This is a genomic window from Vibrio cyclitrophicus (assembly GCF_024347435.1).
Lineage (GTDB): Bacteria > Pseudomonadota > Gammaproteobacteria > Enterobacterales > Vibrionaceae > Vibrio > Vibrio cyclitrophicus.
Genome location: NZ_AP025481.1, coordinates 980,411 through 1,038,081 on the forward strand (window position 1 = coordinate 980,411; position 57,671 = coordinate 1,038,081).

Consider the following 57,671-nt stretch of genomic DNA (forward strand, 5'->3'; position numbering starts at 1 on the left):
GTGCACGTAGCTGAGAAAATGCAGATTCTAGGCTGTCGATATCCTCAAGGCTACCGATACTGACTTTGTTTCTCAGTATCTCAACGGAGTTTTTTATTGGCGAAGTATCATCAAATAGCAAAGCACCCAGCGATAAATTTTCGGCAGAGTTGAGGTTCAAGTTGCGCCTTTTTAGCGAAATAGGTACAAACTCAACATCCATGATTTTATCACTCAAAAAATGTACTGAAGCCCCATCAGCCTGTATTCCTGAAACAAACGATATCGAACTATTATTATCAATAGCCTGGTTGGCTGCGCTACGAGGAAGAGTGACAACGTCACCAAGTCGATATCCCATATTGTTGAGCGCGCGCTGCATAATGTCATGCTCAATCCCTACAGATGTACTTTCTGGGTACATGTAAGGAGGGTTACCAAATCCAAACACACCTTTTACTGGAGTGCGATAGGGCGAATCTTTTAACCAGTGCGATAAAATCCGGTTTTTCTTCCCAATATCAAATGTTGCGATTTGTTGGTTTAACAAAGCAAGCAGTTTGGCGTCCCTAGTTCGAACAACCATTGAAGCTTCTATGTATTTCCAGCGTTCGAGAACGTAATTAACCGCTAAACTGTATACGCCGCTCTTGTGAGCGAGATCTAGCGTAGTGACTGGCTCAGCAAGCATGCCATCGACTGAGCCTTCTTCCAGAGCACGAATAGCATCAATAGCAGTATCAAATTGAACTCTTTCGATCGAGCTGAGTTGTACTCCTGACTTTTCTAGATCGATACTATTTCGCACCATGGCGATACGACGCTTATCAGATTGCTCGATGTTATTATTAGTAGGATCGTCGGTAGGGAGAATCACCGCGATTTGGTAGGGAATATAAGGGCTAGTAGCGAGAAATCGACCGCCTTCGCTTGGGTCGAATTGCTGGAAAGGAAAAACATCGCCACGCCCATCAAGTAGGACCTGCTTTGCTTCGGAATGAGAGTTCACACTTATAAAGTTCGTTTCAATTCCATAATTGAGTTCAAACTCTTTCGCCCAATCTCGAATAATACCGGATACCTCACCTTCATCATCGATAAATGAATAAGGATAATGACTGGAAAGCGCGATAAAGGTCACTGTTGGTTTGCTTTCTAACCACTGGGTTAAATCATCTTCACTGACGCTTTCAGCATAAGCATGTGGTAAACCAACGATCAGAAGCGATAAGCTTGAAATGAGAATAAAACACTGATTAATCCATGTAATAAAGCGCTTATTCATCTTTGAACTTCTCTTTAATCGCTAGTATCTCGGGCAAGTTGACGAGAAACAAATCGACTATTGTCGGGTCAAAGTGTTTGCCTTTCTGCTCCGTAATTAGAGCAAGCGCCTCTTCAACACTCCACGCTTTTTTGTAAGGTCTTTCAGCCGTCAGAGCATCAAACACGTCAGCAACAGCCGCAATCCGACCAACTAAAGGAATAGCTTCACCCGCGATCTGATTTGGATAACCGCTGCCATCCCATTTTTCATGGTGATACTGCGCCACTTGGGTTGCCATTCGCATCAACTTTGAATCGCTTTGTCTACCTAGTATCTCAACACCATACTCAACGTGCTTTTGCATGGTAGCCCATTCATCAGCATCCAACTTACCGGGCTTCAATAACACACTATCAGGAATGCCGATTTTCCCAATATCATGCATCGGCGCCGCATCACGGAGAGTCTCTGCATCTTCGTCTGTCATGCCTAAGGCTTTAGCTAATACTTCACAATAATGACTCATGCGCATGACGTGCATACCAGTTTCATTATCTTTAAATTCAGCCGCTCTACCCAATATGTTCAGGGTTTCTAGCTTACCGAGATTGATCTCTTGAGTTTTCTCTTTTACCTGACTAAACAACGCGCGTTGTTGGTCATAAAGTGTAATGTGAGTCTTAACCCGCTGAAGTGCAATAGCTGGTGTGATGGGTTTGGTAAGGTAATCTACAGCCCCCAAAGCCAATCCTTTTACCTCCGCTTCGGGCCCAATTTTAGCGGTCACGAATATGATAGGAATATGGGCAGTATTCGGTTGTGATTTTAACTGTTGGCACACCTCATATCCGTCAATATCAGGCATCATAATATCAAGAAGAATGAGATCGGGTTGCGGTACCATTTTCGCAATTTTAATACCAATGGTACCGTTAATTGCTACTTTGACTTGATAGATATCTTTGAGTATTGCAGTTAACACATCCAAATTACTTGGGGTGTCATCTACGACTAACACTATAGGTTTCCGACTCATTGATACCTCGTATAAAAATCAGACAGTTATAACCATAGTGTAGATGGCTTTTCACACCTCTCAACACGAAAATGACAAATGTTTGTTAAAAATGAAGGATAGATCTTCGACTAACATCAAACTAGCGATGAGTAGGTCTTGATGTCAAAAACTCGACTGGATTTATTATGCAACTTACAGCGTAACACTCTGATACTCTGATACTCTCAAAGTATATGGTTAAACATATCTTGGTACTGAGGAGTGTGTTAATGGGTTCAACACCATACCACGCACTGTAAAGGATCAACCTGGGTCACTTTATCAGCAGTCGCAAGAAGCTCATCTTAGAAGATGACGAAGTTACAAGGCGTTAAAATTACAAGAAGCTTAAATTGTAAGAAGATAAAGCAGCAAACGCGCAAAGAAGCTTGGAGAATAAAAAAGAGCTCCTCATATGGGAGCTCTTTTCCTTTTTGTATCTAGAAACTAATAGGCCTAACGACCAGAGTAATACATACAGATTCGAACACCATCGAACTCACGAATCTCAAATGGGATCTCGTAAATCGACTCCATCACTGATTTTTCAACCACTTCCGCAACCTTACCTGACTTAACCACTTTTCCTTTCTTCATCGCGACAATGTTATCTGAATAGCAAGACGCGAAGTTGATGTCGTGAATCACGATCACTACTGCTTTATTAAACTCATGCGCTAAACGACGCAACGTCTGCATGATTTCAACAGAGTGTTTAATATCAAGATTGTTCAGTGGTTCATCTAGGAACACATAATCCGTATCTTGTGCCACAACCATCGCGATAAACGCCATTTGACGCTGACCACCACTCAACTCATCAAGGTATTTGTTTTGGATCTCGGTAATGCCAAGGTGTTCGAGCGCTGTATCGGCGATCTTATGATCTTCGTCTTTCAAGCGACCTTGGGAATGCGGAAAACGCCCAAAACAGACCAACTCACGAATCGTAAATCGCATATTGATGTTGTTTGATTGTCTTAACACGGCAAGGTGCTTCGCTAGCTCTTTGGTATCCCACTCAGCCAGTAACTTATCGCCAATAACCACTTCACCCGCGTCACTGTCTGTTAAGCGACTCGCCATTGAAAGCAGCGTACTTTTACCCGCACCATTTGGGCCAATGATAGAAGTTACTTCGCCTTTCGGGAACATGGCACTGGCATCATCCACCACAAGTGTCTTGCCATACTTCTTACTTAAACCTGTTAATTTAATCACTACTTACTACCTTTACTGAATTCTGGTGCGTAACAACAAGAACATAAAATACAAACCGCCAACCAAGTTAATGATCACACTCACTGTGGTTTCAAACGCCATCACTTTTTCGATAAACCATTGGCCAGAAACAAGTAGCACCACCGCTAATAAACTGCTGGCAATGATAAGCACACGATGCTGATAAGAGCTGAACATCTGACGAGCCAAGCTCACGGTGATCAAGCCAAAGAAAAGTACTGGGCCAACCAAAGCAGTAGACACAGCCACCATCACTGACACAATCACCAAGATAATCTGAGTCAGTCGCTTAGTGTTCACGCCTAAGCTTGTCGCGTTATCGACGCCAAGCCAAAGTACATCGAGCTTGGGCGCAAAAAACCATAGTCCAAGCAAGCTCAAACCCAGTGGAATAAGACTGAGATAAACCAGCTCACCTTTCACATTATTGAAACTTGCGAACATCACATTCTGCAGCACCGCGAACTCGTTCGGGTCAATCAACATCGCTAAGAAGCTAGACAAACTCGAGAATACGCTGCCACACACAATACCAATCAACAGCAGTGTAAATACGTTGTTTCGCTTGCTCTTAAAGTAGAAGTGGAACAGGGCAAATGAGAACAAGATCATCACAGTCACAGACAACGAAAAGTTAGCGATGGAATCAATCACCCAGAAACTGGTACTGCCAAATACAAACAGAAGCACCGTTTGAACCAGCATGTACAAACTGTCAAAACCCAAGATGGATGGGGTTAAAATTCGATTGTTAGTAATGGTTTGAAAAACCAATGACGATGCAGAAATCGCTACCGCCGCCAACACAATCGACAACAGTTTTGGTAATCGCAGAGACAAGAAGAACTCGTAGTTATCCCACGTGAGTCCCTGCCCCACAAATACTGCCGCCATACCCAAAGATGCGATAGCCAGAATCGCAATTTTTATTGAATCACGCATTCGACTTGTCTCTCATGATTAGGTAGATAAAAATTAAGCCACCAAAGATGCTGATTACCATCGAGATTGGGATCTCATAAGGGAAAATGACTATTCGAGCTAATAAATCACAAGCTAATACTAAAATCACGCCCCAGTAAGCAGTCCAAGGTAAAATCTTCTTCATGTTATCGCCCATCATCAACGACACGATATTCGGGACAATTAAACCAAGGAATGGAATGACGCCAACGATCATCACTACAGAAGAGGCGCAGATAGCAACAAGCGCAACACCGATGAAGACGATTTTCTGGTAATTCAGGCCGATGTTTTTAGCAAAGCTCTCGCCAATGCTCGCCGCGCTAAATTGGCTCGCAAAGTAGTAAGCCAACACACAGGCAGGCACAGCCAGATAAAGGATTTCGTAGCTGCCTTGCAACACACTTGCAAAGTTCGCCATCGTCCATGCCGACATGGTTTGCACTAAGTCGTACTTATAAGCAATGAAGGTTGTTAAAGACGAGACGACGTTGCCGTACATGATGCCAATCAAAGGCACCAAAACCGCATTTTTGAATTTTAGGTGTTGTAAGAAACGCACCAACAACATGGTCCCGAAAACGGCAAACGCGAAAATAAAGCCTAAGTAGCTCCATTGCGCGGCATTACCCAGCACTAGAATACCAACGATGTAACCTAACATGGCACAGTCAATGGTCCCCATAGTCGAAGGTGCGGCAAACTTGTTCTGTACGATCTGCTGCATGATCAAGCCTGCGACACTCAATCCCGCGCCAGCAAGCACAATCGCGAACAACCTAGGAATTCGACTAACAATATAAATAGAGTTGGCGTGTTGGTTGCCGTTGAAGAAGTCACTAAAACTAATTTCAGCGACTCCAATCATCAATGACGCAATGCATAACACAACAAGAAATACAGCAGCTGCAATGGGTTTCAACATAGAAATAATACTAAAGGTAGGTCTCGGGTAGCCCGTATGAAAAGTGAAAAGGGCTTATAAGAACACTCTTATAAGCCCAAAAATCTGATGATGAGTAACTATTGAATAGTACGTTCAACATCACCAAGCATTCTGTGAATCGCAGTCACACCACCGCCTGCCAGATACCAAGCACTTGAATCAAGGTAAACGATGTTACCTTGCTGCGCTGCAGGTGTTGCCGCAACTAATGGGTTATCAAACAGTTGTTGTGCGCGTCCTTCAGATCTGCCAATCGCTTTTTCGCGGTCAAGAACGTAAAGCACTTCAGGTTTCGCATCAGCAATGTATTCAAAAGAGATTAGATTGCCGTGTGTTCCTTTGATCGGAGCCACTGTTGCACTCTTTGACTCAACGAAGCCAAAATCATCAAAGATGATTGAGAAACGGCTGCCTTTGTTGAACATAGCGATGTTGTTGCCGTTGTTCATTAGCATCATGGCTGAAGTTTCGTTAGACGCCACTTTGTCGTTTATCACAGTGATCGAAGCTTGAGTCTCTTTAATGATCGCTTCGACCTCAGCTTGCTTACCAAAAATGTCGCCTAGCGCGCCAGTTTTGTTGAGCGTCAGCCCAGTACTTATCACCTTCAATAGAGAACATGACCGTAGGAGCGATCTGTGTTAGTTGGTCGTAAACCTTAAGCATGCGGTTTTCCGCGATGATGATATCTGGTTTCAACATGTAGATAGCTTCAAAATCAGGTTCGCTCAACGAGCCAGTGTTCGCAGTCGTTTCTTTGTATGAAGCGAGGTAATCAGGCAGCAAGCTATGAGGCGCGCCAACTGGTTGCACACCAATTTGATCTAGCACGTCTAAGCTACCATGGCCAAGAACCACCACTCGCTGTGGTACTTCAGTAAACTGCGCTGTGCCTTTAACGTGTTCAATCGTGACTGTGTTTGCTTGAGCCATCGCCATCACTGACGATAAAAGAACGATAACAAGTCCGCTCAATAGCTGACGAACTGCATTGATTGTTTTCTTCATGTTTATTCCTTTGCCATTGATACAAACCACCACTCATGACAATGAAAGTCACATTACTCATAGGTGAGTATGGGGCGTACACAACCGCTAAATAACGATAATTTAAAGTCTGCCGCCAAATTGACAACATACCTGTAACGCAAGTGAGAATTATTATCAATTATATTTGCACTAAATTGGTGTAACAACAACTTTCTTATTCAGAAACGTTAAAGTGAGTATTCATTTTTTGTTAGATCAGGTAGTGGCGAGTAGAACTCACAATTGAAGGTCTCTGTAGTAAGAGCGACCTGGAAAAAATGCGACTCAAGTCAGTGGAGGTTCATAAATCAGGAGGCGCTTTCTCATCCATAAGCTTGATTGTTCAAAATAGCATCAGAATAAGGAAATAGGTCCAGATGAGAAATATGGATGGAGTGATGTCGGTAATTTTTAAACGCGAATAGCTGAAAATACAGCAAATCATTAGATTTATCAGAGGATAAGCTCGGTGACATTCCCGAACCAATCAACAAAAAGAAGCTTTATAGCTTTAGCTCTATAACTCAAAACCCAACAGTTCACAAATAAACCAGCCTTCCAATTTACAATGTAAACACTTTATATAACAGAAAGTTAAAATGAAACATCATAAAAAAGGCAATCAGTAAACCTAAGATAACTTGAGTAAGAACTGTAGTTACCCCAGACAGTGAGGCGATGAACCCTACTCTATTCGCTCATTTAACCCTCAATTAGTGGCGTTAATTTATTCAGGCTTATTTAAAGTTTAATTGAAAATAAGGTTGTAATTTAAAAAACTAGGCGTATAGTTCGCCACTTGGCTCTAATCTATAGAGCTGTTAATGCTAAAGTAAGTCCAAGTTCCACATAGACAGTTCTCGATTCCCTCGTTACACCATCTCTGCGTCAGCTTTCACCCAGATAGTCATTCAATAGCTTTTAAAATAGATCCCACTACCGTTCTATTCATCATTTGCTTTCTTTAAAGTAAGCGAATCAACAATAGTTCGACGACTTAAATATAAATGTAATAAACACAAGGCACAGTTATGTCACGCAGAACAACACGACAAACCCATTGGTACCAATTATCACGCGACAAATCAGTTAATAAACTTAAAGGTAGTAAATGCTCACGATAAAAATAGACTTACATAAAGAAGAAATTTCATGGGTCACCGAGATCCGACAGCTCAATAGCGATATACTTCACCGCCACATATTGCCTAAGCTACAACACAACAGTTATCTCATCGACTTTGAATTTAATGAACGAGACAGCATCGGAACTATCGTTTCGGGCAACGGAAACACCCTAGGACATTTCACACTCCTATAGCATTTCCAAAGGCTACAAAAAGAAACACTGCCTAGTTCCAAAGATACAAAAGATGTCACCCTCAATTCGCTCTAGCTGAACGAAATAGAGTAGAAGTAAAACAGATCAGAAACCTAGCCCTTTTTGCATTTCACACGCGGCTAACGCTAGCTAGGTTATCGTGCTTCTATTGAAACCAACTTATATCAAACTCTGAATCACCAATGAGTCATTATCAGTGCATTCATGGACTAATAAGTTAACGGCATAGACCTTAACTTCTGATCCAAAGTATATAAGTGTTCTGCAGCTTGCATGTGTTGAGGGTAATCACTGAACTTCTCACGATTTTCCTCATTCATCTTACATGTCTCATCCACCAGCATTAACTTCCAATACAGCTTTGTTGTATGCAGCATCGCCAGTAAAGGTTTGAACACCTCTTTCTCATAAGCTTGAATCAACTCTTCAATCAACTCGTCACGTTCGTCTTCGCTTGCGATTGAACCATTGGTTGCCGACAATACTTTTTGATATTTCAGATTGAGTTGCAGCTTATCCATGACCGTTTGGTTTTCTTCCGCTAACTCAACAAGCTTCGACTTAATGATGTTTACCCAATTCGCTTGGCTCAGTACTGTGTCATCAACGTTGGTAAAGTCTTCTCGTATCTGTCGTTCAACATCTTTTTGAGCTTTCTTTAAAACCGCACGCACCTTTTGGAAAGGCAGCTGATATTCCTTACTTAGCTCGATAATCAGTTTATGAAAACCACCATTTGGAAGGTGTAAGTTTTCTTTAAACATCGCCATTGCAGCTTCTTGCTGTTCGGTAAGGTGAGTCATTCTGTTTCCTATTCTTTATTACTTATGGTGCTGAGCCTGCGATCATACCACTATATAACCTCGTTTTTTCGGTAACTTAATAACTTACACCTAGGCAGGTGCTTAATTTCTCTCAACGAATTCCCTTTCGGCTAATTTCTAAGCTACGTGGCACTAAATGGTAAATATTTCACGTTGAATATTCGTACATTACGTACTCAGGGGATAGAGCTAGACAGGAGTCATTATTTATATGTAAAAGATAACAACGAGAGATGAGATAACAAGATGACCTACTCAGAATACAAAGAATCAGATTTACATAAATGCTTGAGCATTGCGGCTGAAGCGATGACCTCAATCGCCAAGTTTGCTTTTAAAGCCACTACCCTTATCTTTCGCCTTTTACGTTGGCTTGCAGTAAAAACTTACACCTATGTCATGAAGTAACCGTTGGTATTGCCACAACCTCCCTTTCAAAACTGAACGACGGCCTAGACCCAAGCCTCAAAGAAGCTCCTGTAGGACCAATCTCAAACAATCGCACGATTGAAACGGGTGCGATGATTAAGATCGACAAAAACACGGTTCAAATGGATATCGTCTATACCTCTGGTGAAACAGGAACGCTTACCGGAATCAAAGATGGTCAAAACGTTAGCTACTATATGGATGGTCAGCTCGTGTCGCAAACGACTATCGAAAAGCTAGAAAAGATACAAGGCACTGAGGCCTAAGATTCCTAGGGCACACAAAATTAAAGCTCAAAGCCCATACATACTTTGAAGCTCATACGATAGAAGAAGCCCGGCAATTACCGAGCTTCTTTGTGTGTCCTTTATTGGGATTGAGATTGAGCAAGCCGAATACTCACCAAGCTCGCCACCATGATGGCCAAGTAGAAACTGCCAATAATGGATTCCATAAACACAAAGAACTGAGCAATAGGCAAAGCCGGTGATATATCACCGTAGCCAACCGTGGTCAACGTAATGAAACTAAAGTACATTGCATTGAACAAGTTTGTTAGCCAAATTTGCTCTTCTAACCCATTAAAGGCGTTAGGAAAGATTTCTAGAATCAACAAATAGATAGTCGACCAAGCAAACCCCAACAGTAAGTAAATACAGATAGAGCCGATGATGTGATTAGGGGTTACCGTTTTTGCTTTCATCACTTGCTTTAACGCAGAGTAAATGTGTGAAAACAAGAACACAGCCAACGCCGATAACGTTACTACCGATAAGTTATAGCCTTCCAAAAATGAAAACACACCAGACACCAAGGCCGTGATCAACAACATCCCATACCAAGAGCGATACAAAGCTCGCTCTTTATGAATACCAACAATTGAACTCGCCAAAGTAATAATGATAATAAATAGTATTGTTTTCTGTCCTTGCGGATAGAACTGCTGCATCACAGCACAACCAAAAAACAACACCAACAGTGCATAAAACAAGAAGTAGAAGTTGTCGTCTTTCGAAACTGGTTTCATTTACTTTGCCTCTTGGTCTTCTTCGCCTTTATCTTCAAGGCCAAGCCAAGCCATCATAAGTTCGTAGGTCAAACTGAGTATTACTGCACCAACAAATAGGCCCACAATACCCGACATTGCCATACCACCTAACGCACCTAACAGAATCACCAACATAGGGATATGAGAGCCGCGGCTCAACAACATCGGCTTCAAAATCGCGTCACTACCGCTCACTAAAATACACCACACTAAGAACAAACTCGCCGCAAGTGTCGATTCAACACTGAACATGTAGATGATCGCAGGTAGCAGAGCAAGAATGGGTGGCAGTTGGATAATAGCGATCAACAATACCGCTAACGCCCACATGGCTGCCGCTGGAACGCCCGCAATAACTAATCCGATTGCTGACATGATGGATTGAATGACGGCCACACCAATCACACCTTGTACTACGCTACGTACCGTTGCTTTAGATAGTTGAACAAGTTCTTTACCTTTACCGTCAGTTAAGCGAGCCACCAAGTGAGTCACACCCGTTTGGCATCGCTCAGCGTTACTCATGAACGCGCCAGCAATAATGGTCGAGATAATGAATTGAATAAAACCGCCCCCCAAAGAACCTAAAACAGACGCTGCTTTAGATGCAAAGATCTTCAATTCGTCAGCATATTTGATAAAAGTGCCTTCTATATTATTTGAGGCGGCAACCAATGTTGAATAAACCCTCTCTCCAATGAATGGAATCTCTTGTAAGGACTCTTTCGGTTTAGGCAGTGATAAGGTGCCGTCTTGAAGACCGGTCATCAAATCTGAAGTGCTGGTGTAAATACCAGAAGAAAGTGCAACGAGAGGAATCAGTAACAGAATTACGCCAATAAAGCTCAGCAATGCACTGGCTTTTCCTTTTGACATACCCGTTTTATTTGAAATGGCGACCGCCACTGGATACAGCGCAGTCGCAATAATCGCCCCCCACACCACCAGTAAAATAAATGGGCGCAAAATCGAAAAACACCAATAGACGAGCATGGCAATGGCTGCAATTTTGATTGCGGCATCAATCGCCTGTTTTGAAAAATCATCGGTTAGCTTCATGAGACGTCCTTGTATGGCAAAAATTAAGGCTGATTTTGTAAGAACTTCCAATTCCTGGTTTCAAGGAAGAGTGAAGCCAAAATCATATAGACTCCAATTATCACTAACTGGAATATGCGTATGAATGCGTTGCTATCAATATCACCTGAGCTCATCAATGTACTCCCCACAAGTACCAATAAGGTACTGAATGCAGTGGCAAAAATCGGTGCTTTTTCTGGAACGGTGTAGATCCTCGTGGCCATCAAAATAGCGACAAGACCTATAAATAAAGAGTAGAAGACAATATTGGGAACAATAGAAAGGATTGAAAAAGCGGTAATCGCCAGCATGCCCCCAATACCATTACTGATGACTAAAAAGACGCTCAGTTTTACAGATTTCTCTGAAGTAATCATTAACGACAACAACGCAATAAACATCATAGTTAACAATGCTTCAGAGATCTGAAAAATAAAGAAAAAGCACACGACAGGATAAGAGATGATCATCGCTCTAAAAGCAGCATACCAACGTTGTTTCTTTTCGAGCGGCACTGGATCAAAGCCTGAAAAGCCCGTTTTAGGTTCAGGAAAAAATACATGCACTAACGCAAAAATCATCACTGAAACGACACCCGATGTCGCCAAACCAGAAGCCAACATGACCGAAACGCCAGGGTTATCAATCGCCATAAATGGCAACATCAACACCGCGATTAATAGCACAGTCGCAAACAAGTTCCATTTAGGGTCAACGAATAAGTAGTAGCCCCATAACATCATCAACCCAACTAAAATTAACAGAGGAATCGGATAATGGGTAATTCCGCGCGACAGCAATAAACCCAATGCCATGGTGGCGACTACTGCCAACAAGAGTTCGTAGACTGTTTCCTTGTGCAGGTTAGGCTTATCGAGTAGGAACTTAGCTGTGAACACCGGCGCCACAAATGCGAGTGGCCAGTTAATCCATGCAGCCAAAAATACAGCCAACGTAACGCCTACGGTATAACGCAGGATCCGTTGCTGAATTTGATGGTCGAGAATAGGCTTATCGGACATAAGACAGTACGCTTATGAATCGAATCCAAAGCTTGCCTATTGCGTTGAAAACGAAGTTATCACCACTATAAACAATCACATCAGCCTGACCACCCACACGTAGCATGCCTTGCACAGTATCGCGTTCAAATTCAATGGTGATTGGCAGCATCTGAGTTTGGCGTAACCAACCTGTTTGTTGACTCGCTTGAGCTAGTTTACCAGCTTGATCATTTTGTCCCCAATCGACCCCCCAATCGATACTGCTCACTCGACCCTTCACGATTCGACCCGGAGCAAAATCTAGAGCAACTTCCACTTCATCACCGACCGCGACATTGCCTAAACTATTTTCGCGATAGTAAGCTTCGATCCAGATATCTTCGGTTGAGACAAACGTCATAATGGCTTGCCCCGCAGATGCATAGAAACCTTCTGACAAACTAAAATTAGACACACCCCCTTGAGTTGGCGCTTTGATAACCGTGCGTTCTAGGTTTAATTGAGCTTGCTCTAGGGCCAATAATGCCGCTTTCACTTGGCTGTTTTCTTTGCCCTCTTTACCCATTTGTTGTTTAGCACGTTCCAAATCCGCTTCCGCATTAGTAACACCAGCACGAGCAGTTGCTAGTGCAGCGCGGGCTTGGTCAGCATCCGATTTAGACACGACACCTTTGTCTGCCATTTCCAACACTCGTTTAGCCTGTAATTGAGTGTTTTGCTTCTCAACCAGAGCAGAGGTTAACTTGGCTTGCGCAGAAGCAATGCTCGCAGTCTGAGCACCGACATTCTGCCCTGCGATTTCTAAGTTTTGCTCTGCCTGTTGAACTGCAATTCGATAATCAGACTTATCCAAAACCGCAAGTGTGTCGCCTTGATTAACCAATTGGTTTGGTTGTACTAAAATATCAAGCACCTTGCCCGACACTTCAGGTTTGATAGGAACGATATAACCCTTCACACGTGCGTTATCAGTAATAGGAATAATTCGATCGGCGATAACACTAAATAACAGTGTGAATGCCACAAACCCGAGTAAGTAATTGGTGACCTTTCTTACCTTATCTTTACCATTTTCGGGTTGGCTACTTTCTTCATTGTCGCCTTGCTTGTTCCCTTTGACTTCTGACATGGAACTCCCTTCTCAATAGCTAAAATCAAACAAAATTAATATCTTAAAAATAAACCCGACCATGGAAAACTCAAGTAAATAGGGTTAGATTTACTAAACAAAACACTGTAAATGATATGCACGTCTAATAACGTATAGATACACAAGGATTGTTTGATCATGGCTACTCGCTCTTACCAAGTCCCAGTAATACAAACAAGTTATGCCAAAATCTTAGTGCAAGTGTTCACGGACTATGGCTTAGACCTGTATAAGTTGCTTGAAGACTCAGGCTTGCCGCCCGGCCTCATTGAATCAGAAAGTGACTTTGTGCCGTCTGAATCCATCAAGCGACTGATTTATCTGACTTCGTCACAACTCGGTGTCTCTCGATTTACGGATGTGCTCGGTTTGGCCTTTAAACGACGAATCATCCCATACGTCTTGCATCAGTTTACCGAGTTTGAAACGATTGAGGATTCGTTAAAACACATCAACACCATTTTCTCTTATGATTCTCCCGGTAGTAGAGTCGACTTCATTCAAGAGCATGGTCAGAGTTGGTTCTGCCGAACCGCAACTGAAGATAATTCACCCATGTTCCAATGGGGCGAAGTTTTTGCCATTACCTACATCATCGAATTAATCACCATTCTATCTAAGTCACCTTGGCAACCAACCAAAGTGCGTTTGCAAGGCAATGACACCGACATCGTTAAAACGCTGCTTTCCAATCACTGCCAGCTGTTTGTCGGCCATCGCTCTACCGCGGTTCTTATCCCTGATGAGATCTTACAACTACCGATTCGACTCACCGCCAAAGACTTAAGTAACAAGCCGGCGATCATTGAATGGCACACAAGCTTTACTGACAGCGTTTACGAGTTACTCAAACCCTACATGAAGGAGCAAGACCTCTCACTTGAAGAGGCAGCTGAACTCTTAAACTTTTCTGTACGAACATTTCAACGTAAGCTGAAAAACGAAAATACCACCTACCGGAAAATCAAAGAGAACCTGATGTTTTCCGTCGCATGTGAGCTGATGGAAGAAGGCCATACGTTGACTTACATTTCGAGCCAATTGGGTTACACCAATATTTCCCACTTTTCTAGAGCCTTTAAACGAGTCTCCGGTATTACCCCAAAGATTTACCAACGCTCAATTTCGGCTCAGACACGATTATAATTAACCAAGGCAATTAGCTCTGGGCAACTCGGACTAGAACTACATACCCTATTTCGGCCACTGCCCTTGGCACGATAAAGCGCCCTATCCGCACTTCGATAGCTTGCTTCAGGTTTGGCTTGTATTTCAAATTATCACCTTATTGAAGATAGCAGAATAAATGACGAGTGACCTAGGCTTACTAGCCGAACACCTCCGTAAAAATAACGAATAAACAATCAGTTAGTAGCCAAAATAGCATTTACTGACTTAGCAGATTACTGAACTGCGAGATTGGATCTATGCACCAAAAACGCTCGAACATGGTCGTAAATCAGGTTGAATACAAATGCGTAAATGGTAATAAAAATGGTCACGCCGATATCCATCAAAAATGCCTGCCAAATACCGACGTTGAGCAAGTACGCCATCACAGGGATCGTCGCCACCAGCAAGCCAGCCTCAAATAACACGACATGAAAAACACGTAACTTAAGTGAACGCTGTGATTTTTCCCCCGTGAAATGGCGATCAAAAATGCGATTAAAACAGTAGTTCCACATCATCGCGATACTCGCAACAACTATCATGGTTCCTGATAAGGCGTTCACATCATGATCGGTAAATATCGCTAAGCCGACAATGGAAAGTGTTACGGCCAATACTTCAAATAACACAGAGTGAAACACTCTTTCTAACGTACTCATACATTCCTCTAAATAATCTATTACGTGTTGAATTGGTCGAGATTATGTCATCTGAAATAATAAGAGAAAGTTAACAGCCATCACGAATAGTGATAGCCTGAACGTTATTAGCCCATATTGGATTGAGTGAGAGGTAGCATGTACAGTTTTGAGCAATTAAAAGTCTTCGTCACTGTGTGTGAAAGCGGATCTTTTTCAGCGGCAGCGCGCAAGCTGAAACGTGCTCAATCCGGCGTCAGCCAGTCGATCGCCAACCTAGAGATAGCCATCGACCAAGAGCTGTTTAACCGAGAGAAAAACATCCCCGTTTTAACCAACACAGGTAAAGCGTTATTGCCTGTCGCTAAGTCCATTCTTGATCAACAAAAGTACTTCGACCAAAAAGTAGAATCGCTGACACAAGAAGACGAACATGAACTGATCATTGCGGTTGATGAAAGCATTATCGATAAGAATTTCATTAAGATAATCAGCTCGCTAGCCGATCAATTCCCTATCACACACTTCGATATCATTACCACTTCAACATTCGATGTCGAAGACTTAGTGAGACGCGGCAAGGCGCAAGTTGGAATCATCTATGCCGATGGTGAGCTAAAGGTTGATATGGACTTTTTCTTGCTTGGCCAAGCGCGTTTCCTAACTGTCAGTTCGGCTACTCACGAACTGAGCCAATTCCCCGTAGTGCAAGACTCAGACTTAAAGCGTTATCGCCAATGTGTGCATCGCAGTTCGAAACAACGCGAACTATGGTTCACTTACGGCATTAGCTCCATGCTTTGGTATGCCAATAATCATAAGACCATTGTTGATCTCGTTGAACAGAATGTTGGCTGGGCAAATGTGCCTGAAATGATGGTAATGAAAGGGATTGAAAAAGGAGACCTTGTGGCTTTGCCTGTCGCACACGAGCATGGTGGTTGGATAACACCTGTTGGTTGCTTGGTGTCTCGCAGTCACATTAACGGCCCGGTTCTTACTAGCCTCATCGAGACCCTTGAACGGTATTCACTGCAATACAACCAATGGCAAGTAAACTAAAAGCTGATCCATTCTTAGAATCGAGGTTAGTAATGATTACGCCTCGACTACCTCATTTTAGCTTATCTTGCCGATAAATATCTTTGTCGTCTGGATAAAACACCCTAGTTGATGTCCCAAAGTGACATAACTACTATGCGATCCCAACGGGTTTGTCTTTTCGAACGAATATAGACAGTCCCAAATCGCTCTTTAACAACACTGACCCAACTTCAAATCTTCGAAATAAGTGTCCCTGCCCTGCAAGAACTTATGACAGCTTCAAATAGATCACTTTTGAATATTGATTCGCCCCAGTTTATGAGCCCTCTTTGAGTGCTTTTCTATATCTAAATGAACCTTTTGGAAAATTTGTCGTGAACGTTTTAAGAAATATTTGCCCTGAGAAAATGGGTAAAGAGCGTAACAAACGAGAGTATGATTTACGCGTACTTAATTGTGTCAGTGAAAGCGAATATGAATCGCGTATGGCAGTTTGGAATAGTCTAGCTTTGGCTGCTACTCCTTCTGTTTCAGAAACAAAAGGCTTCATCGATGAGGCTTTCAACAAACTGCAGCAAGACTTGAAAGAAGCCAGCCGTGAGTTATCAATTAACTACACGGACTTTATCGCGATGGCGCATGAAGAAATCAATTACATTAAAGTTTTTGTCGCGAATAAAACAGCGCAATACGGTTGGTACACCGCGATCGTTCTTATGATCATCGGCACTGTTGCTCTGTGCGCTCAGTAGACCAAACTGAATATTCAACAGATAATTCTGTACATCCGATAAACTGTTTATGTCCCTTATATGTTTACATAGGTATATAGAATAGCGTGCTTAATAGTTTTCCTTAAAAGCTCAGTCGATAAACATAAGCACACCTCTGTGCTTATGTTTTAACTAGAAAACAAACAGCTAAACGCATTATTTTCTGGTCTAAATACCCTTTCACTCCTCCATTAGGGACAACAGATCCTGCGTTGCTTTTTTCGGGTCTTTTGCGTGACATATCGCAGAGACTAATGCCAACCCATGGATGCCTGTTTGCGTTAACTGAGGGATATTCGATTCGTTGATTCCACCAATACCGACAATCGGCAGCTTCGTTGTCTCCAAAGCCATTTGAATACCTTCATAACCCCAATGCTTTTTTAGATTAGTCTTGGTCGGTGTTGTAAAAAGCGCACTGAGACCAATGTAATCAATCGGCAAATCGTCAGCTTGTTGAAGTTGTTGCTCATCTTCTATCGACAAACCTAGAATCTTATCTGGTCCAATCAACTGACGCGCTATGATTGGTGGCATATCCGATTGACCCAAATGTAAGCCATCGGCATCCACCGCCAATGCAACATCGACTCGGTCATTAATGATCAAAGGTACGTCTGTTCCTGCCAAAATAGACTTAACAGCTTGTGCTCGTTCAATGAACGCTCTTACATCTCCATGCTTTTCTCTTACTTGGACCATGGTGACGCCACCAGCAACTGCTTGTTCAACCACGAACTTGAGCGTATCTAAATCTTGTTGGTCATCCGTTACTAAATAGAGTTTATAAAGGGTCATATCGCACCTTTGGCGTTGAAGTCTAAATTGAGTTGTTACCATTTTACCGACAATTATCATCATGTGCATGGACGTTAATACTAAATTAGCTCAATTAAGCGCGCGCTATTAAATATGCAACCCGTTGAAAATGTGTTGAAAAAACTGAATTACTTAACTAAAGCGTTACTTTTTACACAAACTATTCACTTTGAGTATGCCCGACACACCGTTTTATGAAATACTGCTCTGTGAAAGAATCAGGTCAATATAGGGATAGTTATGCGCCACCTTTCTATAGCGCTCAAGATCAAGCTGGGTTATGCCATCTGCTTGCTCTTTTTCGTCATTTCAGGCTTTGTGAGTTACAAAGGTATCCAAACCTTGTCGAACGGTTTTAGCCAATACAGTGAGCTCAGCCATAAAGCGACATTATCAGGCAACATTCAAGTGCACTTTCTTCAGATGCGTTTAGCCTCTGAACGTTACTTAGAGTCATTGGATGAGCAATACGAAACGAATTATCAATCAAGCAAACTCGCGATTGATGAACTGCTGAACAATCTAATCCAAACCACCACCAATACCGATAGTCTCTCGAGCCTGCAATTAGTGCAAGACAGCGTTGCAGCTTTTGATTCGGCTTATGGGTCAATGAAACAAAGCCAACTCCTCATTGACCAGTTGGTAAATGTGGAGATGGTCAAAAGGGAAACCAACGCACTGAAAGCTGCTCAGAGCTTGTTGTATGAGTCTTACAACAACAACGATCCAAACGCGAGCTTATACGCCGGTATGTTGATGGAGAATTTCCTCGCCGCCAAGATCACTGTGCTGAGTTACTCAAACAACAACGACCTCAAAACCTATGAGGCCGGTAAAGACATTTTTGAATATGCTCTACCAGGTATCGAAGGTGATATTGAATCTCTTAAATCATCCCCTTATCAAAGTGAACTGATTGAAGATTTCTCTAACCAACGTGAAGCGTACGCGAAAGGTTTTGAGCAAGTTCATCAGCAGATGATTGAGAACACCCAAAGAACCGCTACTCTCGCCTCTATTGGCGATAGCTTAGCTATTTCGGTAGCTGATGCTCAAAGTATTCTCGAACAACAAAAGCAAGCGCTCACGCCGGTACTGCAAGCCAGTGAAAAACGCTCCATTCAAATCATCTTCTTGCTTACAGGAGTGGCTTTGCTTATTGGCATGACAAGCGCGGTTTTGGTGACTCGTTCTATCACCAAAGGTATCGCACAGGTTAAACAGATCACCAATGAGCTTTCTCAAGGCAACCTGAATGTTGAAGTGAACATTGAAAGCAAAAACGAGATTGGCGAACTACTGACCAACATGGAGGTCACCATTGAATCTCTGCGCGATATCGTTGGCCAAGTGAACCGCTCTAGTGTGCGTATTGGTGAGATGTCCGAATCTCTTAATCAAGTGACTAACAACAGCTCGACCAACGCGACACAGTTGAACAATGAAATGATCAATATCTCGTCAGCCGTTGATCAATTGGCTTCGAGCACATCGGAAATTGCTTCAAGTGCTAACCACGCCTCTCAAGTTGCAAATCAAGCGGCCGAGAATGTCGCGATGGGACTTAAAGAAGTAGACAAGACACTGCATGAAATTGGCAGCGCCGATGAGAGCATGCAGGTCAGCAGCCAGAAAGTGACCGACCTACATAAAGAGTCGATGAACATTGGTGCCATTCTTGAAGTAATCAAAAGCGTTTCTGAGCAAACCAACCTGTTAGCATTGAATGCGGCTATTGAAGCTGCGCGCGCAGGTGAACAAGGTCGCGGGTTTGCCGTCGTAGCCGATGAAGTAAGAACGCTTGCTAAGCGCACCCAAGATTCTGCTAGCCAGATTGATGAACTCATCACATCGCTGCAGCGTGGCGCTAAAGATGCGTTAGAGTCGATTAAGGAGAGCCACAGCACGGTTTCCGATGCTTCAACTCAGGCACAGCAGGCTTCTCAGAACTTGCATGTGATTAACCAACACATTCAAGATTTAAATCAAGCCAATAGCCAAATCGCGGTATCGGTTGATGAGCAAGATCGTCTAACCAAGTCACTCGGTGAGAACGCGCAAGGTGCAAACACCATCGCGCAAAGTAACCAAGAGTCAGTAAGCAGCATTTCAGGTGCAGCGAGCGACTTAACCGAGGTTGCTCATCACCTAGAGAGCCAAGTGAATCGATTTAGAACCTAGCAAGCTAGTCTATACACAGCTCCAAACCAATAATAAAAAGCCCCCAGCACATAAGTATCGGGGGCTTTTCTTTATCTAAAGAGTTTTAAGTTAGGCTTCTAACTTGTGGCTTACAGTTAGATTAACCCTACTGAATCTTCAAACGTTGAATCAGAGTCTCTTCGTCTAACTGATATAGCTCATCAAGCAAGTTCATTTGTAAGCTACCCGGGCCGCGTGAGTTTTCAGCCGCGATTTCACCAACCACGCCCAATATCGCCGCAGCCGCTAAACCACTGTCATCACCAACAGCAGCAAATGCGCCCGTCAAGGCCGTTAAGGTACAGCCCATGCCCGTTACAAACGGCATCATTGGATGACCATTGTTTAACATCACAACACTGTCTTTGGTGACAACGTAATCTGTCTCACCAGAAATTACCACATTTGCACCGTATTCAGCCACTAAGCACTGTGCAGCGCCTAATGCGGCATCACTGCTATCCAGCGCATCAACGCCTTTGCTCTGTGCTTGCTCACCCGCTAGCGCAATGATCTCAGACGCGTTACCACGAATGATTAGCTTATTGGCTAAACGTGCAATTTCACGAGAAGTCTCAGTACGCAGCGTACTTGCGCCACAACCTACAGGGTCAAGGACCACAACCTTGTTGTTCGCATTCGCTTGTTCAACCGCGAAGCGCATTCTTGGCGTCCAAACACTATCAAGCGTGCCGATGTTAATCACCAAAGCGCCAGAGAATGACATCATCTCAGCCAGTTCTTGCTGTGAGTGCGCCATGATAGGTGAAGCACCAATCGCCAATAAAGCATTCGCCGTATTGTTCATCACGACGTAGTTGGTGATGTTCACAACCAATGGTTTTTGCTCTCGTACTGCGCGCAGTGATTGGATGATTTGTTCAGTTAGCATGGATTAATCCTTATTCGTGAAAGCCGCTGTTGAGTCATTAAGTGCATTCAGACCTTGCTGCCAGAAAGCCACTTCCATACGCGTTGCCGTTTTAAAGATATGAACGATACTTTGACCACGCTCGCTGTTGATATCAATTTCAGCAAGCAGCTGATTAAAGTACTCCGCGCCTGTAGCCACACCTGATTGGAACTCTTCGCCGCCATACAGTTGCAGCCAGCTTGCGTATGGGTTGCCTTCCCAAACGGTATCGCTGCTTTCTAACAGCGCTTTACCGATCACAGCGTAACCAATTGAACACGGAGCCAGTGCCGCATAAAGATCGACAAGATCACCCGTCATACCCGCGTCTAGAACGTAGCGTGTGTAAGCGACTGTGCCGAAATCTTCAGGTTCGTTTTCTAGGTCAGATTCCGTTAAGCCCCACTGACCACAGTAAGTCACGTGGTGAGATATTTCAGAATCTAGCAGAGCATGAACACTTGGCAATGCACGGCGCATATCAGCCAAGGTTTTCGCCTTGTAAATCGCCAACGCATAAGCGCGAGCATATTGCTTCAAGAACAGAAAATCTTGTTTCAAATAATGCAGGAAACACGGCTGAGCGAGTGTGCCGTTCGCCAGCGTTTTAACAAAATCATGCTCTGTGTAGTCTTGCCAATCTTGCTGACAGGCTTGGATTAAGTCTTGGTATTTCATGAGATTCCTTAGTCAAAAGTCGGTACGTAGTCAGCGGCTTTTGGTAGTGATTTGATAATGCCTTTGTCGAACATGAACTGTGCGTAATCGTCGTAACGTTTCAGGTCAACCGCTGAAGGGCGAAGTGCAAAACGAGTCAGCGTGTCGTTCCATGCGCGTTGGTTAAGCTCGTTGTTCAGCGTATCAGGTGAATACGCAACAAACTCGCTCCATGACTCTTGTGGGTGGTTAACAATGTAAGTGGTTGCTTGTTCCAATGCTTTGTTGAACGCTTTGATCGCTTCATCATCATGTTGCTTTGCGTTCGCAACAAAGATAAGCTCATCGTAAGCAGGAACACCGTGCTCTTCTGGGAAGAATGCTTTTGCTTTAAAGCCTTCAAGAGCTAACTGGTTGGTCTCGAAGTTACGTAAGCCACCCCAGATTGCATCTACCTTCCCTGATGCCAATGAAGACGACAGTGCCCAACCAACATTGATGGTTTGCACGTCTGTAAACTCAACGCTTTCTTGAGCCAGCATGGTGCCAATAGTCGCTTCTTCGTTACCAGCAATCGCAATACCAATCTTCTTGCCTTTCAGATCCGCTAGCGTATCGTTCTTGCCGTTATCCAATACCATTAGTGTATTTAGTGGCGTCGCGATAAGGGTTGATGCACGAACTAAAGGAAGACCCGCTGCCACATCCATGGTTAAACTTGGTTGGTAAGTTACCGCTAAATCGACCTTACCTGCCGCGACCAATTTTGCTGGTGTGCTTGGGTCTGCTGGCTCTTGAATTTCAACATCTAGACCTTGGTCAGCAAAGTAGCCACGCTCTTGAGCGATCACAATCGGGCCATGGTTCGGGTTCACAAACCAGTCCAACATCAGTGTCAGTTTCTTTTGTTCAGAGTCCGCTAGAGCATGACCTGACACTAGCGAAGCAAGCAGTGCCACTGCACCTACCAATTTGGTGTTTTTCATAGTTAACCTTTCCTTTTGAATATTATTATTGTGTTTATAGAGCTAGTTTTTAACGACGTTTTGTTTAGATAAATAGCGTTGAGCGAAGCCTTATTAAACAAAGTGTTATTGATCAAGCCATCACTGGTTCTCCCAAGGGATGGCTTTTTTGAGTAACTTATCTGTGATGAAATAGAGCGAGATAGACAGCACCGCCAAGATAAATAAGGCCGCAAACATCTCATCAATGATCATGCGCGCATTGGCTTGTAGCATTAAGTAACCTAAACCTTCACTGGAGCCTACCCACTCACCGACGACTGCGCCTATTGGGGCTATCACCACCGCTACACGAATGCCAGACGCCAATGTTGGCAATGCAGCAGGAAGTTGGATATAGCGGAGCAATTGCCATTTCGATGCACCCATCGTCTTAGCAAGATCAAGATAACCTGTCGGTGTATTACGCAGACCGTCGTAACAGCAAGTGGTCACAGGGAAGAAGATAATGATCGCCGCCATCACCACTTTTGAAGCAATGCCATAGCCAAGCCAAAGCATAAGTACTGGCGCAATCGCAAATACAGGAATCGCTTGGCTAGCAATCAAGATAGGCAATAGCCAACGCTTCAACGGGTCAAACATCAACATCTGCAAGGCGAAAAACAGCCCCATGGATAAACCGAGCAATAGACCAAGTAAGATCTCTTGCGCAGTCACCCAAGTGTGTTTGAGTAACACATCGTAGCGTTCAATCAGCTTGAGGGAGACTTCTGCGGGAGCTGGCAGAATGAAGCTTGGCATCTCGAATATAATTACCACCATTTGCCACAAACCAAGAATCACAGCACTGCTAATAAGCAAACGCATAACAGGATTCATCTGGCGAGGACGCGCAGTGCTAGCCTGCGCGTTAGTTGAACTTTCTTCCATTGAGTTTTCTATCTTGGAGCTATCAGTAGCTTCACTTCGAGTTAGTTCATTCATAATCACGCTCCAACTGTTCTAAGATCGCTTGTTGTAGCTCGGCACACTCACCATCTAACACTCGTGGCGTTGACGTGTGAGGCACAGATAAAGAGTGAGCACTCGCAGGCGTGCCTTGCAACACATACAAGTTATCCGCCAGACGCACCGCTTCTTGTGGATCATGAGTGATCAACACAACGGTTTTACCCCTTAACAGTTCACACGCTAAACTTTGCAGCTTGTGTCTCGTTACCGCATCCAGCGCAGAGAAAGGCTCATCCATCAGCGCGACTGGCTTGTCTTGCATTAAGGTTCGAGCCAAAGCAACACGCTGACGCATACCACCAGACAATTGATCCGGCATAGCATCCGCGTAATCAGCCAGACCAACAGAAATCAGTAGCTCTAACGCCTGATTTTTATGCTCGATATTTTTATGCTTATCTGCGGAATTTTGAAAGCGATGGCTCAAACACACGTTGTCGATAACCGATAGCCATGGCAGTAACAAATCTTGCTGCGCCATGTAAGCGATGCGATCGGTGAGAGGCAATTCATCAGACGTTGCCAATGTGCCCTGCCATTCCACCTTGTCGTCCAACAAGCCTGCCAGATAACGCAATACCGTGGTTTTTCCGCAGCCACTGCGACCAAGTAACACTGTCCACTTGCCTGCTTTTAAGCTCAATGACAGTCCAGATAAGGTCGCGTGCTCGCTATCTCGGTAACGCAGAGTCGCATTACTGAGTTGAACGCCAATCGTATTAACGGACATTACCGTGCCCAACGAAGAAGTGATTTACAGGGCCGTGACCTTGACCAACTTGAAGTTCGTCGGCGTGAGCAATTGCTCGTGAAATGTATTGTTTACCTAGGTCGACAGCCTCTGGAAGTTTGTTGCCTTGAGCCAAGAAAGAAGCAATAGCAGAAGAGAGCGTGCAGCCCGTTCCATGAGTGTTTTTGGTAGGAAAACGCTTCGCGCTAATCAGAGCAGATGTGGTTGGCAGAATCAGTAAGTCGTTACTGTTTTCATCTTTCTCCAGGTGGCCGCCTTTCAAGAGAACCGCTTTAGCACCTAGTGCGCGTAAATCTTCAATCATGCCCTGCATTTCAGCTTCGCTTTCAGGTACCGGCTTGCCTGTTAACGCCGCGCCTTCAGGCAAATTAGGCGTAATGATGTCTGCCAGCGGAATCAGCTCTTGTTTCAGTGTAGTAATGGCTGAGTTTTCTAAAAGAAGATCACCACTGGTTGCGACCATTACAGGGTCAATCACTAAGTGTTTAGGTTGGTACTGCTTAATTTTATCAGCGACGACTTTGATGATTTGCGAATCGGCCAACATGCCGACTTTTACTGCCACGATATTGAGATCAGTAAAAACCGCATCTAACTGGCTAGCAACATGGTCGAGTGGAATAGGCAAAATGGCGGAAACGCCTTGGGTATTCTGAGAGGTAATTGCGGTAATTACCGAACAAGCGAAGCTGCCCGTTGCAGACATGGCTTTAATATCAGCTTGGATCCCTGCACCGCCGCCGCTGTCTGAGCCTGCGATCGTCAATACAATCGGAGTGTTTGTTCGAATCGAACCATCAGCAGAGTGCTGTGAAACTGAGGCTTTTAGCGTTAAATCTTTTGAATTAGAACTGTGTGTCATTGTCGCTCCTACTATCTTACAAGACGTAGGAGAACGAACACCGATCGAAGGAGAAGTCGCAATAAACACATGAAAGTTTTCATGGGTGCAGACGCAGATCAAGTGCTTATAGTTCCCTACGCCAGTGTTAACTGAATCAGGTTCAACGGGTCTCGATTAACGATCTCAGCAAACACCAAATAAGGTATATGCCCCCCGACTATTGATAGCGATAGTAACAGCACTCTCACAACTGAGATACTGATTTTATTCAATTATAAGAATTACACATGAAAAAATTTCAATTAGGCAAAACAAAACAAATACTTATAACGTTCCTTTAGATGGCTTCGACTGTATAAACAAGCACAACACAATCAGAGACATACCTAACCAGCCTGTAAAAGGAATCAGCTCACCGACAACACAGACGGCAAGCACCGCTGCAACTACTGGTTCAAACAGAGTCAGCAGATTGGCGCTACTCGCGGTCACGTGGCGTAAACCAAAACTGAACGCGATATAGCCCAAGCATTGTGGGATTAACGTCAGATAACTGATGACTAATACGTTAATCTGCGAGGAAAACAGGTTCTCCCCCGTAAACCAGAGCGTTGGCAGCAACAGCATCGCACCCAGGCCAAAAATACTGCCCATCGCCGCTTGTGACTTAATCCCTTTGTCGATCAGTGCTTTGGTCGCCCAAGAATAAATGGCGTAACACAACCCAGCGAGCAAACCTAAAGCAATACCGAACAGCTTGAGATCATCACCGGATTCATTCGTCGATGAAGATTCTGAAAACACCAACAACCCAATACCCACCACACCAATCGCAAAGCTAGTGAGCCAACGTTTGTTGATATTATACTTTTTGCTAATAAGACACTCTAACAGAGCAGAAAAGAAAGGTGCGGTAGCAATCGAAACCACTGTACCAATCGCCACGCCAGATAATTTCATTGAAGAATAGAAAGCTAAAGGATAGATCGCTAAAGCCAAAGCGCTCACTGCCAACAGCTTCTTATTCTGCAAAAGTTTATCAAGGGCTAATAGGATTTTTCGATACGCTAGGCCCGCTTGCATTAGGCCGCCGACACCCATAGAGAAAGCACCAATCGCTAATGGGCTTAGATCAGGCGCAAAACTTGCGGCGGTGCCTGTCGTGCCCCATAAAATGGAAGCAAACAAGATGGCTAAAGTGCCCGTTTGGAATTCGTTAACGCGATTGATGGCAAGATTCATTTCTATTACCCAATTTTCAGTTCTGAAATAGATAATAATGAAGATTGATAAAAGTTAGTTTGCCGAAAGGACGCTATTGTTGTTTCTAAAGACTGTCTTTCATTGAGCCTAGAAACGCCCTTGGAGACATTCCAAAGTGCTGAGAGAAGCGGCGACTGAAAGCAGAAACATCACTATATCCCACATTTTCAGCGATCAATTGAACAGGTAAATCTGTGTGGGTTAACAAGGCTTGAGCTTTCTCCATACGATATCGAGTGATGTATTTAAGCGCACTGATACCCAGGCATTCTTTGAAGCGTTTTTTAAATTGAGTGGGACTCAAACAGGCCGTTTCTGCAAGTTGTGATATGGATAACGGTTGCGTGTAGTTATCCGCTATCAGCCTTTGTACGGCGCGGATTCTTGGGTCGATGCTCTTGCTCACTTGTTGTTGCTCTAACAGCAGTGAAAACACATCCAAAATTGATGACTCAATACCGCTATCGACCTGATATTCCAACTGCTTCTCTACAAACAACAAGAAGCTCATCAAAGGTGGCGTTATCGTGAAAACCGAAAGCTCATGCTCTAACAAATGCTGCGGCAACTCCGCCATATCCGCGACAATAAACCGCGCTGCTTCATCCGCCTTAAACGCATGCGCGGTGGTTACTGGAATCACCACACATTCGCCCACCGCCACTTTACCGACATACCCCACCATTTCGATATTAATACTGCCTTGGATCGGCAATACCAGTTGATGATGGTCATCATGAGCATGGGTATTAAATTGCTTGGTGTAAGATCGAATGCTTAAGCTAGATTTCATGAGCAACGCCGGAGTACATTTCGCTAGGTTAAAGTAAGAGATACAACGTTACATTATCACTTCCCTAGAGTCACACTCAATGATCATCAAATTCATGCTAACTAGGTGACATGATCAAAAACGGCCTCCAAATAAGAGGCCGTATTTATTCGAATGCTAAATCACGTCAAAGATTTAAAACGATACTTGGTTATCCTGACCAACCACTACCTGAACACTATTTTGAACATCATAGATTTCAAAACCATCAGCAACCGGATCAGCATTGTCTTCATCACTGTCGTAATGCGCAGTACAGGTATAACCCAATGAGTAAGTACCTGGATCAATGAAGCCCAGAGAGAACTCATAGTTAGTCTGTGCTTCATTCATTGCTACTGACGCTGAAGTGATCGGTTTCACTTCATCACTGCCGCCAATCGGAGCCATGTTAGCTTTAGCGATGTCACCTTCATACAAATAAACCGATTGGACGAAGGTATTGTCATTTGTAGGGTTACAAGCTCCAAAAGTTGTTGTCGCTACAGTACCTTCAATGTTTCCTGTCTCAACCGTATTGATAAGGCTTACAGACGTTCTTTGAATAGTGTAATCAGGGAAAGTCGAACTGTTCTTTAGGCCACGTCGAAGATCGAACTCGACAACAAAATCGTTACTCTGTTGGTTCACATTAAATGAATCATTAAAGTAAAGCACGCCAGCGTTATCTTCTTTACCAACACCTTGCGGGCACGCGCCATTACCTTTCACCGTTAACTCACGAATCGAGTCATCGTTTTCTACAACATAAGATGGATGTGTCGGGTGATCGCCATCATTCGCAAACACACATAGTTTATAGCTACCTACTGGAACTACCTCGTTTTCAATCAAAGGAAGTGCATCGCTTCCTTGGTAATCCAATAAATTGACACTTAATGGAATAGGATCTTCACCGTCTGTCAACGGGTCGCCATTTTCATCAACGTAATCACCGTTTTCGTCCGTTTTATACACGTCATACACTAGCGTTGTACCTCCCTGAGTCGGAAGTAAAGCTACCTTGCTGAATGTCACCGTCACATCTTTAACATCATCGACGGGCGCATCACTCACACTCAAGGTAATGGGTGTCGTACTGCTTGATGATCCTGAGTCTCCGCCACAACCAACAAGCCCGGCCAACACAAGGCTAGCTAAAGCCGTTTCCTTTAAATATTTCATAACTCATTTCCTATAAAATCACTGCTCAATAAAGGGCTTATTTGAGTGCCCTCTTATTCTTTTTCTTGTTGTGACCCATAAATAAACAGCGCTATTGTTTGATGTTTATATCCCTACTATTCAGGGCATTCCTCATCCAAAAAACACTGTTCATCAAGGTGCACATATCAAGTCGCACATAGGTTAATTAAGTCTAGTAAGTAAATTGTCAGTAGCAACGCATGTTTGGCAAAAGTGCTGTCAATTGTGTTGAAATAGTCGTTGAGTAGAAAATGGGAAGCAGGGATTGAAAGCAACTTGATCAAAGTGAATAATCGCCACCAAGATCAAAAAAGGCCGTTAAGACAGCCTGTTGCTGAACTTAAACGACCTTTTCATTGAATTTTGATTAAGCTAATTCGATCTTAGCTCATTCAAATTGACTTATTTTTGAAGTTGTTCTTTAGCCGCTTCAACCTTAGAGAAATCTAGGCCAAGCTCTTCAACGGCTTCTTTGATTAGCGCAGGGTTTTGCATTACCTGACCCATCAGCATTTGAAGTTTATCTTGTGGTAAGCCAAGTTGGCTGATTGTCGCCATTGCTGCAAGAGGGTTCTCTGTCAGCGTCTTGAATATCTCGCTGATTTGCTCATCGCTAATATTGTTCTCTTTCAACATTGCTAAAATCGGGTTCATCACTTTACCTTTGAAACACTAAAATTAATAGAGCGCCAGTTTACCACCTAGCGCCTCTCGATAGTACCAGCAAGTTGTGCTTTGCTTAACCCAAGTTATTGCTTAGATTTTAGGCTTAACGCGACTCTAGCGGATAAGAGCGGTAACTCCACATGCCATAGGTTCTTAGAGCATCACGATAAATACCTAACAGTTCGCCACTGCTTGCATTTTTAAGACTTTCTAATGGCTTGTCTGGGTAAGCAACCGTATCAAATGTAATTCCTTGAGGGCCAGTTTGCCAGCTCGCAATTTCAAACAAAGTTTGACCACGACGAACATGGCTTGCCGAGCTAATAATGGTCGCATGCTTAATATTATGACGAGCAAGCGCATAGCTACTGAACAAAGCATTCCCTACCGTGCTAGTCGCATAGTTCTCTTCAATGATACGATCTTTACTCACCCCTTTTGAAATAAGCCAATTCGCCATCAACTTGCCTTCTGTCTTGTGGTTCTTAGGCACGCCACCCGTTAGCACAATCATCGCATCCGGGTTGGCTTTAGACATTGCCAATGTGGTTTCAAGACGTTCAATCAAGATCTCATGCATTGAACCATCTGGGTTCAGCGCGTAACCCAAAGTAACTATCGCGCCGTGATCGCTCAGTAGCCCTTTATCTGCTGATTCTTTCAACGGTGTTTCTAATACGCGATCGACCGTAGCAAAGATACGTTTGATGTCTTCGGCTTTGCCTTTGTTCAGGCTCTCAAGCTTCTGCATATGCTTGTTGGATTCACTATCATTACCATCGAATCTTTGCCAAACCGCAAGGTAAGAATGAAGATCGACATCGTCTGGCGCAACCGTCAACGCTTGCTCAAACAACTCAATAGCGCGCTCTGCATTCTTGTTATAGATCTGAGCGTTCGCTGCCGAAATCAGCAAGTCAGTGCGGTAAGGTTCTAACTGGTAAGCTTCTAACAATCGATTCGTCACAATTTCCATGTTGCTTGGCATTTTAGCCGTGAAGCCAGCGTGAGAAATTCTTGCTGGAGACTTGAACGCTTGCAACGCATCAAGAAGTAGTTGGTCGACAACTTGTCGCTTAGTCACCAACTGCGCGTAATCCGCAGAAGCTTGTACTGCGCCATCGTTAGCAGCAAAAGAATAAGGAATTGCGCCAAAAGCCAGCATGCCACCAAGAGCGAGGGCGATAATGTTCTTTTTCATGGAAAGATCCTGTGTCGTTAAGTGTTCACATCAGATTTGCTCCCCAATGTAAGCCCCTAGTATTAAAAAACCGTGAAGCACACCAGAATCTACAGCGTTAATATTCCTTGGTTGCATAAGATGTGGCTGCAGATCACGATTTTATGTGCCTAAACACGCTCGCCAATCTAACGAGTTGTTGTATAACAATGATGTTACTGACTATTTTCGAATATCTAGCTTCAAATTCACACGCCTCCCCCACCATAATCGACAATTACATTTAGACTGACGACCAACTGTCAGCGCCGATGTAAAAATGACCCACTAACGCCGATTTAAAATTGACCCACTTGAGGCAAACTATCCGTTCGTAAATGGACAAAGCGGCGGATTATGATCAATCAGGAGCAACTAGTGGAAATACATGTTTTACATCAGCAAGGGTGCAGCATCCGCCGTATCGCCAAGGATTTGGGTATCTCAAGGAATACCGTTCGTAACTATCTCCGTGATAGAAGCAAAGCCCTCGTGTACCCCGAGCGTCAATCGCGACCAACTAAACTTCAGCCATACCATGACTACTTGCGTACTCGCATTGACGCAGCAAAACCGTATTGGATACCAGCAACAGTCCTACTACGTGAATTAAAAGCGCTTGGCTATGAGGGCGGTATAACGATGCTCAAGGAGCACATCAAGCAATACAAACCTAGCACGCCAGTCGACCCCGTGGTTCGATTCGAGACAAAGCCTGGTGAGCAGATGCAGGTCGACTTCACTACCATCACGCATTACGGCGTACGTGTTAAAGCCTTCGTTGCAACGCTTGGTTATAGCAGAGCGACCTTCGTTCGCTTTTGCGAGCGAGAGCGACAAGAAGACTGGGTTGAAGGTCTTGAAGAAGCGTTTGAATACTTCGGTGGCGTACCCAAAGAAGTTCTCTTCGATAATGCAAAAGCCATCATGATAGAACGAGATGCTTACGGTGAAGGTGAACACCGATGGAATCCTATGTTGCTCACTGCCGCTAAGAAGTACAACTTCAAACCAAGAGCTTGCCGCCCTTATCGCGCAAAGACCAAAGGGAAAGTGGAGCGATTTAACTCTTACTTGAAAAGTAGCTTCGTTACTCCGCTTGCAGCGACACTCAAACAACACGGACTTAAAGTCACCGTCGATGTTCTTAATGGGCATATCGGCGCGTGGTTAGAAACCGTCGCTCACCAACGGATCCACGGTACGACGGGTACAAAGCCTCAAGTTCTCTTAGATGAAGAGCGCTTTACACTTCAACCCCTCACGTCACCGACACGCCTAATGGTACCGCTAACAATGGGTGATAATGTAATGCCAGTTGAGAGCTTCCAACACCCACTCTCAACCTATGACGCGCTGTTGGAGGTACGAGTATGAACCTTCAAATGAATCGCATCGAAGCGGCCTGTGCAGCGCTGAAGTTACAAGCTATAGGTCAGGACTGGCCAAGACTGGCAGAAGTCGCTAATAGTCGTGAGTTCAGCCTAGCCGATTACTTAGAGTCACTTCTCAACGCAGAGCTTGATGCGAGAGCTGAACGCACAAGAGCCACGCTGACCAAATTCGCCAGCTTCCCTATGGAGAAAACATTCGATGACTATGACTTCAAGTTCGCAACAGGCGCTCCAAGAAAACAGCTTAAGGAGCTAACAGGGTTAGCCTTTATTGAGCGAAAGGAAAACGTGATATTACTTGGCCCAAGTGGCGTTGGTAAAAGCCACCTTGCTGTGAGCCTTGGTCAAATAGCGGTTCAAAAGGGTCTAAAGACACGCTTCATCACAGCAGCAGACTTAATGCTTCAACTGTCTACAGCAAAAACTCAAGGCAAGCTTGAAAGCTACCTGAGACGAAGCGTGCTCGCTCCAAAGCTTCTTATCGTCGATGAAATCGGATATCTACCGTTCGGCAGAGAAGAGGCGAACTTGTTCTTCAACGTCATCGCTAAAAGATACGAGCAAGGCAGCATTATCGTGACCAGTAACTTGCCGTTCTCTCAATGGTCAAATGCGTTCGCCGACGATACGACACTGACGGCGGCGTTACTGGATAGACTTCTTCATCACTCGCACATCGTACAAATCAATGGAGAAAGCTATCGATTACGAGGAAAGAAGGCGGCTGGAACCATACCAACGGTTCTAGAGAATCTATCTGAAAGTAGAAGTTAATTACGTGGGTGGGTCAGTTTTACTTCGGCGATAACGTCGATAAGTGGGTCAATTTTAAACTGGCGTTGACACAACATGAAAGCTCACATTCAAACACATACTTTCAGATATTTAAGATTCTCAACCGCCAATAGGTTCACGCTAGCTTCTGCCCATCAACTGAAATTCAAACACCGCTCGTTTAAAAAAACAGGCCATTTTTCACATAATTTAAAATCAATTATTGAACGATCGTTCAAGTGATGTTTTAATGGACGTCCAATACAAGGAGTTACCCCATGCTTAAGTTCTATTTTCACCAAACACCCAACCCAATGAAGATCGCTCTGTTTCTAGAAGAGACAGGCCTAGATTTTGAACTCGTTCCAGTTGATACCTTAAAAGGCGAGCAACACACACCGGAATATCGCTTAATAAATCCAAATGGCAAAACGCCAGCGATTGAAGATGACGGACAACGTGTATTCGACTCTAACGCTATCCTTCTTTACCTATCAGAGAAAACTGGCAAGCTAGCGGGGCAACCAGAAGACAGAGCAGAACTTCTATCTTGGATGATGTTCATCGCGAGCGGTCTTGGTCCATACTCTGGCCAATCGGTACACTTCCGTCATGCTGCCCCTGCAGGCCTAGACTACGCCGTGAACCGTTATCTACGTGAAGCACAACGTCACTACGAAGTGTTAGAAAAGCATATGGAAGGTCGTGAGTTTTTCGTCGGAAATGAGTACACCATTGTCGATGTCGCGGCATGGGGTTGGATTGATAAAGCACCTTTCGTGCTTGGTGAAGAAGGCCTAGAACCTTACCCGAACTTAAAGCGCTGGTTTGATGCAATCAACAGTCGCCCTGCCGCACTGCGCGCTCGCGAGATTGGTAAAGGCATTGAGTTTAAAACCGAACGTGATGAAGAAGCGAAACGAGCACTGTTTCCTTCGAATTATGCGAAGTAGAAAAATTGATAGTTAACACTCTTCTGAGTGATAGCTAAAACTCAAACATAAAGAGCCGCTAAAAAGCGGCTCTTTATGTTGAAAAGTCACAAGTTGATATTTTGTGTGGATTGATACCAAGGTTCAACATTCGTAACTATCCACTTCTCTCAAACACATTTCTGGACAAAAGTTTGCTAGTGACTTCCCTAAATTAGCAATTCATGGATAACTAAAGGTATGGTAAAGCTAGTTGTGAAGAGCTAGTACGATGAGTAAAATCGTACTAGCAAAAAGATTGATTTATGCTTAGGTTCGTATTAAGTGTAGTTACGGTAAATCGGTCAAGGCAAAGTCGATACAGTGGTTTTTACAACAACCGCTGAATTTGAGAAAGAAGCTTCAATGTTACTAGCATCCAGTTCCGCAAAGTTTCTATAGCACTCTTCAAAGTGTTTATCTTCAATCAGTCTTTGCTTCGTATCTTCGGGTAAGGTAAACGTATAGCCTTCTTCTTTAACAAGCCCTAGACTTACCATGCGTTCTCCCATGTGAAATACGTTATATGGCATCCAATCTTCTTTATCTGGCACTCCAAAAGGGATTACTTCGTCGAAGAATATCCGTAAGAATTCTTTGCCTTCGTCTTTTAGATCACGAGAAAAGCTAGTCAATGTCTTTTCACGCTCTTCTTCTAGATGATTTATCAGGAGTTTTCGAGCTGCGGGATACAATTCGTATACGCTTTCAGAGGCGTTTTTATGCCCTATTTCTCTAATGAAACCTACTTTTTCGAGGTAGTCAGCAGGTTTTTTTTCCTTTTTAAAGACACGGTTTCAGTTAGCATTTTTTTTAATAACGAGAGATCTACATTATCTAAATGAGGAATCGCAGCTTCGATTTCTCGTTTTGATTTCAATGCTTTGCACATTGAACTCACTTTTAGCTCACATAACCAATTTATGATCAAATGAAAAAGGCAATAACATAATAGAAAGCAGATAAAAAACAATTCTTCACTTGGTAGTCCGAATAAATCCAATTCAGAACCTGTGTTCTTCCCAAGCCAATAACAAGATAAAATAGAAAGCATAATTATTAGTGCTTCCTTCTTCGATAATCTCCGTTTTATAACAGCTATAAAATTCTCAATCACTTTTTACTCCATTAAGATTTTTAAGATCGTGGATTCTATCATTTATTTTCAAATACGTGACTCCGTAACGAAGAACCGAAGGTTCTCCATGGCGAAAGCCAGTTGAGTTTAGGTTCGCAGAAATATCGCTTGAAAATGAGGTTAAAAATATCAAAATGTGGTGTTCATTATTCCTACTATGTAAAACCCATGAATTTGCGCTCAGAAACAGCCCTTATAGCAAGTCAAACGCTCTTAGCGAAGATTCTAGGCGGTTAATCAAGGCTATGTGATTCTATGGTTTGTAACGATTTCAGTGCGATTTACAGAGCAAAAACTAGCGAATTCATTTGAGTCAAAAAATGCACTCAGACACCCATTTTTCGTACTTTGTGAATTTTAGGTGTCAGATTATATATATTTGGGCAAAATTCACCCACCTACTACAAACGCAGTATTGCGTTACAGTCTGTGCCGTAAACTACTCTAATGTCATGTGGAAACTTCCCACCCCACCATTTAATCCATGAATGACTAAAAGCTTTGCATTTGCCTCACGTTTATCTATATCAAATTTATATGTCTTTTTGCCTGTATTGAAATCATCTGAAAATAAGATCTTATCATTCGAAGATATCAGTTGAATCCTAACTCGAACATCATCCTTCTGCTTCATACTGATCAATTTGTAAGGTTCTGTGATATTAGACTGAAGCTTGTAAATTGCACTTGTACCTTGGCTAATAAATCCTTGTGCCTTGTCATGCATACCCAGAATATTAGATTCACCTGTAAGCTTTTCAGGTGTAGCAACTTCCTCTAGTAAAAAGTTATATGTTCCAACTTCATCATTTATCCCATGGACAACTAACAAATACTCACCTTCATCGTAAGTTCCGAATCCAAACGTGTACTCTTTTTTTCCAGTATTAAAATCATCAGAAAAAAGTACCTTGTCACTAGGAGAAATAAACTGATATCGAATACGGACATCATCACTTTGTTTCTGGGAAGTCAATCGATATGCAGTGTGCCCATTAGAGCGAATCTTATAGATGGCACTTGTACCTTGGCTAATATACCCTTGAGCTATATCCTGATTCCCCAAAACATTGGACTCACCAGTCAGTTGCTCTGGGGTTGCAACTTCTTCCAAAACAAAATTATATGTCCCAACTTCATCATTTATCCCATGGACAACTAGCAAATACTCACCTTCATCGTAAGTTCCAAATCCAAGCGTGTACTCTTTTTTTCCAGTATTAAAATCATCAGAAAAAAGTACCTTGTCACTAGGAGAAATAAACTGATATCGAATACGGACATCATCACTTTGTTTCTGGGAAGTCAATCGATATGCAGTGTGCCCATTAGAGCGAATCTTATAGATGGCACTTGTACCTTGGCTAATATACCCTTGAGCTATATCTTGATTCCCCAAAACATTGGACTCACCAGTCAGTTGCTCTGGGGTTGCAACTTCTTCCAAAACAAAATTATATGTCCCAACTTCATCATTTATCCCATGGACAACTAGCAAATACTCACCTTCATCGTAAGTTCCGAATCCAAACGTGTACTCTTTTTTCCCAGTATTAAAATCATCAGAAAAAAGTACCTTGTCACTAGGAGAAATAAACTGATATCGAATACGGACATCATCACTTTGTTTCTGGGAAGTCAATCGATATGCAGTGTGCCCATTAGAGTGAATCTTATAGATGGCACTTGTTCCTTGGCTAATATACCCTTGCGCTATATCTTGATTCCCCAAAACATTGGACTCACCAGTCAGTTGCTCTGGGGTTGCAACTTCTTCCAAAACAAAATTATATGTCCCAACTTCATCATTTATCCCATGGACAACTAGCAAATACTCACCTTCATCGTAAGTTCCGAATCCAAACGTGTACTCTTTTTTCCCAGTATTAAAATCATCAGAAAAAAGTACCTTGTCACTAGGAGAAATAAACTGATATCGAATACGGACATCATCACTTTGTTTCTGGGAAGTCAATCGATATGCAGTGTGCCCATTAGAGTGAATCTTATAGATGGCACTTGTTCCTTGGCTAATATACCCTTGAGCTATATCTTGATTCCCCAAAACATTGGACTCACCAGTCAGTTGCTCTGGGGTTGCAACTTCTTCCAGTACAAAGCTATATGTTCCAATTCCATCATTAATCCCGCGAACAACTAAACGGTATTCACCCTCATCATATGTGCCAAAACCGAAAGTATAATCTTTTTCACCTGTATTAAAATCCTCAGAAAACAAAATTTTACCACTTGGAGATATAAAATTATATCGAATCCTCACATCATCATTTTGTTTCTTACTAACTAGTCGGTATGCCGTATGACCAAGTGAAATTATTGAAAACTCTTTTAACTCATCCCCTTCCTCCTCTGAGATTCGTCCTTCTATAACTTTTGAGTTTACAGAATCCTGCTTTTTATTAGTTCGAATAAGCTTTGCGGGTGAAGAAGAAAATGCGGTCAAGTCAGATGATTTTTGACTAAGCAACTCTGTTTCGAATGCGAAGAATTCGACTACTGAGCGAGATAAAGCTGCAATCGTGTCCATTCTTAATACTCTACCAGTACCATCTTTAACCGAAATTAGCATTCCCATGGGATAGCTACCAACATATACAATGCTTCCACTCATGCCTTGAGATATTTCTTGATTATTGTTTTCTAACTCTACATAAAAGTAGGTATGTAAATCTTTACTAGTTATTCTCAAAGGAAATTCTGTTAGTGCCCCATTCTTTTTCCTAAAGCTTAATGTGGCGTTTTTTACGCTATCTAGTACAGTTCGAACTCTTCCACCTTCATCTTTCCATGAGCTTTCACTACATATTGATGTAGAATTTGGCGCTAACTGTAAAATAGCCAAGTCTTGAGGGTAATTTGTTAAAATAGCTGCAATAGCATCCCTTTGAAGCCTTGAGCTAACGTAAATACCGTCAGAATCGTCAACAACATGCTTTGGCGTATACACCAGACATGTATCTCCTACCTGTCTTAATAAACCCTTTCCTGAGGAAAAATCCGTTTCAACAAACACATCCGTAGCATTTGTATAAAATGAAATAACAGAAACCGATAACACCAGCCAAAGAATAAAGAATTTTTTAATATTAGTCATTTAAGTCTTCTCTAGCAATGTTAATTATTTTAATCCGCAGTAAGAAGGATATTATAAAAGCTACAAGTTGTATAAAAACAAAAAGTACAGTGAAAGCTAATGTCGCTTCATTATCCTCAGTAATTCTATTTATAAAACTTACATCAACTTTTTGAGGTAAAGATCTGTACTTCTGAATAAAAACCTTTCCTCCATTAGAGAAAAACACACCATTCAAGCCTTTATCATTATACTCAGCCCTTATATATCCTTTTACAGGGTTATTTTTTTCTTTCTTAAAGTAAACATAGTCTCCATTATTAAAAACTCTCGGGGAAAAGTAATAATTCGACTCAGTGATTAGCGAGTAGTCTGATATTTCCACATATCCTTCCTTTAACGTAGGAAAGTAATAATCACTAGCATCAGATATGTTTTTTCCTATTTGAACATCACCAATCAGATTGGCAGAAAAAATAGGGTTGTTTGTATCAAGCTCAACTACGATGGCAGTACAAATAGGTAAAAATTCTTTGTTAAAGTCAACAGACAAGGCACCTGAACTATATTTCGCATCTTTCCCAAGTATTTCAATAATTAGATTTCTATCACTAAATCTAGTTATCGATACTTGTGCACCTTGATTTAAATTGAGGACTCCTTCTAGTGTTCGTGCTTGCTCTTTAATAAATTGGACATCACCACACTCACCGACTGAAAAATTTTTCAGTAAAATATCTGATGAGTTTTTATCATTTGGAGTATATTGGAAAAACTCAGAGTTTACCTTTAATGTATAAGATGTATTTTCCCCCAACTTACTAAACAGTAAAATTAATAATAATACAGCAAAAGAAAAAACCAGAGCTAGGAAAGTAATAACCCAAACACGTACATTTTCTGGAACTCTCTTTAGCTCCAAGTAATTTTTAATATACAACCATAAAACTCTCACTCTGGAACCCAAATTAGGTATTTTTTGTTTCTAGAGCTTTTAAAAACAACATTGCTGTTCCCCGACGGGATAATTTCGCCTAACTTACATTTGAAGTTATATGAAATCTTTATTTCAGAATCAACATCAACACAATAACTATTTGTCCCACCTTCAACAATCGGTTTATACATAGGGATATTACTTGCACTATTTATATAAAAATAGCCAGTTTTAGTTGAACTATTAATTGGCATTCCCCAGGATATAGGAAATACATGCAAGAATTTCCTACCTCGTTTATCTTGCTGTTCAATATATGCAAAGGCTGTAAGTTGTTCTACAGCGTACTTAGATAGCTTTTCTCGATACTTTGAGGGGAAGGTTATTTGGTTCCAAAACGGCTCACCATTTTGAAATTTTAAAGACACTGTTGCTGAATAAATTCCATCTATCGTAGAAATGTCAACATTGAGTTTATTTACATTTGGTGGCCTAGAGACATACAGTTCATTTATCGCAGGAGCAGAAAGCTCGCCAGTAACTTCATAGCCTATGAGTAGTCCACCAGCGACATTGACGTTTTCTGAGAACTCTTCATGTACAGATATAACCTCATACCTTTCATCATTCGACAAACTTTGGAATGACGCTATAAACAATGTAACTATCCATGTAAAACGCTTAGAGTTTTTCATATTCCTTATGCTTCTTTTATTTAACGATCCACAATTAATACCATCGTACCTTACAAATTTAGCCTATTGTGTGAGCAATACCTAATACTGTAGATTGTGGAGGATGTACAAATTTGACCACTATGTAATCGAGATACTAATTACTGCACTAAAAAGCTGGCAGTATCAGAGTTGAGATCAATTGTTCCATATACTCTGCCAGGTGGTTTAGATGATATTAATGACATATTGGAACGTTTAGGTTGTTAATCTCTGGGGTTATTTAGGCTCGAATTGGTCAGCTCAGAACATGCTAGAAGTTGTAGCTATGCCCCACTTCAATTTTAATTTCCGACTTCCAACATGCAGTGTAACTACGAATATGTAATCAAGCTATTTAGTCCACTACATCCAAAACAAGTAGCTCTTCATAGGATAGAGATACTTAAATTGTTGGCTATAATTTTACGAGGAACGAACAATAGCTAACTGTTTTTGTTCCGTTTAAAGTCTTTGTTAGCTTACTTTCCAAACACTTCAGATTGTACCACTTGATTTCCGAATGGCATTTTAACCTTTACCCATTTACCAAAAAAACTAAAGGCATTTTCATTGACACATGACTCTGCAATCAAGTAGCTTGAATCTGTCATCACATGGAACTCATCCTGATAGAGTGATCGGTAGCATACAGTTAAAGGCAAGATTGAAGTGTAGTAGGCTAGAGCTTTATATTCATCGGAAACTACTTCGGGTTCTTGGACTTTCAGAAGGGATATACTCTGCCCTGCACGTAGAAATGTACGATCTTCAATTTTAGTAATTAATGCCTTAACATTGCTAATATCGATGTCATTAAGTTTTGCGAATTCATTGAGAGTCTCCCTTAAACTTTTAACTTCTTTAGCCGCCAACTCAAAAGTATCGATGATAGCAGGCCCAGTACCTATATTTTCTAACGCTATTTCTATGTACTCTCCATCAGAATGTGTGATTGAAAATTGCAACATAGGAATTAGAGATAATTTATTATGATACGATGTTGTACGTGCTTGATGTACAGTTAAAAATAGAGCGCAAACAGCAATTACTAAACTGCATACCTCTACAACTCTCCCATTAAAAAGCTTCTTCAATTCATCAAACACTCGAACTCCTGTAAGTTAACATTTTAATATCGTTCCAGCACGAATTGATGCATTCAGTATACCTCAAACATACTACCTAACTAACTGAAAAATATAAATAAAAATCAGTTTAAATCTAGTTTCTGATAAAATGCCGCGCAAGCACACATAGCTTCCGATTCTAGGTACGTTATCAATCAAAAACTTCCCTTTAGTTCTCCATTATTCAATAGTTTAGAAATGGTTGAACAACATATTCGAGCGTAAGTGTGATTGAAGGTCAGTCTGCTGTGGATTAGAAAATTTAGTTACATTGTTGGAACTCTAGGCATAAGGAAAAGTAAGGCATGTTGCAGGGTTTGAAACTGAGTTAATCCCTATCTAGCTCACTTTGGGGCAATAATGTGTTTGCAAGTCCCAAAAAAAGAGCCGCAAAAGCGGCTCTTGATTTTCAAACTATTTGTAGAAACAACCATAAAGTGATATTTACGATTTCTTTTAGTTCAATAGCTTACTTAAAAAGCAACCATATGTTGATATCGCCTAAAACAACCATAAGTTGATATTTTCGTGAAAATCATTAAACATGAAACATCCCAAGGTAAGAAAATTACTTACCAAAAACAAAGTTCGAATTTTTGCTACATCTTTAGTGTCACCTATAACTTCTCTGGCCTTTCGGTTTCAGTATTCTAAGACAACTCTTTTATCTCTTGTCAATTCAATCCCAACTTAAATTCTCAACTAGCTAAAGATTTGATTTCTGATTGAATCAGTTCACACAATCGTTGCATGATAGAAATCAAACGCCTTGCCTGTACAAACAAGCCTAGAAAAATATACTCTCGAGCACGGTTAAGTAAACTATCAAACACCTCAAATTTCTTAATAATCTCTCTGTTTTCGGACTGCAATATCAAATAGCTATCAGTGCCAAACATTACTAACTGTTGTTCTATCTGTTCACAGCATTTCAATAACAGGGCTGCAGAGTTATCCATTCAACATTGCCTCTAGATACTGCAAATCTTTTTGATTTAACTGAGTTAACTCTTCTTTGAACTCAATCAGTTCCTGTAACGTTTGTGCAGTGGCTGCCTGAGTAACCTTTTGACTTTGGATCATAATTTGGATTTCAGCCATCAGTTCTTCCAAAGTACGAGTTTGTCCTTTCTGAGCAGTTTTAACTACCTGTCGAACATCACCTAACAAGCGACTATTGTTGTCAGCCATGTCATTCACTCTATCTTCAAACTCTTCATTAAGTTCAGAAAACTGCTCAGAAACCTCTTTTGTAAACTGTCTGCTATGCTCTAAAAGTATCGACTGAAGTTGCTTGTTACCTTGTTCAATTATATTTCCTTGTTCACGCATGAACTCACCATTTTCTTTGGTTTGCGCTTCAATTTGGCTAGTCAACTCAAAGATTGGCGAAAGTTTTTTGGTGATCTGCTCGAGATGGTGATCAAGTGACTGTCGTCCTAGTTTATTTTCCTGTATCAATTGTTTACTAAGCTGCTCTGCAGTTTGTGTGAATTTTTTTGCTAGCTGGTTTTGCAGTTCAATGGAATCCGCCGATTGTTGGCTATTTAATATATTGATTTTTAATATTAGATCAGAAAGTTTGTCGTCAATTATTTCTGATACAAGCATAGTATGGTTCTCTAGCTGCTTAACTACACTAATCAGTTGCTGATGAATTCTTTTATCTTGCTCAGTTTTGTCTTTTACAGCCATACAAATTTCTGTTCGCATATTTTTCGTCGTTGATTGGAATTCACTTTTATAAGCAAAAAATGCTTGTTGTTGCTCTAACTGACGCTGATGCGCTAGTTTCTGATCAAGTAAGCTGAATATGAATACCGATACTGCAGCTAATCCAACAAGTCCGTACCCATATACAACGTATTGATTGTGGATAAACATAATGAATAAGAAAGCTAAAATAGAAGCTACCGTAATCGCTTTAAAGACTGATGACATATTATTTTTTACCTATAGATTTTAAATAGATAATCTGATTAGTTAAGAAATCGAGAGTAATAGATTCACACTGATGCTGATAGAAATCTATCAGTAAGTCAGTAAACTCCTTTTTATCCCTCTGAATTGTTTCAATAAACTCAAGGTGTGTTAGCTTATTAATATTACCAAATGATACATCGCTCCCAATACTGCGTATACTTCCAATACACTTCAACTTTGTACTTTTTACCAGCTTACAGTAAGCATCCAGTGGCAAACTGTAACCTACCTTTTTAAAGTTATTTAAGAAGGGCATTGTCGAACCATCAAAAAATTCTTCGCTTATGTGAGTGCAGTAATTATCTAACACGTTCATTGCAGCTTGTGATAAGTACTCATGATACTTCTTTTGATTTGAGATACTTTGTAAACCGTGCTGTGAAAATATCTTGTCAAGACTGCTGGGTGAGATATAGTCTTCAACAAAGTCTTCAATACAAAAGTCATAGGTCGTACGAAAAATCACATCGTCTGATACGAAATCCTCCATTTGTTCAACTTGGTGCTGTATATATTCTCTCTGTCTTTGGAGATAGCTTTTTCGATGGTTAAATCTGGCTTTGAAATACTGCTTTAAATTTGAACTATCACCGACTTCTACAACGTCACCAGCTAAAATATCTTTAGAGTACGCACCAGATAAATCCTGTTCCGACATATCAAGGTCCGAGGAAGCGGTATCTGGTCCTTCTAAAAGCATTAGCTGAACATTCGGAATATGTCGCCGTGCGATCAGCCAATTTGTTAATCCGTTAATAATACTCTTATTAGTCAGCTCCCCATAAGGAAAGGCATCACACCAGAGTATTCCATATAAATGCTTTAGCCAGCGCATATCATCCCTTAGAAATGGATTAGAATGATGTTCGACTAAGAAGCTTTTTGTCTTAAACTGAGGTGGGATAACAAACACAAAACCCAATGGCAGGTTGCGGTTACCTACTGAAAGATAGATCACCTCCCCTTTTTCAACAGAGTTGCTACCCTCTCTCAAGTTCAAAAGTCCTTCATTCGTTTCAACGTACGCGATATCTTCATCATGGTTAAACAAAATGTAGGTTTTTTTACTGCCATTATCTAAGTAGCTAACCGGCATAAAATCCTGCACCGCATCTCTCAGCAATGAGCGAAAGATGAGGTAAGTCTCATGAGTTGGTAAGCCCAAGACAAATACACTTTGATAGTTCAGCAGTGTTTGCTTGAGGTTAAGCATTTAACGAATCCAGCTTTTCAGCTAATTGAGCAACCTGAAATAGCTTCTGCTCTTTTTCTTGCTGAGAAAGTTGCAAATTACTCTTAAGTTCTGCTATTTGATCTGCTAATTCTCTGACCATGGATTCGCTGTCCATCATGACGCTTAGTGATAGCTTAACCATAAACTGTTCAATAAGTTCATCTGAAGCGGTTTTAACCGATTCAATATAAGAACTCATTGAGTTATTCATCTGTCGACAATAGAATTCACAAGACAAATTTCTTTGCTGCTCTTTTTGCTGTTGCTTTTGATTTTCAGCCAAAGCCTGAAGCTCTGCCTCCAGTTCAGATCTACGCTGTAACAACAGCTCTTTCTTTTTCTGTCCGTAAGCTATTTTCTCGTTGAGCAATCCCATATCGCTCATTTTTTTCAACTGCCTTTGGACTTTACTTTGTACCTCATGCTCAGCTTTGGCACGCAGCTCTTCAAACTGACGCCTGTGATTCTCGTCAATACGAGAGCTTGGTGGCTCATCGAAATTCTCTCCGAGCTTTCGCATCCAGAACTCGGCTTCCAGTAACTGAAGCGAATTCAAAGCAACCTGCCCTAAGTTCTGCTCCTTTTCATCACTTGAATTGGCTAGCTTAGCCGCACTTTGTTGGGATTTTTCCTTTAGCTTTCTATAGTTACTGACATGCTTTTGAGCAATTGGCTTGTATTTATCAACTGCCGATTTAGCAGTTTTAATGACCGTTGTCGCTTTCTTTACTGCTTTCGTGGCTTTAATTGCTGTTTGAGTTGCATCAATCGTTTTTTTTGTGGTTTTCGCTGCATCAATAGCTTTTTTACCATTCGTCACCGCCTTTACTGGCCCAGCAGGGGTTGGAATAAACATCACCGCAAGATCAACTGCCTGCCCCAGCATACTAAACGTTTTTGAAAACGAAGAGTCGCCTGGATTAGTGATATATTGAGGGGCATATGACAATTGATTAACTGTTTCCTTCGAGACTTCCGCTTCAAGTGAAATAGCGCCAAGCTCACTGCTAGCCGAGCGCATATCTTCGGTCAACTGAGATACTGAATTGTTAAGCTCAATTTCTTCAGCATCCATACTGTTAAGCTGGCGAGATATTGCGAGTAAAACCTCATCAGAGTTACTAACCACTTCATCAAGTGTTGGTGTGTTCATCTCAACGGAAAATCCTTCAGCCGATAAGCGCCCGCCTACCAAACCGAGTGCTGACAGCTGCTCATTCTGCTGGCGATAAATAGATTCCACAGATATCGTCAATCGCTCAGACACTCTGGTATTAATATTTAAAGCCAGTTCTTTAACACTCTGATCAGAATATTCTCTAACTTTTGTCGGAGAATCTATCCAAATGGCTGTTGAGAGTGTTTTTCGGTAGTCATCAACTGCCTGAACTTTTAATCGCTCAAGCTCTCGCCCAATATCCCTTTTAACTAAAGAGAACTCATGCTCTAGGCTTTCTTTTAACAACATCCCATCTTTTTTCTGCAAAGCTAGCTCTGTTTCCAGTTGCTTGACATCGGACTCAAACTGTTCAGGATCACCTTGATACTCAAACTCTATCAACTGGATTGTCTTATCCAACTGGGTTTGAAAATCAGCCGTTAGTTTACGCATGTTATTTGAGACAGCTCTTTCTAAGGACAATCGAACATCATCAGCGAAATAGCCTTTCAACCATTGCTGCAAGCTTTTAAAGTTTTCCTGCCAACGCGGTTGCTCCAATTTGTTAGATATAGCAAAGTAGTGCTGACTAGTATCAACCACTTGCTCGAGAATTTGGCAATCTTCAGCTACAACGCTCTCAACGGATTCTTCACACTCGTTAATCTCATCCATTCTGGTACGAACAAATAAAACATCCAGACCAAACTTACTAATACGTTCTAGGAAGTTAAGGTCAGATATTGAAGGTTGATTACCACTTACATATAAGAATGCTTGAGCAGCAGGCAGAAACTCGTACGTCATCGCCTCATGAGCACTATGAAGTGTGTTTATTCCCGGAGTATCTACGAGCACCAGTCCATCCTCTAGCAACGGACTATTAAGTTCGATATCCAGTGAGCTAATATCGTCAATATTTAACTCAGGAAGCTGAATACTTAATTCACCACGACTGATACTTTGTTGGCTAAGGCACTTAGCCATTGAAATATCCAGCACTAATTCTTGATTGTTATTAAGCTTAATCAGTAACTTATCTTGCTCACCAAAACGAATAGTTGTTAAGAACGAAGTTGTTTCTGTCGTTAGGGTTGGGAGTATGTCTCTTCCCAACAAATTGTTGATAAAATGTGATTTACCAGCAGAAAACTGCCCAACTACTGGCAGATAAAACTGTTTGTTCTCTATGCTGGATTGTAAGTTCTCAAGCTGCATTCGTGTCTGAGGAGCAGCGTCAATATCAATGGCAACCGACTCCAAAGTCTGCATCGATTCAATTAGCGCATGATTCATACTAGGCTCCCACAAACACTTCTGAAATGTTTCTTTGTTCTATGACATCTACAGCCTGCTCTTCCAGATCACACTGAACACCAATTGCAGCAATTAGAATCTCTGAAATCTGCTCATTCTTCTGTTCGCATTTTTCTATGAGTTGCTCTTTTTCACTGATACTACCTTCAAGATCCATTTTCTTAAGCTCTAGTTCTTGCTTCTTTCTTAATAATTTGTCGGAAAGGCTGCTCTCCAAACTATGTGATAGCAATGGAATCAATGACTTTTCCTGAGAGCGTAAACGGCTAGAAATTTCACTTAACGCCTCACTGCGTATGGAGTCAATTCTCTCTTCTATATCTTCCTGTATTTTCTTTAATTGTGTTTTAAAGTGACGCTTCTGTGTAGCATTAAACTCCTCAGTTAAGGAACGTTTTTGATCTTCCAATCTCTTAAGCTTGTTATTTGTTTCCTTAGAGGCTAAATGTGATGCCTCTATGTCCTGATATTCAATACCACTCAACTCAGCAGTTACCTCTGCAATATCTGAATCATATCGCTTCTCAACAGATTGTTTATGTTGTTGAAAGTTTTTTATTCGAGCATCATCTTTAGTAATCTTAGTTTTTCTAACAATTTTTTTGCCGAACAGCCAGCTCCACCCTTTGCCTATAACACCGTCACGAGACTCTCGGTCTATGTCTTCACTTTCGACTCTATCAACAGTTGGCGCTGGCCCCATTCCAGCTAGCTCTGAATGCTTCTGATCCATCAGCGTACGTTTACGCTCTTCCAGTGACTCTTTTTTATGCGTAAGCCTGATTGCAGACTTTTCTTCTAACTCTGACGAGTTTAAACGTTGTTCTAATTTTTCAATTTCGTCTTCTAAGTCAGTCCGTCGTTTATCTACTTCTGCATAGTCTAATGACAAGGTGTATTGACCTATTTCATCACTTTTGCCAAGTTCGACAGGCTGTGCCAATTTGGATAGTTCCTCATTTATTCCCTCCAGCTCAATATCCGCAATAGATTGGATATTCCCTTCAAGCTCTGCTTGAAATGATAAAGCAAACAACGCCAGGCTGCTGTTCACATCGTCTTCTAGGCGAGAGATAAAGCGTTTCAAACTTGTTTCTGCATCATCATCCATTAACAACCTGTCATGATCTATGATGAAGTCACTATCAAATTTATCCATGTAGCGTTCACGAATTGATTCTAATGTACCTGTCATCGTATTTTCTGCCGCAATACGCGACTGACGAACTTGACGTTTAATTGTTCTTTTGTTGTTTTCAACCGTTTCACCAATTTTTTCTAGCTGTTGTTCTAACGCACTTATTTGGGCTAATACCTCGCCTTTACTGTGACTTTCTTGTAGTTCACTGATCAATTGGCTGTTTGCCTTGCGCGTGTTTTCAAGTAGTTTGATCACACGATTAACTGGCTCTAAAAGTTCAGAACGTGCTTTTTCTCCTTGGGTGAGAAAACGCCATAAGCGCTCTTCAAATTCCAATAGGCGTGACTTTTCAAAAAGAGCCTGCTTTTGCTCTGCGTTATAGTCTCGCTCAACTATCTTTTTATCGCTGCGGGCGACAAGGGCATCCTGCGCTGAAATAGGCCAGATCTCAGGTACCGATTGGGCATGTGGAAATTTACTCTGATAACTTTCAGTCAATATCTTAAGCACTGATTCAATTGACTCCTCATTTAAGTTAATAGTGTCAATTTTATTTAGCACCAACAGAATTGTACCCACTTCTCCTTTCAAGCGATCTAAAAACTCGAAATCGCTGTTCTTACCAGGTTGTTCTGCGTTAAATAAAAAGATACACGCATGAGATTTTTTAATCTGCTCTTCGGTTATTTTACGGTGACCTTCCCTTACCCCATTTAACCCTGGACTATCGACTAAAATCACGTCGTTTTGCAAGAAATCCGAATCTAAAAACAAATCAACTTGTTGAATGGAACTCGCTACCTCTTCACCTTTGGTCGTTGCAAATTTTTCTACATTATCAAATGAAGCCTCTGCGAAACTCTGGGTAGTACCATCGTTATAAATAACACGTAGCCCTTCATCGGGTTCAGCTTTACCACTATGTTTTAGGAAGTTCACTGTTGCCGTTGTTTCGCCACTAAACGAAGGTAAATACTTATCCCCCATCATTGAATTAAGAAAGGTTGATTTTCCTGCACTAAACTCACCAACAACAACGATAGAAAATTCGCCGTTTTCTACCTGGCGATATAACTCTTCGAACGCATGTTCATTTTCAACATCATCGGTGTTCTGATAGAACTGACATGTTCTTTCAAGCAGCGTCAATACCCCTGCTTTTTTCTCATCATATTGTTTTTTATAATCCATTATTAAAACACCTTAATTTTTACAATACTCTTCTTTTATTGCGCTTATTTCTGTTGCTGCATTTTTTAGAAGCGGTAGTTCAAGATTCTTAGATTGCCCATCAAGCAATTCCAGCTTTTGTCTATAAAGTGCAAATTTTTGCTTATGGTACTGATAGAGCTTATCTGACACCGACGAAAGCTCATTTTTAATCGTGGATTTTATAATCTTATTTAGTGAACCAATAGCCTCAACCTTCAAGTTTGTTTCTACCTTCTGACAAAGCTCATTTCTTTTCTCTCTAGTGACCTGCTGACGGTGGTTTCTTAGCTTTGATTCGATATGTTGATTCATCTCTAAAATACGCTTTTCGTGTCTTTCGATCTTTTTCTCTAAGCGCTCTTGACCCAATTTTGATATATCCATCGAGGAATTAGCTTCATTCAACTGACTTTGAAGGCGATTTTTCTTCATGTTGAGCGTACTAATTTGAGCTGTGTACAGATTGCGAATCTCATCCAGATCACGATCATACCGCTGTTGCTCACTTCTATCCGCTGCTCGATAGGTTTCTCTTTTTTCAGAAAAGAAGTCCAGAACTCCACCTAAAAGGCCACCGCGCTCAACTGTTCTGCTTCTGGTGATATACTCAACGCCTGGCCGTTTACCTAGACGCTGAATCTTTGTATCTCTTTTGTTTTTAGTGCTGCGCGTATTGGTATTGTTATTGACTAATTCTGTTTGAATTTTTTCCTGTAACTTAGCAAGTGTTTGTTGATTATCCGTGTTTGCTTTTAGACCGAATTCTAAATTGGTTAGATTTCCCTTTTCGTTATTCAGCTTTGCACGATCTTGACTGACAATGTTGATATCAAGCTCAAAGGTTAATCCACTTACCTTATGTGATTTTTGATAGTCAATGGCTACCTCAGAGGTAAAACGATCTGTTTCTAGAATTCCGATCTCATAAACATCTTCGATATTACTTTGTAGTAACCTCTGTATAACGGTGCGCATCTTCATAATGCCTTGGTCAATTTTTTTCCCATAGGTATTATGAATTACACTTGCTTGCAATTGATCCAAATCTTCACTTTGAATATAGTTTCGCAATTCTTCATTTAGTCTGATTAACTCATCTTTTAGATAATGAAGCGTATGATTTTCTAAATCTGTAGAGCGCGAATTCAGGTAGGCCTTTATCTTGTTCCAGCTTTTATTCTTCCGGTCTTCCAAATTCTCAAGATACTGGGATATCCGTCCATCACTTCCCATCCTATGTTGCTGTTCAATACAGGCTATCTCTTGGCGTAAATTATCCTCTATATCATTGATAGCGGAGGTCAGTCCCTTGAGTGCAACATCCTTAATATCATACTCACTGTGATGTTCGACGTAATCCTGTAACCTTTGCTCAAATACATCAAACCGTGAACCACTCCGTAAGCTGTTACGTTCAGCGTCTGTTAGCTCAGTTAGATCTGAGCTATACAGTTTTTTGAAGGAAGTATCCTTATGTACTAATGCCTTTAGTGCTGAGATAGCAAAAGTTTCGCATTCTTGTCCTTCAAAGAAATGGCTCGAAAAGTGCGTTGATATTTGGTCATGAAAATCTGCAAGGACCTTATCAACACTTTCCCCCTCTAGCTCGTTTACCGAATCTATATGATTCAATAGATAGAAAATTCGACTTTGATGCTTTGAAAGCAATTTTAAGAACTCTAGGTCGGTTTCGGTCAACGCTCTCAAATGGAACAAAAAGATGCTTGCGTGAGCTCCCTCAACTTCAGCAAGAGTGATAGAGCGATGTCCATCAGCAGTCCCATTTAATCCTGGGGTATCAACGAGCACTACTGGCGTTTCGATATTCAAAAAATGAGTATATACATGAACACTTTGAATCTCGTCGACAACACTGAATTGACTCGAAAAGCTGGTTACATACTCTTTCAGGGCTTTTTGATCATCCGAAATATCAAGTGTTAATGGATCCCGAGCATCAACAAACTCAATCGTCACCTTCCCACACTTCGGATTACTTTTCGGTACGTTATGGATATATGTAATGGTTGCTGTGGTTTCCGAACGCGCATGCGGAAGCAAGTCATATCCTATTAATGCGTTAATAAATGTTGATTTACCAGTACTAAACTCACCAACGACAGCTATTCTGAACTCTTCAGCCTCTAATAGTTGTTTTATTCCATCTAGTTGAGCCTGAAAAGGTGATACACCGTAAGTTTTCTTACATAATGTTTCTAGTGAACATAAGGCTGTTCGTATTCTATTTATTTCACTTTGATTGGGCTTTTTACTCACTATTACTCCCTAATGAGCAGCATTAACTACTTCTTAATTTCGCTGTACACTGCAATATTAATGAAACTAATGCTTTTCGCACATCATTCTTCGAGATACATGTAATAACAGGCACCTCGCAGTCACAGCTTGCTCTTCTGAAAAACACGGCTCTACAGCTCTGATAGTTTGCTATCCGTAACCGAAACTAACTCTCTAAAGAACCTGATGCACTTGTCCAGCTCTTCGCGCTTGACTATATGAGCTTCGGTTCTATTGGTTTGAGCGCGATGAACAGCCTCACCTCGTTTTTTTAACCATTTATTGAGTTGTGATCTAGCTTCATCAGCGGTTTGAAAATTGTTCCAAACCCACGCTTCGGTGACATCAATACCGAAGAACTCAGCAAAAAGTGCTTTGGTCTTTTTTGAACCAGGGTTGTTAAAGTACTTAAGATGCTCATCAAGTCGGTTCTCAACAATTCTTCCAAGCTGTGAACCTATAACAACACCATATTTCGCATCAACAAGCTCTTTTGCTATGTCTTCGACATAGGTTTCCCATGCAGTGAGAGTCATTATCAATGTAGCTCTCTTAAGCACCTCTGGAGGTTGGGAGTTGGAGTTGCATCCGTTTAACTGGTCGTAACACTCTAACAATTGCTCTGCGTCTGAGATCGCATATTCAAAATTGGCTTTCGCTTCTGACATCCTTGGCCCTAATTATCATGGTTATATGCATATAATGGAATTTACCATATTTAGGCTTAAATCATGATAACTAGCTTCGATAAAATTGAGTTACTTCAATAGGCTAGTGAGCCTTGGTTTGCTAATAACGCTGACAGCCATCGCTAACAAGGAGCTAATGTTTTAAATCACCCCATTCCGAAACGTAATGCATCGGACCGCAAATTTTGTTCATTGGTGTGCAGTGAGAGTTACTTATTTGAATACCGTGTGCTTGTAACCCATTATTTCCCCTTCGGTTGCTAATTTTTCTACTTAATTCCGAAGGTACTGGAAAATCACCATCGCTCACCAGCAAGATATCAGTTTTGTACCACTCCTCTTCAAAACCCCACATATTTAGAAGCTTTGTAGAGCACCCGTTACACGGGGAAATTTCAACCTACGCTAAATCAGGCTTTGTTTGAAGTTAACTAGCTCCTGAATACTGCTAGTATGTGGATTATATATCCACTCCAAATCAAACTGCGTCTTAGACCGTTGGTACATAAAGCAATCACCGATGACTAGTGAATTAAATTTATTCCCTTGTTCTCTCTGCTCTTCAATACTCTTCATAACGTTTTTTGGTAGTTCACTCATGATGAAATCAGAGATAACCAAAACATCAGCGTTTTCATAAAACTCACTTTTCATTAACTCAGTAGCATGACGGAGTGCTGGAGCAACATCTGTTCCGCCATGAAAAGAGGAACTCAAAAACTTAATCAAAGATTCCAGCCCTTTTTTACCCGTCAAATCAAAAGTCACAATAGATGTTGAGAAGTTAATTAGATAGCAATTTCGGTCCTGCTTTCTAGCTACAGAAGACAAGTACAAGGCCATAGCTTTGGCTATGTGTTCAGGTGCACCGTACATTGAACCACTCGTATCTATGCATAAAATCATAGGTCCTAAATTCGAATCCTCTTCAACAGATTCATCTACGAGGACACTCTCCTCCTGATCTATTTCTGTAATGCCCTGCATTTCAAAACTCAATAGGCGTGATTCCAGATATTTAAGGTCAAAAAGAACTGATGTTTCAGGATCCGAAAGAAGTGCCAATTCAGAGGGTAGCGCGTGCTCAATATCCTTCCCTTGAACCACACCTACAATCTCTTCCTTTGAATTGATATCAACAACTGGTTGTTTGAATGCTACCGACTTCAATACTTTTTCAATTTTAGTTGATGATTCAATTTGCCTTACTTTCCCTAAAAGCTCAGATACCTTTTTGGCACCTTCGTTGTTTTTGAGGTAATCCGCCCATCTCTTTAGCGCTTCTATACTTCCACTTTTTAATTCAACATCAGATAAATCAAGGTACATTCCTGGCTCAAGACCTAAACTCTCTAAGCTATACATCAACTCTTCCAGTAAATTAAGCCATTCACTAATCTGTTTATAAAATTCTTCACGCTTTCTGGACAGAGTTTCGAAGTACCACTCAGATGCAGATTTATCCAGCTTCTTCTGCCAATCTAACAACAGGAGACTTCTAGCTGTATCATTAGGCTTTTTCTCTAACAACTCTTTGTGCCAAAAGGAAGAATCAACGTGATATTTAGCCTTCTTACAAAATGAGATGTAGTTTTTTAGTAATCCATCAATATCTTGATTATTCGTCCATATTTTTAGATTCGCTTGATCATCGAAAAAAGGGTTATCCACTTCTAATGACCGTTCAACACCTTCTTTCCAAGCACTGACTTTGGCTTCTACCTTAGATGACAACTCATCTAAATTACCCAGCAATAAACTTTTTTCACTTGTGAGTTCTTTCAGCAGGTTATCTGATTGCCTATGGATCAGCTCTACTGGCATAGAGCCTCCAGACGTTCACAGTCTTTAATTCGTATTTTGAGTTTATCTATCTGAGAAAGAACACCTTTCAAAGCAACCTCTGCATCTGCACTTGTAGCAAAGGGACTATGCAGCTCAACTTTATATACACTCAACTTGTCTTCTGTCTCTTTAAGGCTTTTTTTTAGCTGTCCTCTCAGGTTACCAACTGAACCTGAAAGAGATTTAATCAACCTCTCGTTTACATCACTTCTTTTATCTCCTTTGTGGAACAAAATAGAAGGGGTGAATTCAAAGTCGTTATATCTATTTCCATAACGTCTTTCGCTATACGATAGTGTACAAGATCCTTGCTCATCGAACTCACATGTAACCTCTTTTACGTCATTTCCCGATGTATCGACAGGGTGAAAAGAAGTCTTACTTTTAAACTTATTAAAAGGAATATAAACCGTTTTCTGCTTAATTTCCGGATTGCCATAAGAATATGAATTATGCTCTCTGAATTTTGCTACTACTTTAAAGTAATCCGCCTCCCCTAATGAAATTACGTCATATACATCTTCCTTATAGAAGAGCTCTTTAGTAATCTCTTTCTCTAAGCTATCTTTACTATTATCAAGATCAGCCAAATTGATATCACTAGCAATTCCACATGACTCGATAGCATTCATAACGATCTCTTCGGTACAAATCCTGTTTGCTGGAGAAGTCCATAAGCAGTGCTTTAGAAGTATTGTGTCTGTAAGGTTTGTATAATTACGCTCGTTGAAAAACGCAGATGCTTTCAACAAATTTGCAGCTTTTTGCCACCGTCGATCCGAAACATACAGACCTAACTCTTCATTTTTTTCACTGATCTCATTGCGTATATATTTGATAACAAGCAAAGTGTCATTACTAAGTTCAACATTATGTATCGCTTCATTCCACTGATTAAGCTCTGAAAGAGATACTTTAAGTTCCTTATCAACATTAGGCTCACTAGTCGAAGGCTTTGCGTTTAGTAACAAATTGAAATTATCTTCAAGTACAATTGGCGGGACCATTAAACGAGTAATAAATCGGTCATACAGAGCATCTAGCCCTTGGTTTTCTTGAGGTACTTCATTCGAGGCGCCAATAACCGAACGAATAGGTGCTTTGATAATTTCACTGCCATTTTTGAAAACATGTTCATTAATTAAGGTGAGCAGAGTGTTTAATATCGCTGGGCTGGATTTCCAAATTTCATCAAGAAATGCAAACTCTGCATCAGGAAGATACCCTTCTGTCTTACGGATATACTTATCCTGTTTGAGCTCTTGAATTGACACTGGCCCAAACACTTCTTCAGGTGTTGTAAAACGATTCATCAAATGTTCATAATACTTTTGAGACTCAAATGCACAGGCTAACCTTCTAGAAATTAAGCTTTTAGCAGTTCCAGGAGGTCCGAATAGAAAAGTGTTCTGCCCACTAAGCGTGCTCAATAATGATATAGAAAGGATCTGCTCTCTCTCATGTAACCCTTCACCAATCTGCTCCAGTAGTTGCGTTATACGTTTTTTCACTTCTGGCTGAGCTGTTTCTGTCACTCTTAAATTTTTACTGTCTTTGATTGTTTGACGTTCTTTACTTTTCACATTCATAACTAACCAACTGTTTCCTTGTTAAACTTCAAATCTGACCACTATATTAAGCCACTTAAGCTTATTGCTACGGCTGTTGTGACGAGTCTGTTCCCCGCATTTCTTGCTGCGATTGAAAAGCCTGCAATCGCTACCACAAACACCCACAAAGATTGATAACTTACTTCTAAAAGATACTCGCCCAAGAATTGCTTCGCGACCAGCAAGGCAAAGGCACTGACAAAAGATACAGCCGCCGCATCCCTATACAACAAATAAGCTCTGTGAGTTGAAGCCACTTCGTCCTGCTTATTGGATGGACGATAAAACTCTTTGTACCAATGACTGTTCTGCTCACTATTATTTTGCTTCAACAAATCATACTCGGACACGCGGGCCTTTAGGAGCACAGTGTCAATACGTCGATCTTTCTCTGATAACTGTATAAAGCGATGCCCAGGTAACACATTGCTCCATCGCCAAAATACCAAGACGCTCTTGACTTCAGCCGGCATAAGGTGGCTAAGCCACCCCGAAATCGCACCTATCGCTAACATCGCTCCACCGGTGTCTTTTAGTATATTGACATAACTGATATCAAAAGAACTTTGATTAACAAGTGATATCACGGTGAACTGAAGAACCATCAACACCGAGAGCGGGACAATGTTATTGGCTTTCATCGATAGGCCCACCATTATGCCACCTCTTCTTCATAGTCGAAGTGATATGGCTCAGGATTCATACTATTCCATCCATCACGACCAGGAGCATTATAATGGTGACAAATATCGGAGCCTCTCGTCGCTAGTGCTTTGACACCTCGGTGAGTAAAAGCATTCATAACCGCTTTTCGTGGGTGCTTAGGCTCACCATTTTTAGCAGTAGAGGCAATCGCCGTAATATTACGAGACGAACCTTGCCCGATAGGCTCTCCAACCAAACGATTTAAAACTGTCGGCCCGATGTTACGCTTACTGCCATGATGTGGGATCTGCATAAATCGAAGCTCTGCTCCGCTCGTACACTGCTCGATTTGATCTGCCGCGTAATCCAAAGCCTGAATGCCCGCATCCCCAGTAAAAACAGAGCGCCTTCCCTCGACGACCAATTGGGTGATTACACTTAAGTTGTTCTTCGCCGATGTGACTCCGTCATCATCAATCTGGTCTTCACCCCAAATGGCAAAGAAACGACTAATAGATGCGGCCACTTTGTCAAAAAAGCTTTCTAATGCATTCGTTGCAATGGCTTTTTCCGGCATGCCATCGAAATCAGGAATGAGGGATTCGTAGTATTCGACAGAAGGACCGAGAACCTTAATACCACCGCCTGTGTCAGTTAAACCAGTAAAAGGTTCACGTACACTTATCCCTTTCGATTCAGCCAACTTAACCAGTGACCACGCTTTTTCGAGGTTTTGCTTAAGGCGCTCCCCTAAGCTATTGTCCGTTACGCGTCCATCTTTGAATTTATCAGCAAGCCCTTGGTTATGTAGCCACGGCTGATGAATCCAAAGTTCTTTTACTTCGAGTTCATTAAGGACGGTTTCCAAACCGTTGATATGGTCTTGATCAGCGTGAGTATTAATGACCAAGTCCACTTTGGAAGTACCGAAACAAGTGGTGATGTGATCAATAACCTTTGAACCTGTACTTTGAAAACCACCATCAATCACAACTACCGTTTGCTCGTCACGATGACCGTGTAGATTACCGTAGCGAAGTGCGATTGCATCACCACTCTTAGACTCTTCACCAACACCTAAAAAATCAATTTCGTAACCCATAACTTTTTCCTTTTTCTATGAAAGTTAAGAGTTACTAATCAACTAGCATGCCACATTATAACATATTGTTTTTATTGGAATTGCATTGAGATGTGAAGATATGAACCGTAATAATATTTACCTATAGTAAATATTATTACCTTCAGATGAGTCAATAAAATTAACTCGCCCCTAAACAGAACTACATTACTCATGTCATCAGAGGGTGGGGTTACTTTCGTGACTTGTTGGGCATAGTCGAGCAACCGCTCGCTCGGGATAAAGCACTGCTTCTTGTTGTTCACTTTGATGCTTTTGGTTTGAGAATTGATATAGCTAGAAATTTCAAGCGCCAGCATTTGGCTCAATCGATCGAGATTCCTATCATCCAAGGTTTGCGTGACCCACTGTGCAGCGTCAGCAATATGGCCGTTAACACTCAGATCGGTGTTTTTTATCCAGTTCGGTGTGAGCTCAATGTCATTGAGCTTTGATAGCAACATGGCAATGTCATAACGGCGGATTAAGCCCTTATCTTTCAAGGCATAAGTTTCCAAGGATTAGCTTTCCAAAGCTTCAACGAAGGCAAATTACCACTCAATTTCTAGCCTTTCGGCGAGCTCATAGTAGCGGCATCCGAGCTTAGTTTATTGACTCCTGGTCGTTTGCCCGCTTCTACTGATAAGCGCGGGAAATCGTTTTTAAGCCATTTGTTAAGAGCCTTAGTAGCGCTGAGTTGTAAATGCATAATTCAATCCATAGCTAGAGAGCAGGATTAATATTTAATTAATCCTGCCACATGTATCGCATCAAGTTACAGACCCCAATTGTTCATTAGGGATGCGAGGACCAAACACCTCTCACGAGATCAAAGTCTTCATATTGAAGAGACGTGTTGTAAGAATTTGCTTTCGCTTGAAGCAAATCGTTGGGCATCGGAGTTATATCTGTGAGCTCTTGACGTTGATCTCTATCACTTGGTTCT

Annotated in this window: 48 protein-coding genes, 3 pseudogenes and 1 riboswitch (2 of these 52 running past the window's edge); of the genes and pseudogenes, 9 read left to right on the plus strand and 42 right to left on the minus strand. The window is 41.6% G+C overall.

The genetic code is table 11. The features are described 5' to 3' along the window. The 6 genes and pseudogenes from OCW38_RS19310 to OCW38_RS19335 all read right to left on the minus strand — a co-directional run. A protein-coding gene (locus tag OCW38_RS19310) for a response regulator (RefSeq protein ID WP_261895774.1) crosses the window boundary here: on the minus strand, positions 1 to 1,264 show its beginning. Its footprint begins 3,665 nt before the window's first position; the window shows 1,264 of its 4,929 coding nt (coding positions 1–1,264); it begins with the start codon at positions 1,262 to 1,264; its stop codon lies beyond the left edge, outside the window. Then, positions 1,257 to 2,282, minus strand: coding sequence for an HD-GYP domain-containing protein (locus OCW38_RS19315; protein WP_010430468.1), 1,026 nt, complete (start codon positions 2,280 to 2,282; stop codon positions 1,257 to 1,259). The genes OCW38_RS19310 and OCW38_RS19315 overlap by 8 nt, the downstream gene beginning before the upstream one ends. 477 nt (positions 2,283 to 2,759) lie before the next feature. Further along, positions 2,760 to 3,524, minus strand: a complete 765-nt coding sequence (locus OCW38_RS19320; protein ID WP_261895777.1) for an iron ABC transporter ATP-binding protein — start codon at positions 3,522 to 3,524, stop codon at positions 2,760 to 2,762. Positions 3,525 to 3,536: 12 nt separating this feature from the next. After that, positions 3,537 to 4,487 (minus strand): iron chelate uptake ABC transporter family permease subunit, encoded by a 951-nt coding sequence (locus OCW38_RS19325; RefSeq protein WP_261895779.1) that lies wholly within the window; start codon positions 4,485 to 4,487, stop codon positions 3,537 to 3,539. Beyond that, positions 4,480 to 5,433, minus strand: coding sequence for an ABC transporter permease (locus OCW38_RS19330; protein ID WP_016768309.1), 954 nt, complete (start codon positions 5,431 to 5,433; stop codon positions 4,480 to 4,482). Before OCW38_RS19330 ends, OCW38_RS19325 begins: the two co-directional genes overlap by 8 nt. Positions 5,434 to 5,531: 98 nt before the next feature. Then, positions 5,532 to 6,462, minus strand: a pseudogene (locus OCW38_RS19335) (siderophore ABC transporter substrate-binding protein). 1,132 nt (positions 6,463 to 7,594) lie between these two features. Here OCW38_RS19335 and OCW38_RS19340 point away from each other — a divergent pair. Continuing rightward, on the plus strand, positions 7,595 to 7,804 hold the full coding sequence (locus OCW38_RS19340; RefSeq protein WP_010430480.1) for a hypothetical protein: 210 nt from the start codon (positions 7,595 to 7,597) through the stop codon (positions 7,802 to 7,804). A gap of 230 nt (positions 7,805 to 8,034) precedes the next feature. Here the strand turns inward: OCW38_RS19340 and OCW38_RS19345 are convergent, their stop codons facing one another. Then, positions 8,035 to 8,628, minus strand: a complete 594-nt coding sequence (locus tag OCW38_RS19345; RefSeq protein WP_016795043.1) for a hypothetical protein — start codon at positions 8,626 to 8,628, stop codon at positions 8,035 to 8,037. Positions 8,629 to 9,086: 458 nt separating this feature from the next. Between OCW38_RS19345 and OCW38_RS19350 the strand changes: the two are divergent. Next, positions 9,087 to 9,344, plus strand: a pseudogene (locus OCW38_RS19350) (hypothetical protein); the annotation flags it as partial. Between the two features lie 101 nt (positions 9,345 to 9,445). On the opposite strand, the gene OCW38_RS19355 reads toward OCW38_RS19350, so the two are convergent. Genes OCW38_RS19355 through OCW38_RS19370 form a run of 4 tightly spaced genes read right to left on the minus strand, consistent with a single transcriptional unit; the run spans position 9,446 to position 13,339 of the window. Then, on the minus strand, positions 9,446 to 10,105 hold the full coding sequence (locus tag OCW38_RS19355; protein WP_010430488.1) for a potassium channel family protein: 660 nt from the start codon (positions 10,103 to 10,105) through the stop codon (positions 9,446 to 9,448). Beyond that, positions 10,106 to 11,185: an AI-2E family transporter gene (locus tag OCW38_RS19360; RefSeq protein ID WP_010430492.1), complete on the minus strand. Its 1,080-nt coding sequence runs from the start codon at positions 11,183 to 11,185 to the stop codon at positions 10,106 to 10,108. Between the two features lie 23 nt (positions 11,186 to 11,208). Then, positions 11,209 to 12,228 carry a DUF2955 domain-containing protein gene (locus tag OCW38_RS19365; RefSeq protein WP_261895783.1) on the minus strand — a complete coding sequence of 340 codons (1,020 nt, stop codon included), beginning with the start codon at positions 12,226 to 12,228 and terminating at the stop codon, positions 11,209 to 11,211. Further along, complete coding sequence (locus tag OCW38_RS19370; RefSeq protein ID WP_261895785.1) at positions 12,218 to 13,339, minus strand: HlyD family secretion protein; 1,122 nt, start codon at positions 13,337 to 13,339, stop codon at positions 12,218 to 12,220. The genes OCW38_RS19365 and OCW38_RS19370 overlap by 11 nt, the downstream gene beginning before the upstream one ends. 159 nt (positions 13,340 to 13,498) lie before the next feature. Here OCW38_RS19370 and OCW38_RS19375 point away from each other — a divergent pair, with 159 nt between their 5' ends. Then, a complete protein-coding gene (locus OCW38_RS19375) occupies positions 13,499 to 14,506 on the plus strand; it encodes a helix-turn-helix domain-containing protein (protein WP_016788038.1) in 1,008 nt (335 codons plus the stop codon). 257 nt (positions 14,507 to 14,763) lie between these two features. Here the strand turns inward: OCW38_RS19375 and OCW38_RS19380 are convergent, their stop codons facing one another. Continuing rightward, the gene (locus OCW38_RS19380; protein WP_016785403.1) at positions 14,764 to 15,192 is read right to left on the minus strand and encodes a PACE efflux transporter; all 429 of its coding nucleotides are present in this window, start codon (positions 15,190 to 15,192) and stop codon (positions 14,764 to 14,766) included. Between the two features lie 138 nt (positions 15,193 to 15,330). Here OCW38_RS19380 and OCW38_RS19385 point away from each other — a divergent pair, with 138 nt between their 5' ends. Continuing rightward, entirely contained in the window at positions 15,331 to 16,233 is a 903-nt protein-coding gene (locus OCW38_RS19385) for a LysR family transcriptional regulator (RefSeq protein ID WP_016793019.1), read from the plus strand. A gap of 389 nt (positions 16,234 to 16,622) precedes the next feature. Continuing rightward, on the plus strand, positions 16,623 to 16,967 hold the full coding sequence (locus tag OCW38_RS19390) for a hypothetical protein (protein ID WP_010430509.1): 345 nt from the start codon (positions 16,623 to 16,625) through the stop codon (positions 16,965 to 16,967). 201 nt (positions 16,968 to 17,168) lie between these two features. Here OCW38_RS19390 and thiE read toward each other — a convergent pair whose 3' ends face one another. Next, positions 17,169 to 17,786, minus strand: a complete 618-nt coding sequence (gene thiE / locus OCW38_RS19395) for a thiamine phosphate synthase (RefSeq protein WP_010430512.1) — start codon at positions 17,784 to 17,786, stop codon at positions 17,169 to 17,171. Between the two features lie 261 nt (positions 17,787 to 18,047). Between thiE and OCW38_RS19400 the strand changes: the two genes are divergently transcribed. Beyond that, positions 18,048 to 19,991 carry a methyl-accepting chemotaxis protein gene (locus OCW38_RS19400; RefSeq protein ID WP_261895789.1) on the plus strand — a complete coding sequence of 648 codons (1,944 nt, stop codon included), beginning with the start codon at positions 18,048 to 18,050 and terminating at the stop codon, positions 19,989 to 19,991. A gap of 127 nt (positions 19,992 to 20,118) precedes the next feature. Here OCW38_RS19400 and thiM read toward each other — a convergent pair whose 3' ends face one another. From thiM to OCW38_RS19455, 11 genes and pseudogenes are all read right to left on the minus strand, one after another. Next, the gene (thiM, locus tag OCW38_RS19405; protein ID WP_010430518.1) at positions 20,119 to 20,904 is read right to left on the minus strand and encodes a hydroxyethylthiazole kinase; all 786 of its coding nucleotides are present in this window, start codon (positions 20,902 to 20,904) and stop codon (positions 20,119 to 20,121) included. A 3-nt stretch (positions 20,905 to 20,907) separates the two neighbouring features. Beyond that, complete coding sequence (gene tenA / locus OCW38_RS19410) at positions 20,908 to 21,603, minus strand: thiaminase II (RefSeq protein WP_016768299.1); 696 nt, start codon at positions 21,601 to 21,603, stop codon at positions 20,908 to 20,910. A gap of 8 nt (positions 21,604 to 21,611) precedes the next feature. Next, entirely contained in the window at positions 21,612 to 22,568 is a 957-nt protein-coding gene (locus OCW38_RS19415; RefSeq protein ID WP_010430522.1) for an ABC transporter substrate-binding protein, read from the minus strand. A gap of 120 nt (positions 22,569 to 22,688) precedes the next feature. Beyond that, a pseudogene (locus tag OCW38_RS19420) lies at positions 22,689 to 23,423 on the minus strand (ABC transporter permease); the annotation flags it as partial. A gap of 103 nt (positions 23,424 to 23,526) precedes the next feature. Next, complete coding sequence (locus OCW38_RS19425; RefSeq protein WP_016794506.1) at positions 23,527 to 24,291, minus strand: ABC transporter ATP-binding protein; 765 nt, start codon at positions 24,289 to 24,291, stop codon at positions 23,527 to 23,529. Beyond that, entirely contained in the window at positions 24,281 to 25,174 is an 894-nt protein-coding gene (gene thiD, locus OCW38_RS19430) for a bifunctional hydroxymethylpyrimidine kinase/phosphomethylpyrimidine kinase (RefSeq protein WP_010430528.1), read from the minus strand. The genes OCW38_RS19425 and thiD overlap by 11 nt, the downstream gene beginning before the upstream one ends. 96 nt (positions 25,175 to 25,270) lie before the next feature. Then, positions 25,271 to 25,382: riboswitch (TPP riboswitch) on the minus strand. 98 nt (positions 25,383 to 25,480) lie between these two features. After that, positions 25,481 to 26,398, minus strand: a complete 918-nt coding sequence (locus OCW38_RS19435) for a DMT family transporter (RefSeq protein ID WP_102270647.1) — start codon at positions 26,396 to 26,398, stop codon at positions 25,481 to 25,483. Between the two features lie 85 nt (positions 26,399 to 26,483). Beyond that, positions 26,484 to 27,212: a helix-turn-helix domain-containing protein gene (locus OCW38_RS19440; RefSeq protein WP_016768295.1), complete on the minus strand. Its 729-nt coding sequence runs from the start codon at positions 27,210 to 27,212 to the stop codon at positions 26,484 to 26,486. Between the two features lie 174 nt (positions 27,213 to 27,386). After that, positions 27,387 to 28,415, minus strand: coding sequence for a DUF4382 domain-containing protein (locus OCW38_RS19445; protein ID WP_016768294.1), 1,029 nt, complete (start codon positions 28,413 to 28,415; stop codon positions 27,387 to 27,389). 423 nt (positions 28,416 to 28,838) lie between these two features. After that, positions 28,839 to 29,090, minus strand: coding sequence for a DUF2999 family protein (locus OCW38_RS19450; RefSeq protein WP_009844829.1), 252 nt, complete (start codon positions 29,088 to 29,090; stop codon positions 28,839 to 28,841). 115 nt (positions 29,091 to 29,205) lie between these two features. Beyond that, positions 29,206 to 30,303, minus strand: a complete 1,098-nt coding sequence (locus tag OCW38_RS19455) for a YdcF family protein (RefSeq protein WP_102357609.1) — start codon at positions 30,301 to 30,303, stop codon at positions 29,206 to 29,208. 375 nt (positions 30,304 to 30,678) lie between these two features. Here OCW38_RS19455 and istA point away from each other — a divergent pair, with 375 nt between their 5' ends. The 3 genes from istA to OCW38_RS19470 all read left to right on the plus strand — a co-directional run bounded on the left by istA (position 30,679) and on the right by OCW38_RS19470 (position 33,442). Further along, positions 30,679 to 31,698, plus strand: a complete 1,020-nt coding sequence (istA, locus tag OCW38_RS19460) for an IS21 family transposase (RefSeq protein ID WP_046209543.1) — start codon at positions 30,679 to 30,681, stop codon at positions 31,696 to 31,698. After that, a complete protein-coding gene (istB, locus tag OCW38_RS19465) occupies positions 31,695 to 32,489 on the plus strand; it encodes an IS21-like element helper ATPase IstB (RefSeq protein WP_104216259.1) in 795 nt (264 codons plus the stop codon). Before istA ends, istB begins: the two co-directional genes overlap by 4 nt. Positions 32,490 to 32,767: 278 nt before the next feature. Next, positions 32,768 to 33,442 carry a glutathione S-transferase family protein gene (locus OCW38_RS19470; protein WP_010430545.1) on the plus strand — a complete coding sequence of 225 codons (675 nt, stop codon included), beginning with the start codon at positions 32,768 to 32,770 and terminating at the stop codon, positions 33,440 to 33,442. A gap of 323 nt (positions 33,443 to 33,765) precedes the next feature. On the opposite strand, the gene OCW38_RS19475 is transcribed toward OCW38_RS19470, so the two are convergent. The 18 genes from OCW38_RS19475 to OCW38_RS19560 all read right to left on the minus strand — a co-directional run. Continuing rightward, the gene (locus tag OCW38_RS19475) at positions 33,766 to 34,155 is read right to left on the minus strand and encodes a hypothetical protein (protein WP_102357596.1); all 390 of its coding nucleotides are present in this window, start codon (positions 34,153 to 34,155) and stop codon (positions 33,766 to 33,768) included. Between the two features lie 882 nt (positions 34,156 to 35,037). After that, the gene (locus OCW38_RS19480) at positions 35,038 to 37,713 is read right to left on the minus strand and encodes a hypothetical protein (protein WP_193846303.1); all 2,676 of its coding nucleotides are present in this window, start codon (positions 37,711 to 37,713) and stop codon (positions 35,038 to 35,040) included. Next, positions 37,706 to 38,647 (minus strand): hypothetical protein, encoded by a 942-nt coding sequence (locus OCW38_RS19485; RefSeq protein ID WP_261895799.1) that lies wholly within the window; start codon positions 38,645 to 38,647, stop codon positions 37,706 to 37,708. Before OCW38_RS19485 ends, OCW38_RS19480 begins: the two co-directional genes overlap by 8 nt. After that, the gene (locus OCW38_RS19490; protein ID WP_065099692.1) at positions 38,644 to 39,324 is read right to left on the minus strand and encodes a hypothetical protein; all 681 of its coding nucleotides are present in this window, start codon (positions 39,322 to 39,324) and stop codon (positions 38,644 to 38,646) included. Before OCW38_RS19490 ends, OCW38_RS19485 begins: the two co-directional genes overlap by 4 nt. Before the next feature lie 500 nt (positions 39,325 to 39,824). Then, positions 39,825 to 40,451, minus strand: coding sequence for a hypothetical protein (locus OCW38_RS19495; RefSeq protein WP_102357492.1), 627 nt, complete (start codon positions 40,449 to 40,451; stop codon positions 39,825 to 39,827). Positions 40,452 to 41,170: 719 nt separating this feature from the next. After that, positions 41,171 to 41,431: a hypothetical protein gene (locus OCW38_RS19500; protein WP_136974986.1), complete on the minus strand. Its 261-nt coding sequence runs from the start codon at positions 41,429 to 41,431 to the stop codon at positions 41,171 to 41,173. Continuing rightward, complete coding sequence (locus OCW38_RS19505) at positions 41,424 to 42,413, minus strand: hypothetical protein (RefSeq protein ID WP_261895803.1); 990 nt, start codon at positions 42,411 to 42,413, stop codon at positions 41,424 to 41,426. Before OCW38_RS19505 ends, OCW38_RS19500 begins: the two co-directional genes overlap by 8 nt. A 1-nt stretch (position 42,414) precedes the next feature. Next, positions 42,415 to 43,668, minus strand: coding sequence for a hypothetical protein (locus OCW38_RS19510; protein WP_261895805.1), 1,254 nt, complete (start codon positions 43,666 to 43,668; stop codon positions 42,415 to 42,417). Continuing rightward, the gene (locus OCW38_RS19515) at positions 43,661 to 46,111 is read right to left on the minus strand and encodes a dynamin family protein (protein WP_261895807.1); all 2,451 of its coding nucleotides are present in this window, start codon (positions 46,109 to 46,111) and stop codon (positions 43,661 to 43,663) included. Before OCW38_RS19515 ends, OCW38_RS19510 begins: the two co-directional genes overlap by 8 nt. Before the next feature lie 34 nt (positions 46,112 to 46,145). Beyond that, positions 46,146 to 48,497 (minus strand): dynamin family protein, encoded by a 2,352-nt coding sequence (locus OCW38_RS19520; RefSeq protein WP_261895809.1) that lies wholly within the window; start codon positions 48,495 to 48,497, stop codon positions 46,146 to 46,148. A gap of 12 nt (positions 48,498 to 48,509) precedes the next feature. Next, positions 48,510 to 50,795, minus strand: coding sequence for a dynamin family protein (locus OCW38_RS19525; RefSeq protein WP_261895811.1), 2,286 nt, complete (start codon positions 50,793 to 50,795; stop codon positions 48,510 to 48,512). Between the two features lie 152 nt (positions 50,796 to 50,947). After that, a complete protein-coding gene (locus OCW38_RS19530) occupies positions 50,948 to 51,484 on the minus strand; it encodes a HEPN domain-containing protein (RefSeq protein WP_261895813.1) in 537 nt (178 codons plus the stop codon). Positions 51,485 to 51,910: 426 nt separating this feature from the next. Next, positions 51,911 to 53,329, minus strand: a complete 1,419-nt coding sequence (locus tag OCW38_RS19535; protein ID WP_261895815.1) for a VWA domain-containing protein — start codon at positions 53,327 to 53,329, stop codon at positions 51,911 to 51,913. Next, positions 53,320 to 54,939 carry an AAA family ATPase gene (locus OCW38_RS19540; protein ID WP_261895817.1) on the minus strand — a complete coding sequence of 540 codons (1,620 nt, stop codon included), beginning with the start codon at positions 54,937 to 54,939 and terminating at the stop codon, positions 53,320 to 53,322. The genes OCW38_RS19535 and OCW38_RS19540 overlap by 10 nt, the downstream gene beginning before the upstream one ends. A gap of 41 nt (positions 54,940 to 54,980) precedes the next feature. Further along, the gene (locus OCW38_RS19545) at positions 54,981 to 55,601 is read right to left on the minus strand and encodes a hypothetical protein (RefSeq protein WP_240798956.1); all 621 of its coding nucleotides are present in this window, start codon (positions 55,599 to 55,601) and stop codon (positions 54,981 to 54,983) included. A 14-nt stretch (positions 55,602 to 55,615) separates the two neighbouring features. Beyond that, positions 55,616 to 56,707 carry a ComEC/Rec2 family competence protein gene (locus tag OCW38_RS19550; RefSeq protein ID WP_261895821.1) on the minus strand — a complete coding sequence of 364 codons (1,092 nt, stop codon included), beginning with the start codon at positions 56,705 to 56,707 and terminating at the stop codon, positions 55,616 to 55,618. 71 nt (positions 56,708 to 56,778) lie between these two features. After that, a complete protein-coding gene (locus tag OCW38_RS19555) occupies positions 56,779 to 57,243 on the minus strand; it encodes a hypothetical protein (RefSeq protein WP_261895824.1) in 465 nt (154 codons plus the stop codon). A gap of 277 nt (positions 57,244 to 57,520) precedes the next feature. Then, positions 57,521 to 57,671 carry the 3' end of a hypothetical protein gene (locus OCW38_RS19560; protein WP_261895826.1) on the minus strand. Its footprint extends 740 nt past the window's final position, so only the last 151 of its 891 coding nucleotides appear in the window; its start codon lies beyond the right edge, outside the window; it ends in the stop codon at positions 57,521 to 57,523.

Excerpts from the sequence above, each read along its gene's own strand:
- OCW38_RS19315 (WP_010430468.1), bottom strand. The coding sequence starts at position 2,282 with ATGAGTCGGAAACCTATAGTGTTAGTCGTAGATGACACCCCAAGTAAT.
- OCW38_RS19325 (WP_261895779.1), bottom strand. The coding sequence starts at position 4,487 with ATGCGTGATTCAATAAAAATTGCGATTCTGGCTATCGCATCTTTGGGT.
- OCW38_RS19330 (WP_016768309.1), bottom strand. The coding sequence starts at position 5,433 with ATGTTGAAACCCATTGCAGCTGCTGTATTTCTTGTTGTGTTATGCATT.
- OCW38_RS19340 (WP_010430480.1), top strand. The coding sequence starts at position 7,595 with ATGCTCACGATAAAAATAGACTTACATAAAGAAGAAATTTCATGGGTC.
- OCW38_RS19345 (WP_016795043.1), bottom strand. The coding sequence starts at position 8,628 with ATGACTCACCTTACCGAACAGCAAGAAGCTGCAATGGCGATGTTTAAA.
- OCW38_RS19355 (WP_010430488.1), bottom strand. The coding sequence starts at position 10,105 with ATGAAACCAGTTTCGAAAGACGACAACTTCTACTTCTTGTTTTATGCA.
- OCW38_RS19360 (WP_010430492.1), bottom strand. The coding sequence starts at position 11,185 with ATGAAGCTAACCGATGATTTTTCAAAACAGGCGATTGATGCCGCAATC.
- OCW38_RS19365 (WP_261895783.1), bottom strand. The coding sequence starts at position 12,228 with ATGTCCGATAAGCCTATTCTCGACCATCAAATTCAGCAACGGATCCTG.
- OCW38_RS19370 (WP_261895785.1), bottom strand. The coding sequence starts at position 13,339 with ATGTCAGAAGTCAAAGGGAACAAGCAAGGCGACAATGAAGAAAGTAGC.
- OCW38_RS19375 (WP_016788038.1), top strand. The coding sequence starts at position 13,499 with ATGGCTACTCGCTCTTACCAAGTCCCAGTAATACAAACAAGTTATGCC.
- OCW38_RS19380 (WP_016785403.1), bottom strand. The coding sequence starts at position 15,192 with ATGAGTACGTTAGAAAGAGTGTTTCACTCTGTGTTATTTGAAGTATTG.
- OCW38_RS19385 (WP_016793019.1), top strand. The coding sequence starts at position 15,331 with ATGTACAGTTTTGAGCAATTAAAAGTCTTCGTCACTGTGTGTGAAAGC.
- OCW38_RS19390 (WP_010430509.1), top strand. The coding sequence starts at position 16,623 with ATGGGTAAAGAGCGTAACAAACGAGAGTATGATTTACGCGTACTTAAT.
- thiE (WP_010430512.1), bottom strand. The coding sequence starts at position 17,786 with ATGACCCTTTATAAACTCTATTTAGTAACGGATGACCAACAAGATTTA.
- OCW38_RS19400 (WP_261895789.1), top strand. The coding sequence starts at position 18,048 with ATGCGCCACCTTTCTATAGCGCTCAAGATCAAGCTGGGTTATGCCATC.
- thiM (WP_010430518.1), bottom strand. The coding sequence starts at position 20,904 with ATGCTAACTGAACAAATCATCCAATCACTGCGCGCAGTACGAGAGCAA.
- tenA (WP_016768299.1), bottom strand. The coding sequence starts at position 21,603 with ATGAAATACCAAGACTTAATCCAAGCCTGTCAGCAAGATTGGCAAGAC.
- OCW38_RS19415 (WP_010430522.1), bottom strand. The coding sequence starts at position 22,568 with ATGAAAAACACCAAATTGGTAGGTGCAGTGGCACTGCTTGCTTCGCTA.
- OCW38_RS19425 (WP_016794506.1), bottom strand. The coding sequence starts at position 24,291 with ATGTCCGTTAATACGATTGGCGTTCAACTCAGTAATGCGACTCTGCGT.
- thiD (WP_010430528.1), bottom strand. The coding sequence starts at position 25,174 with ATGACACACAGTTCTAATTCAAAAGATTTAACGCTAAAAGCCTCAGTT.
- OCW38_RS19435 (WP_102270647.1), bottom strand. The coding sequence starts at position 26,398 with ATGAATCTTGCCATCAATCGCGTTAACGAATTCCAAACGGGCACTTTA.
- OCW38_RS19440 (WP_016768295.1), bottom strand. The coding sequence starts at position 27,212 with ATGAAATCTAGCTTAAGCATTCGATCTTACACCAAGCAATTTAATACC.
- OCW38_RS19445 (WP_016768294.1), bottom strand. The coding sequence starts at position 28,415 with ATGAAATATTTAAAGGAAACGGCTTTAGCTAGCCTTGTGTTGGCCGGG.
- OCW38_RS19450 (WP_009844829.1), bottom strand. The coding sequence starts at position 29,090 with ATGAACCCGATTTTAGCAATGTTGAAAGAGAACAATATTAGCGATGAG.
- OCW38_RS19455 (WP_102357609.1), bottom strand. The coding sequence starts at position 30,303 with ATGAAAAAGAACATTATCGCCCTCGCTCTTGGTGGCATGCTGGCTTTT.
- istA (WP_046209543.1), top strand. The coding sequence starts at position 30,679 with ATGATCAATCAGGAGCAACTAGTGGAAATACATGTTTTACATCAGCAA.
- istB (WP_104216259.1), top strand. The coding sequence starts at position 31,695 with ATGAACCTTCAAATGAATCGCATCGAAGCGGCCTGTGCAGCGCTGAAG.
- OCW38_RS19470 (WP_010430545.1), top strand. The coding sequence starts at position 32,768 with ATGCTTAAGTTCTATTTTCACCAAACACCCAACCCAATGAAGATCGCT.
- OCW38_RS19480 (WP_193846303.1), bottom strand. The coding sequence starts at position 37,713 with ATGACTAATATTAAAAAATTCTTTATTCTTTGGCTGGTGTTATCGGTT.
- OCW38_RS19490 (WP_065099692.1), bottom strand. The coding sequence starts at position 39,324 with ATGAAAAACTCTAAGCGTTTTACATGGATAGTTACATTGTTTATAGCG.
- OCW38_RS19500 (WP_136974986.1), bottom strand. The coding sequence starts at position 41,431 with ATGGATAACTCTGCAGCCCTGTTATTGAAATGCTGTGAACAGATAGAA.
- OCW38_RS19505 (WP_261895803.1), bottom strand. The coding sequence starts at position 42,413 with ATGTCATCAGTCTTTAAAGCGATTACGGTAGCTTCTATTTTAGCTTTC.
- OCW38_RS19510 (WP_261895805.1), bottom strand. The coding sequence starts at position 43,668 with ATGCTTAACCTCAAGCAAACACTGCTGAACTATCAAAGTGTATTTGTC.
- OCW38_RS19520 (WP_261895809.1), bottom strand. The coding sequence starts at position 48,497 with ATGGATTATAAAAAACAATATGATGAGAAAAAAGCAGGGGTATTGACG.
- OCW38_RS19530 (WP_261895813.1), bottom strand. The coding sequence starts at position 51,484 with ATGTCAGAAGCGAAAGCCAATTTTGAATATGCGATCTCAGACGCAGAG.
- OCW38_RS19535 (WP_261895815.1), bottom strand. The coding sequence starts at position 53,329 with ATGCCAGTAGAGCTGATCCATAGGCAATCAGATAACCTGCTGAAAGAA.
- OCW38_RS19540 (WP_261895817.1), bottom strand. The coding sequence starts at position 54,939 with ATGAATGTGAAAAGTAAAGAACGTCAAACAATCAAAGACAGTAAAAAT.
- OCW38_RS19545 (WP_240798956.1), bottom strand. The coding sequence starts at position 55,601 with ATGAAAGCCAATAACATTGTCCCGCTCTCGGTGTTGATGGTTCTTCAG.
- OCW38_RS19550 (WP_261895821.1), bottom strand. The coding sequence starts at position 56,707 with ATGGGTTACGAAATTGATTTTTTAGGTGTTGGTGAAGAGTCTAAGAGT.